Origin of the sequence: Roseateles sp. (genome assembly GCF_965262435.1) — a bacterium.
Classification (GTDB): domain Bacteria; phylum Pseudomonadota; class Gammaproteobacteria; order Burkholderiales; family Burkholderiaceae_C; genus Paucibacter_A.
Window position 1 is genome coordinate 3136991 of record NZ_OZ253537.1, and the last position, 53521, is coordinate 3190511.

At 66.2% G+C, this 53521-nt stretch carries 58 protein-coding genes (2 of these 58 cut by a window edge); 26 read left to right on the forward strand and 32 right to left on the reverse strand.

The window, feature by feature from the left end:
- Both ACQY39_RS13545 and ACQY39_RS13550 read left to right on the forward strand, forming a co-directional pair.
- Positions 1-428 carry the 3' end of a M14 family zinc carboxypeptidase gene (locus ACQY39_RS13545; protein WP_428507030.1) on the forward strand. 616 nt of this gene lie to the left of the window's left edge, so the window shows 428 of its 1044 coding nt (coding positions 617-1044); its start codon lies beyond the left edge, outside the window; its stop codon occupies positions 426-428.
- The gene (locus tag ACQY39_RS13550) at positions 425-1273 is read left to right on the forward strand and encodes an alpha/beta fold hydrolase (RefSeq protein WP_428507032.1); all 849 of its coding nucleotides are present in this window, start codon (positions 425-427) and stop codon (positions 1271-1273) included. The genes ACQY39_RS13545 and ACQY39_RS13550 overlap by 4 nt, the downstream gene beginning before the upstream one ends.
- 116 nt (positions 1274-1389) lie before the next feature.
- Here the strand turns inward: ACQY39_RS13550 and rpsT are convergent, their stop codons facing one another.
- The gene (gene rpsT, locus ACQY39_RS13555) at positions 1390-1683 is read right to left on the reverse strand and encodes a 30S ribosomal protein S20 (protein ID WP_263517592.1); all 294 of its coding nucleotides are present in this window, start codon (positions 1681-1683) and stop codon (positions 1390-1392) included.
- A 274-nt stretch (positions 1684-1957) separates the two neighbouring features.
- Between rpsT and murJ the strand changes: the two genes are divergently transcribed.
- The 6 genes from murJ to folK all read left to right on the forward strand — a co-directional run bounded on the left by murJ (position 1958) and on the right by folK (position 8045).
- Positions 1958-3520, forward strand: a complete 1563-nt coding sequence (gene murJ / locus ACQY39_RS13560; RefSeq protein ID WP_428507035.1) for a murein biosynthesis integral membrane protein MurJ — start codon at positions 1958-1960, stop codon at positions 3518-3520.
- A 28-nt stretch (positions 3521-3548) separates the two neighbouring features.
- Positions 3549-4418 (forward strand): SirB1 family protein, encoded by an 870-nt coding sequence (locus tag ACQY39_RS13565; RefSeq protein ID WP_428507037.1) that lies wholly within the window; start codon positions 3549-3551, stop codon positions 4416-4418.
- 129 nt (positions 4419-4547) lie between these two features.
- Positions 4548-5231 (forward strand): DnaA regulatory inactivator Hda, encoded by a 684-nt coding sequence (hda, locus tag ACQY39_RS13570; RefSeq protein WP_428507039.1) that lies wholly within the window; start codon positions 4548-4550, stop codon positions 5229-5231.
- Positions 5228-5914, forward strand: coding sequence for an HAD family hydrolase (locus tag ACQY39_RS13575; protein ID WP_263564162.1), 687 nt, complete (start codon positions 5228-5230; stop codon positions 5912-5914). Before hda ends, ACQY39_RS13575 begins: the two co-directional genes overlap by 4 nt.
- Complete coding sequence (gene pcnB, locus ACQY39_RS13580; RefSeq protein ID WP_428507041.1) at positions 5911-7530, forward strand: polynucleotide adenylyltransferase PcnB; 1620 nt, start codon at positions 5911-5913, stop codon at positions 7528-7530. The genes ACQY39_RS13575 and pcnB overlap by 4 nt, the downstream gene beginning before the upstream one ends.
- Positions 7530-8045: a 2-amino-4-hydroxy-6-hydroxymethyldihydropteridine diphosphokinase gene (gene folK, locus ACQY39_RS13585; protein ID WP_428507043.1), complete on the forward strand. Its 516-nt coding sequence runs from the start codon at positions 7530-7532 to the stop codon at positions 8043-8045. Before pcnB ends, folK begins: the two co-directional genes overlap by 1 nt.
- Positions 8046-8054: 9 nt before the next feature.
- Here folK and ACQY39_RS13590 read toward each other — a convergent pair whose 3' ends face one another.
- Together ACQY39_RS13590 and ACQY39_RS13595 are read right to left on the reverse strand one after the other, a co-directional pair.
- Positions 8055-8507, reverse strand: coding sequence for an NINE protein (locus ACQY39_RS13590; protein WP_428507045.1), 453 nt, complete (start codon positions 8505-8507; stop codon positions 8055-8057).
- The gene (locus ACQY39_RS13595) at positions 8504-9058 is read right to left on the reverse strand and encodes an N-acetyltransferase family protein (protein ID WP_428507047.1); all 555 of its coding nucleotides are present in this window, start codon (positions 9056-9058) and stop codon (positions 8504-8506) included. The genes ACQY39_RS13590 and ACQY39_RS13595 overlap by 4 nt, the downstream gene beginning before the upstream one ends.
- A 303-nt stretch (positions 9059-9361) precedes the next feature.
- Between ACQY39_RS13595 and rpsP the strand changes: the two genes are divergently transcribed.
- The 7 genes from rpsP to ACQY39_RS13630 all read left to right on the forward strand — a co-directional run bounded on the left by rpsP (position 9362) and on the right by ACQY39_RS13630 (position 14402).
- Positions 9362-9613, forward strand: a complete 252-nt coding sequence (gene rpsP / locus ACQY39_RS13600) for a 30S ribosomal protein S16 (RefSeq protein ID WP_263517583.1) — start codon at positions 9362-9364, stop codon at positions 9611-9613.
- Positions 9614-10240, forward strand: coding sequence for a ribosome maturation factor RimM (rimM, locus tag ACQY39_RS13605; protein ID WP_428507050.1), 627 nt, complete (start codon positions 9614-9616; stop codon positions 10238-10240). It abuts the gene before it with no gap.
- A gap of 77 nt (positions 10241-10317) precedes the next feature.
- Positions 10318-11121 (forward strand): tRNA (guanosine(37)-N1)-methyltransferase TrmD, encoded by an 804-nt coding sequence (gene trmD / locus ACQY39_RS13610; RefSeq protein WP_428510809.1) that lies wholly within the window; start codon positions 10318-10320, stop codon positions 11119-11121.
- 254 nt (positions 11122-11375) lie between these two features.
- The gene (gene rplS / locus ACQY39_RS13615) at positions 11376-11729 is read left to right on the forward strand and encodes a 50S ribosomal protein L19 (protein WP_263517580.1); all 354 of its coding nucleotides are present in this window, start codon (positions 11376-11378) and stop codon (positions 11727-11729) included.
- 112 nt (positions 11730-11841) lie between these two features.
- The gene (locus ACQY39_RS13620; RefSeq protein WP_428507052.1) at positions 11842-12528 is read left to right on the forward strand and encodes an NUDIX hydrolase; all 687 of its coding nucleotides are present in this window, start codon (positions 11842-11844) and stop codon (positions 12526-12528) included.
- Positions 12529-12556: 28 nt separating this feature from the next.
- Positions 12557-13546 (forward strand): CobD/CbiB family protein, encoded by a 990-nt coding sequence (locus tag ACQY39_RS13625; RefSeq protein ID WP_428507054.1) that lies wholly within the window; start codon positions 12557-12559, stop codon positions 13544-13546.
- Between the two features lie 259 nt (positions 13547-13805).
- The gene (locus ACQY39_RS13630; protein ID WP_428507056.1) at positions 13806-14402 is read left to right on the forward strand and encodes a hypothetical protein; all 597 of its coding nucleotides are present in this window, start codon (positions 13806-13808) and stop codon (positions 14400-14402) included.
- 106 nt (positions 14403-14508) lie between these two features.
- Here ACQY39_RS13630 and ACQY39_RS13635 read toward each other — a convergent pair whose 3' ends face one another.
- From ACQY39_RS13635 to ACQY39_RS13660, 6 genes are read right to left on the reverse strand one after another with little or no spacing between them, the layout of a single operon-like run.
- Entirely contained in the window at positions 14509-15462 is a 954-nt protein-coding gene (locus ACQY39_RS13635; RefSeq protein WP_428507058.1) for a Tim44 domain-containing protein, read from the reverse strand.
- Positions 15463-15520: 58 nt separating this feature from the next.
- On the reverse strand, positions 15521-16291 hold the full coding sequence (locus tag ACQY39_RS13640; protein ID WP_428507060.1) for an SDR family NAD(P)-dependent oxidoreductase: 771 nt from the start codon (positions 16289-16291) through the stop codon (positions 15521-15523).
- A 25-nt stretch (positions 16292-16316) separates the two neighbouring features.
- Positions 16317-16937: a DUF938 domain-containing protein gene (locus ACQY39_RS13645; RefSeq protein ID WP_428507062.1), complete on the reverse strand. Its 621-nt coding sequence runs from the start codon at positions 16935-16937 to the stop codon at positions 16317-16319.
- Positions 16937-17581, reverse strand: coding sequence for a pseudouridine synthase (locus ACQY39_RS13650; protein WP_428507064.1), 645 nt, complete (start codon positions 17579-17581; stop codon positions 16937-16939). The genes ACQY39_RS13645 and ACQY39_RS13650 overlap by 1 nt, the downstream gene beginning before the upstream one ends.
- Before the next feature lie 2 nt (positions 17582-17583).
- Positions 17584-18069 (reverse strand): protein-tyrosine phosphatase family protein, encoded by a 486-nt coding sequence (locus ACQY39_RS13655; RefSeq protein ID WP_428507066.1) that lies wholly within the window; start codon positions 18067-18069, stop codon positions 17584-17586.
- A 24-nt stretch (positions 18070-18093) separates the two neighbouring features.
- On the reverse strand, positions 18094-18822 hold the full coding sequence (locus ACQY39_RS13660; RefSeq protein ID WP_428507068.1) for a creatininase family protein: 729 nt from the start codon (positions 18820-18822) through the stop codon (positions 18094-18096).
- 166 nt (positions 18823-18988) lie between these two features.
- Between ACQY39_RS13660 and ACQY39_RS13665 the strand changes: the two genes are divergently transcribed.
- The gene (locus ACQY39_RS13665; RefSeq protein WP_428507070.1) at positions 18989-20239 is read left to right on the forward strand and encodes an MFS transporter; all 1251 of its coding nucleotides are present in this window, start codon (positions 18989-18991) and stop codon (positions 20237-20239) included.
- Positions 20240-20244: 5 nt separating this feature from the next.
- Here ACQY39_RS13665 and ACQY39_RS13670 read toward each other — a convergent pair whose 3' ends face one another.
- The 7 genes from ACQY39_RS13670 to ACQY39_RS13700 are packed head-to-tail and all read right to left on the reverse strand — an operon-like array spanning position 20245 to position 26633.
- Positions 20245-20724 (reverse strand): thioesterase family protein, encoded by a 480-nt coding sequence (locus tag ACQY39_RS13670; protein ID WP_428507072.1) that lies wholly within the window; start codon positions 20722-20724, stop codon positions 20245-20247.
- Positions 20725-20743: 19 nt separating this feature from the next.
- On the reverse strand, positions 20744-21289 hold the full coding sequence (locus ACQY39_RS13675) for a LuxR C-terminal-related transcriptional regulator (protein WP_428507074.1): 546 nt from the start codon (positions 21287-21289) through the stop codon (positions 20744-20746).
- Positions 21290-21333: 44 nt separating this feature from the next.
- A complete protein-coding gene (locus ACQY39_RS13680) occupies positions 21334-22512 on the reverse strand; it encodes a substrate-binding periplasmic protein (protein ID WP_428507076.1) in 1179 nt (392 codons plus the stop codon).
- 17 nt (positions 22513-22529) lie between these two features.
- On the reverse strand, positions 22530-23804 hold the full coding sequence (locus ACQY39_RS13685; protein ID WP_428507078.1) for a hypothetical protein: 1275 nt from the start codon (positions 23802-23804) through the stop codon (positions 22530-22532).
- On the reverse strand, positions 23801-24220 hold the full coding sequence (locus ACQY39_RS13690; RefSeq protein ID WP_428507080.1) for a PaaI family thioesterase: 420 nt from the start codon (positions 24218-24220) through the stop codon (positions 23801-23803). Before ACQY39_RS13690 ends, ACQY39_RS13685 begins: the two co-directional genes overlap by 4 nt.
- Before the next feature lie 9 nt (positions 24221-24229).
- Entirely contained in the window at positions 24230-25387 is a 1158-nt protein-coding gene (locus ACQY39_RS13695; RefSeq protein ID WP_428507082.1) for a substrate-binding periplasmic protein, read from the reverse strand.
- A 13-nt stretch (positions 25388-25400) separates the two neighbouring features.
- Positions 25401-26633: a hypothetical protein gene (locus ACQY39_RS13700; RefSeq protein WP_428507084.1), complete on the reverse strand. Its 1233-nt coding sequence runs from the start codon at positions 26631-26633 to the stop codon at positions 25401-25403.
- A gap of 148 nt (positions 26634-26781) precedes the next feature.
- Between ACQY39_RS13700 and ACQY39_RS13705 the strand changes: the two genes are divergently transcribed.
- The 6 genes from ACQY39_RS13705 (at position 26782) to ACQY39_RS13730 (ending at position 33911) form a co-directional block, all read left to right on the forward strand.
- Positions 26782-27486, forward strand: coding sequence for a CoA transferase subunit A (locus ACQY39_RS13705; RefSeq protein WP_428507086.1), 705 nt, complete (start codon positions 26782-26784; stop codon positions 27484-27486).
- 2 nt (positions 27487-27488) lie between these two features.
- Positions 27489-28127: a CoA transferase subunit B gene (locus ACQY39_RS13710; RefSeq protein ID WP_428507088.1), complete on the forward strand. Its 639-nt coding sequence runs from the start codon at positions 27489-27491 to the stop codon at positions 28125-28127.
- 300 nt (positions 28128-28427) lie between these two features.
- Positions 28428-30029 carry a DUF1800 domain-containing protein gene (locus ACQY39_RS13715; RefSeq protein WP_428507090.1) on the forward strand — a complete coding sequence of 534 codons (1602 nt, stop codon included), beginning with the start codon at positions 28428-28430 and terminating at the stop codon, positions 30027-30029.
- Between the two features lie 17 nt (positions 30030-30046).
- Positions 30047-31438 carry a DUF1501 domain-containing protein gene (locus ACQY39_RS13720; RefSeq protein ID WP_428507092.1) on the forward strand — a complete coding sequence of 464 codons (1392 nt, stop codon included), beginning with the start codon at positions 30047-30049 and terminating at the stop codon, positions 31436-31438.
- 70 nt (positions 31439-31508) lie between these two features.
- Positions 31509-33338: a gamma-glutamyltransferase family protein gene (locus tag ACQY39_RS13725; protein WP_428507094.1), complete on the forward strand. Its 1830-nt coding sequence runs from the start codon at positions 31509-31511 to the stop codon at positions 33336-33338.
- Positions 33339-33452: 114 nt separating this feature from the next.
- On the forward strand, positions 33453-33911 hold the full coding sequence (locus ACQY39_RS13730) for a hypothetical protein (RefSeq protein WP_428507096.1): 459 nt from the start codon (positions 33453-33455) through the stop codon (positions 33909-33911).
- Positions 33912-33924: 13 nt separating this feature from the next.
- Here the strand turns inward: ACQY39_RS13730 and ubiM are convergent, their stop codons facing one another.
- Genes ubiM through ACQY39_RS13745 form a run of 3 tightly spaced genes read right to left on the reverse strand, consistent with a single transcriptional unit; the run spans position 33925 to position 36225 of the window.
- Positions 33925-35208, reverse strand: a complete 1284-nt coding sequence (gene ubiM / locus ACQY39_RS13735) for a 5-demethoxyubiquinol-8 5-hydroxylase UbiM (RefSeq protein WP_428507098.1) — start codon at positions 35206-35208, stop codon at positions 33925-33927.
- Between the two features lie 46 nt (positions 35209-35254).
- Entirely contained in the window at positions 35255-35749 is a 495-nt protein-coding gene (locus tag ACQY39_RS13740; protein ID WP_428507100.1) for a disulfide bond formation protein B, read from the reverse strand.
- Complete coding sequence (locus ACQY39_RS13745) at positions 35749-36225, reverse strand: RidA family protein (protein ID WP_428507102.1); 477 nt, start codon at positions 36223-36225, stop codon at positions 35749-35751. Before ACQY39_RS13745 ends, ACQY39_RS13740 begins: the two co-directional genes overlap by 1 nt.
- Positions 36226-36406: 181 nt before the next feature.
- Between ACQY39_RS13745 and ACQY39_RS13750 the strand changes: the two genes are divergently transcribed.
- On the forward strand, positions 36407-38932 hold the full coding sequence (locus ACQY39_RS13750; protein ID WP_428507104.1) for a DNA internalization-related competence protein ComEC/Rec2: 2526 nt from the start codon (positions 36407-36409) through the stop codon (positions 38930-38932).
- Positions 38933-38948: 16 nt separating this feature from the next.
- Here ACQY39_RS13750 and ACQY39_RS13755 read toward each other — a convergent pair whose 3' ends face one another.
- From ACQY39_RS13755 to ACQY39_RS13810, 12 genes are all read right to left on the reverse strand, one after another.
- On the reverse strand, positions 38949-39806 hold the full coding sequence (locus ACQY39_RS13755; RefSeq protein WP_428507106.1) for a glutaminyl-peptide cyclotransferase: 858 nt from the start codon (positions 39804-39806) through the stop codon (positions 38949-38951).
- Positions 39807-39893: 87 nt separating this feature from the next.
- Positions 39894-40346 carry a GFA family protein gene (locus ACQY39_RS13760; RefSeq protein ID WP_428507108.1) on the reverse strand — a complete coding sequence of 151 codons (453 nt, stop codon included), beginning with the start codon at positions 40344-40346 and terminating at the stop codon, positions 39894-39896.
- A 23-nt stretch (positions 40347-40369) separates the two neighbouring features.
- Positions 40370-40894 (reverse strand): hypothetical protein, encoded by a 525-nt coding sequence (locus ACQY39_RS13765; RefSeq protein ID WP_428507110.1) that lies wholly within the window; start codon positions 40892-40894, stop codon positions 40370-40372.
- 208 nt (positions 40895-41102) lie between these two features.
- Entirely contained in the window at positions 41103-41504 is a 402-nt protein-coding gene (locus ACQY39_RS13770; RefSeq protein WP_428507112.1) for a VOC family protein, read from the reverse strand.
- 40 nt (positions 41505-41544) lie between these two features.
- Positions 41545-41988: a GNAT family N-acetyltransferase gene (locus ACQY39_RS13775; protein WP_428507114.1), complete on the reverse strand. Its 444-nt coding sequence runs from the start codon at positions 41986-41988 to the stop codon at positions 41545-41547.
- 20 nt (positions 41989-42008) lie between these two features.
- On the reverse strand, positions 42009-42674 hold the full coding sequence (locus ACQY39_RS13780; RefSeq protein WP_428507116.1) for a hypothetical protein: 666 nt from the start codon (positions 42672-42674) through the stop codon (positions 42009-42011).
- Positions 42671-43009: a hypothetical protein gene (locus tag ACQY39_RS13785; protein WP_428507118.1), complete on the reverse strand. Its 339-nt coding sequence runs from the start codon at positions 43007-43009 to the stop codon at positions 42671-42673. The genes ACQY39_RS13780 and ACQY39_RS13785 overlap by 4 nt, the downstream gene beginning before the upstream one ends.
- 30 nt (positions 43010-43039) lie before the next feature.
- Complete coding sequence (gene mltB, locus ACQY39_RS13790) at positions 43040-44143, reverse strand: lytic murein transglycosylase B (RefSeq protein ID WP_428507120.1); 1104 nt, start codon at positions 44141-44143, stop codon at positions 43040-43042.
- Positions 44100-44378, reverse strand: a complete 279-nt coding sequence (locus ACQY39_RS13795; RefSeq protein WP_428507122.1) for a hypothetical protein — start codon at positions 44376-44378, stop codon at positions 44100-44102. Before ACQY39_RS13795 ends, mltB begins: the two co-directional genes overlap by 44 nt.
- Positions 44366-46426, reverse strand: a complete 2061-nt coding sequence (locus ACQY39_RS13800; RefSeq protein WP_428507124.1) for a transglutaminase TgpA family protein — start codon at positions 46424-46426, stop codon at positions 44366-44368. The genes ACQY39_RS13795 and ACQY39_RS13800 overlap by 13 nt, the downstream gene beginning before the upstream one ends.
- Positions 46423-47466 carry a DUF58 domain-containing protein gene (locus ACQY39_RS13805; RefSeq protein WP_428507126.1) on the reverse strand — a complete coding sequence of 348 codons (1044 nt, stop codon included), beginning with the start codon at positions 47464-47466 and terminating at the stop codon, positions 46423-46425. Before ACQY39_RS13805 ends, ACQY39_RS13800 begins: the two co-directional genes overlap by 4 nt.
- 9 nt (positions 47467-47475) lie before the next feature.
- Positions 47476-48420, reverse strand: a complete 945-nt coding sequence (locus tag ACQY39_RS13810) for an AAA family ATPase (protein WP_263517538.1) — start codon at positions 48418-48420, stop codon at positions 47476-47478.
- 58 nt (positions 48421-48478) lie between these two features.
- Between ACQY39_RS13810 and ACQY39_RS13815 the strand changes: the two genes are divergently transcribed.
- Both ACQY39_RS13815 and ACQY39_RS13820 read left to right on the forward strand, forming a co-directional pair.
- Positions 48479-49414 (forward strand): histone deacetylase family protein, encoded by a 936-nt coding sequence (locus tag ACQY39_RS13815; RefSeq protein WP_428507128.1) that lies wholly within the window; start codon positions 48479-48481, stop codon positions 49412-49414.
- 76 nt (positions 49415-49490) lie between these two features.
- Positions 49491-50756 (forward strand): mechanosensitive ion channel family protein, encoded by a 1266-nt coding sequence (locus ACQY39_RS13820; RefSeq protein ID WP_428507130.1) that lies wholly within the window; start codon positions 49491-49493, stop codon positions 50754-50756.
- A gap of 644 nt (positions 50757-51400) precedes the next feature.
- Here ACQY39_RS13820 and ACQY39_RS13825 read toward each other — a convergent pair.
- On the reverse strand, positions 51401-52942 hold the full coding sequence (locus ACQY39_RS13825; protein ID WP_428507132.1) for a fumarate hydratase: 1542 nt from the start codon (positions 52940-52942) through the stop codon (positions 51401-51403).
- Positions 52943-53117: 175 nt separating this feature from the next.
- On the opposite strand from ACQY39_RS13825, the gene nhaA reads away from it, so the two are divergent.
- Positions 53118-53521: the beginning of a Na+/H+ antiporter NhaA gene (nhaA, locus tag ACQY39_RS13830; RefSeq protein WP_428507133.1), read on the forward strand. 787 nt of this gene lie beyond the right edge of the window; the window shows 404 of its 1191 coding nt (coding positions 1-404); the start codon lies at positions 53118-53120; the stop codon falls past the right edge of the window.

The window sequence follows — 53521 nt, forward strand, 5'->3', positions numbered from 1 at the left end:
CGGCCCGGCCCTTGCCGCATTTGGCGGAAATGCATGCCTTGTGTCAGATTCTGGATCAGACCCATGCCCAGCATCGCTACGTGTTCGAGCCGCAGAGTCGACAATACTTGACCCACGGTGACCTGTGGGACCATCTCTATTTGCAGGCCTGTGCGCGCGACGATTGTCTGCACCTGCCTCTGACCTTGGAGATGGGCTCCTGGCTCTGGGTCAGGAAGAATCCCAAGCAACTTTTTTCTCGCCACGGCATGTTCAATCCTCTGGTCAGTCATCGACAGCAGCGTGTGCTGCGCCGCCATATCGCATGGCTGGACTTCATGCTTCGTGCGGCGGCTGGCATGCCGCGCTGGTTGCCTCAGGGCGAACAACGTGCCAGACATGAGCAGCAAGCGCTGCAGCGTTGGTATCGCCGGAGTGCTGGCGCATGACGGGGCCGGTTACTGCGCCCGCGCCGGTCGAGGCGCAGCCGCAGGCTGCCAGCACCTGGGTTTTGCTGCGCGGGCTTTCGCGGGAGTCTGGTCATTGGGGGGACTTTCCTCGCCTGCTGCTGCGCAAGATCCGCGAGCAGCAGCCCGGGGCTCAGCTGATTTTGCTGGACCTGCCGGGCAATGGCATGTTGCACCGTCAGACCAGTCCGAGCGAGGTGCCGGCCATGGTGGAAGCCTGCCGCTCGCAAGTGGCTCGTTTGGGAATCAAGGGGCCGGTCCATGTTCTGGCCATGTCCCTGGGTGCCATGGTCGCCAGCGACTGGATCGCGCGCTACCCCAAGGAGGTCTGCGCCGGCGTCCTGATCAATACCAGCCTGCGTCCCTTCAGTCCCTTTTACCGCCGCCTGCGGCCGCTCAACTACTTCACTTTGTTGATGCTGAGCCTGAGTCGCCTGGGTTACCGGCAGCGCGAGGCCAAGGTCCTGCGCATGACCACCCGCTTGCTGCCGCGTCCTGAAGAAGTGCTGGACCATTGGGTGTCCTTGCAGCGCGAGCGGCCGGTGGGGGTGCGCAACACCATGCGGCAGTTGCTGGCAGCGGCTCGGTACGAGGCCACCCGGCGGCGTCCGGCGGCGCCGATTTTGCTGCTATGCAGCAAGGCCGATCGTCTGGTCGACTGGCGCTGTTCGCAAGCCATCAGCCGTGCCTGGGGCGCGCCCCTGCGCCTGCATGAGCATGCCGGCCATGACTTGCCGCTCGACGACGCGCCGTGGGTGGCACAGGCCGTGGCGGACTGGCTGAAGATGCGGCGTATGCAGGGTCTGGATCACGGCGAGTGGCATTGATTCAGCCCCGGCCTGAGTGGGAGGAGGGGACTCCCGCCGGCTCGCATCCAGACGCAAATCCAGACGCAAAAAAGCCCGCTTGCGCGGGCTTTTTGACTTTGCACCAGAACTGGTTGTTAGGCGGCCAGCGCCTTGATCTTTGCCGACAGACGGCTCTTGTGACGAGCAGCCTTGTTCTTGTGGAAGATGCCCTTGTCAGCGACCGAGTCGATCACGGATTGAGCTGTCTTGAACAGTTCGGCAGCCTTGGTCTTGTCGCCAATGACCACGGCTTTTTGCACGTTCTTGATGACCGTGCGGAAATGGGAGCGCAGAGCCGTGTTGGCTGCGTTGAGCTTGATGTCCTGGCGAGCGCGCTTGAGGCCCGATGCCGTACGGACTGTCTTCTTGACTTTGGAAGAGGATGCCATGCTGTAAATCTACCCAGTTGGTGCAAAGACCGCGAGTATAGCACTGAAATAACAGTGAAACAAAGGCCGATGCGGCGTTGGCCACTCGGAAGCGGCGAGGGGGCACATGATAATGCGGCGCCCGGCCTGTCATCAAGCGGCCTTGCTGTTTGAGGTCTGGGCCGGCCCGGTATGGATCCCGGCGGCTGAATCTGGCCGTTCAAAGCCTGCAATAGGTCTGCTGCATGCCTCTGCTTGTATTTCCCTCGCTCTTCTTGCTGACTGCGTCCCTGTCATGAATCTGCTGCGTGCTGCGTCTCTGATCTCCGTCTTCACCTTGGTCTCCCGCATCACCGGGCTGATGCGGGAGCAGATGGTGGCCGCCATGTTTGGCGCAGGCGTGCTGTCTGATGCATTCCTGGTCGCCTTCCGCATTCCGAATATGTTGCGCCGCCTGTTTGCGGAAGGGGCCTTCTCGCAGGCCTTTGTGCCGGTGCTGGCGGCCACGCGCGCCAAGCATGGCGACGAAGCGACCCGCGATTTGATCGATGCCGTGGCCTCGGTGCTGGCATGGGCCTTGGCGGCCACCTGTGTGATCGGCGTGCTGGCGGCGCCGGTGCTGGTCTGGATGCTGGGTTCTGGCATGCCGGGCAAGGGGCAGGACGCGGCCGTGGTGATGACGCGCTGGATGTTCCCTTACATCGGCTGCATGTCCATGGTGGCTTTGGCGGCAGGCATTCTCAATACCTGGAAGCGCTTCATGGTGCCGGCGGTGACGCCGGTGATCCTGAATCTCTGCGTGTTGGCCTTCGGCTGGTGGATGACGCCGGTGGTGGCGGATTGGGGTTACCCACCAATCTATTCGATGGCCATGGGCGTGATGGTCGGAGGCGTCTTGCAGTTGCTGATTCAGTTTCCCGCGCTCCGCCGCATCGGCGTGCGTCCGCGCATTGCGTTTCGCCCCTCGGATGTGCGCCGTGCCAGCACCCACCCGGGTGTGGGCACGATCTTGCGTCAGATGGGGCCGGCCCTGCTGGGCGTCGGGGTTGCGCAGCTCTCGCTGCTGATCAATACGCAGATCTCCAGCCACATCGCTGTCGGTGCCACTTCCTGGCTCAACTATGCCGACCGCTTGATGGAGTTCCCCATGGCCTTGCTGGGCGTGGCGCTGGGGGCGGTGCTGACGCCTCAGCTCTCCTCGGCCCAGGCTGAGGGCGATACGCAGCGCTATTCGGACATGCTGGACTGGGGTCTGCGCCTGGTGGTGTTGTTCGGTCTGCCTTGTGCGCTGGCTTTGCTGGTTTTTGCCGAGCCCTTGGTGGCCGTGCTGTATCACCGCAAGGCCTTTCTGGCCGTCGACGTGGTGAATACCGCGCAGGCGGTCATGGGTTGGGGCGTTGGCCTTCTGGGATTGCTGGCCATCAAGGTACTGGCGCCGGGCTTTTACGCCAAGCAGGACACGCGCACCCCGGTGCGCATCGCCATTGGCGTGCTGGCGCTGACCCAACTGCTCAATCTGGTTTTCGTGCCCTGGGTGGGTGTGGCTGGACTGGCGCTGTCCATCGGCCTCGGCGCCATGGTCAATGCGTTCTGGTTGCTGCGCGGCTTGCGCCGTCAAGGCAGTTACACGCCCGAGCCCGGCTGGGTGCGTTTTGCCCTCAAGGTGCTGCTGGCGAGCACGGCCATGGCCGTGCTGCAATGGCAGCTGGCGCAGCGTCTGGACTGGATTGCTTTGGGTCAGAGTGAAGGTTTGCGGGCCTTGGTCATGGCTGGCAGCCTGGCGGCCTCGGCCCTGCTGTATTTCGGCATCCTGGCTCTGCTGGGTTTGCGCCTGCGTCAGTTCATGCGGCGCGGCTGAAATGGCCTTGGCCCTCTAAACTCACCTTATGAGCTCTTCCTTGCGCCTGGATGCGCCAACCCCGCTGGAGTACTTCGCCACCTTGGTGCAAGAGGACGTCAGCCTGAACTTGCTGGAGGCCGCGGCCTCGCTGGCCCAGGATGAGCAGCCGGCTCTCGATGTGCAGGCGGTGCTGGCCGAGGTCGATGGTCTGGCCCGGCGCCTGCGGCAGCGCCTGCCCGCCGATGCCTCGGCGCAAGTCAAGTTGCGCAGCCTGTGTCGCTTCTTCCATGAGGAGCTTGGATTCGGTGGCAATGTCAACAACTACTACGAGCGTGGCAACAGCTATGTCCACCAGGTTCTTGCGACGCGCCGCGGTATCCCGGTCAGCCTGGCGGTGATCTTTCTGGAGCTGGCCAGTCAGTTGGGCCTGCGGGCTCAAGGTCTGGCCTTCCCTGGGCATTTCCTGGTGCGCGTGCGCATGGGCAATGGCGAGGTCGTGCTGGATCCCTTCAGCGGTGACTCCTTGTCGCGCAGCCGGCTGGATGAAATGCTGCAAGCATTCCGTGGCAGCACCGGTCTGCAGGGCGAGGTGGATTTGCCCGTCGATCTGTTTTTGCAGCCGGCCTCGGCGCGCGACATCCTCGCCCGCATGTTGCGCAATCTGAAGGAGATCCACCGGGCTGCCGGCGACTGGCCGCGTCTTCTGGCCGTGCAGCAGCGTCTGGTGGTGCTGCTGCCGCATGCGGCGATCGAGCGGCGCGACCGCGGGTTGGTGCTCGAATCGCTGGGTCATTGGCCGGCTGCAGCCGAGGACCTGGAGGCCTATCTGGCTCAAGAGCCGCAGGCCCCCGATGGCCCCTTGCTGCAGGAGCGTGTGGCGCAGCTGCGCCAGCGTGGCGGGCCGGCCTTGCACTGATTGAGCAGCGCCTTGGCGAGTGCCATGAGGCGCCGCCCTTAGAATTGCCGCCGCCCCACCCGGGCCTGCTGTCGCTGCGGGTTCCCTGATGGATTTCGAGCTGCGTTTGGTCTTGGAGATGACCCGGTTTTGAAGCAGATTCCGCTTGCCATCGGCCCCGCGCCGATGTTCACCTTTGACAATTTCCTGCCCGGCGCCAACAGCGCGGTCCTGGCACATTTGCAGTCGCTGCGGGCCGGTGCCGTGGCGCCGCCGCCGGTGTTCCTCTGGGGTCTGCCTGGTTGCGGCAAGACCCATGTGCTGCGTGCTTTGGCTCATGCTTGGCAGGACGCCGGCGCTCAGGTTGGCTGGTACGACGCTGACACGCCGCTGCCCTGGGAGCTGCCAAGCCAACCCAGCCTGCTGCTGATGGATGATTGCGAACGTTTCGACGCCGGTCAGCAGCATGCGGCCTTCGCCTTGTTCGTTGAGGCGGCCACCCATGGTCTGGCGGTGGTGGCCAGCGGCAGCGCGCCGCCGGTCGATCTGGCGCTGCGCGAAGACTTGCGCACGCGGCTGGGCTGGGGCCCGACCTTTGCCTTGCAGCCTCTGAGCGAGCAGGAAATGCGCGCCGCCTTGCGCCGTGAGGCCGATCGCCGCGGCATCCTGCTGGCCGATGAAGTGATCGACTATTTGCTGACCCGCTTTGCCCGTGATCTCAAGCATTTGATGCGCTTGCTGGATCGACTCGATGAATTTGCTCTGGCCGCCAAGCGTGCGGTCACGGTGCCACTGCTGCGCCAAATGCTGGCCGATGAAGGAGTTTCTGGATGAGTCAGAACGCAGGACAGGCGCTGACCTTGTTCGATCTCGACGGCACTTTGATTCCGAATGATTCGGACCATGCCTTCGGTAGCTTCATGGTGGCGGTCGGCTGGGCCGATGGGGCTCAATGGCAGGCTCGCAATGATGAGTTCTACGCCCAGTACCAGGCCGGTTGCCTGGATCTGGACGCCTATATCGAGTTCGCCACCTCCGTCTGGCGCCGCCGTCCACTGGCCGAGGCCCTGGCCATGCGTGAGCGTTTCATGGCCGAGGTGATGCAGCCCTTGATCGGTGACAATGCGCGGGCCTTGGTCCGCCGCCATGCCGAGGCCGGGGATTTGCTGGCCATCGTTACCGCGACCAACGAATTCGTGACGGCGCCGATTGCCGCTGCTTTTGGCATCGAGCACCTGATCGCCGTGCGCCTGGCGCGTGATGAGCAGGGTGCTTGCACCGGGCGCATCGAAGGTGTGCCTTCCTTCCAGGCCGGCAAGATCGAGCGTGTCCAGCAATGGCTGGCGGGCTTGGGGCGACAATGGCAGGACTTCGAGCGTGTGAATTTCTACAGCGACTCGATCAATGATTTGCCGCTTCTGGACTTGGTCAGTCACCCGGTGGCCACCAATCCTTCGCCGGCTCTGGCGGACATCGCGTCCGCTCGCGGCTGGCCTCAACTGAACCTCTTCGCATGATCAAAAAATTCATTGACAAGCTGCTGGGCAAGCCTTCCGCCGGCAAGGCCGCCAAGGCGCCGAAGGAAGCGAAGCCCGGGCATGGCTCCCTGGGCAAGCGAGTTGAAGTGGGCGTGTCCGAGCATGGCATTGACCCCAGCCTGCTCGACGAGCGCGCGGTGCGCGTGGTGGAGACCTTGGCCGATGCCGGCTTTGAGGCCTATATCGTCGGCGGCGCGGTGCGCGACCTGCTGCTGGGCATGCGCCCCAAGGATTTCGATGTGGCTACCAACGCCACGCCGGAGCAGGTCAAAGGCCTGTTCCGCCGCGCCTTCATCATCGGCCGGCGCTTCCGCATCGTCCATGTGGTCTATGGCCGCGGGCGCGAACATGAGGTGATCGAGGTCTCCACCTTCCGCGCTCTGCTGGGTCAGGAAACGGCCGAGCAAGTCGCCGGCAACGAGAAGACTTCCAAAGCCGAGTTGGCGGGCAAGAGCCATGTGGTCGATGCCGAGGGTCGGGTCTTGCGCGACAACGTCTGGGGCCCACAGATTGAGGACGCCGCACGTCGCGATTTCACGGTCAATGCCTTGTACTACGACCCGCGCCGCCAGTTGGTGGTCGATTACCACGGCGGCCTGGCCGACGCCAAGAAGCGCGTGCTGCGCATGATCGGCGACCCGGAAGCCCGCTACCGCGAAGACCCCGTGCGCATCATTCGCGCCGTGCGTTTCGCGGCCAAACTGGGCTTTGAGCTCGAGCCCAAGACGCGCGCGCCGGTCAAGGCCAGTGCTGCGCTGCTGGCCAATGTGCCGATCTCGCGCATGTTCGACGAGATGATCAAGCTGCTGCAGACCGGCCATTCTCTGGCCAGCCTGGAAGAGCTGCGCAAGCAAGGCTTGGCGCGCGGCGTGTTCCCCGTGCTTGACGCCATGCTCAATGAGCGCGGTGAGCTGGCCGAAGGCACGCGCGGCGATTTCGTGCGCATGGCCTTTGAAGACACCGACCTGCGCGTGCGCGAGGGCCGCGGTGTGTCGCCCAACTTCATGCTGGCCTGCATGCTGTGGTTCGAGGTGCTGGAGCGCTGGACGCGCCTGCGTGAAGCGGGTGAGCCGGTGGTGCCGGCCTTGCAACAGGCCATTGACACCGTCTTCGATGCCCGCATCGGTGACATCTCCGGTCGCGGCAAGTTGGCCACCGAGATGCGTGAAATCTGGATGATGCAGCCGCGTTTCGAGCGGCGCAGCGGCAGCGGTGTCTACACCTTGATCGAGCAGCCTCGCTACCGTGCCGGCTTCGATTTCCTGCGCCTGCGTGCCGATGCGGGTGAGATCGACCCCGCTCTGGCTGATTGGTGGGAAGACTTTGCCCTCGGCAGCGACGAAGAGCGTGAAGCCTTGCTGGAAGATGTGCGCGAGTTGGAAAAGTCGCAGCGCCGCAGCGCCAAGACCCACCAGCTGCCCCGTAAGGAAGGTATCGGCCCCGTCGGCGCGCCTGATGATGTGGAAGAAGCGCTGTCGGAAGGCAAGGCTCCGGCCAAGAAGCGTCGCCGCCGGCGCAAGCCCGGCGGGCGTGCGGCCGGTGAGGGCGCTGGCAGCGCTGCGCCCGCCGCTGAGGGCGGCAACGGCGAGCTCTGATGCCGACGGCTGCTGGGAAAGGCTCGCGCGAGGTGCGAGCCTTTGTCGGTCTGGGGGCGAATCTCGGTGGTGATCTGGCGGCCACCTTGCGCTTGGCTCTGCGGGATTTGCAGTCCTTGTCAGGCTGCGAGCTCGTGGCTGTTTCCAGCGCCTACCGGAGTGCTCCGGTCGATGCGGGCGGCCCGGACTATCTCAACGCGGTGGCGGAGTTGCGTACCTGCATGAAGCCGCTGGAGCTGCTGGATGCCTTGCAAGCGATCGAGCAGGCCCATGGCCGTGAACGCCCCTATGTCAATGCGCCGCGGACCCTTGATCTTGACCTGCTGCTGTATGGCCAGGATCAGCTCTCGGAAGCCCGCTTGTCGGTGCCGCATCCGCGCCTGCATCAGCGCGCCTTCGTGCTGAAGCCTTTGCTGGAACTGGCGCCCGATCTGCAAGTGCCCGGCCTGCCGCCGCTGCAGGAATGCCTGCTGGCGCTGCAGGACCAGGCGATCGAATGCCAGGGCGCCCTGTGATGGGTTCGGTTACTGGCTGATTTCCTGGGCTGCCTCGACCTGGGACTCGAAGTAGCGCTGGGCGCTGAAGGCGATGGTGGTCATCAGACAGATGCCGCCGATGAAAACGCAGGCCACGACGCCAATCACTGCCGCCCAGCCGCTGGCCTGTCCGCGCTGCCCTGGGTTGTGTTGTGCGTCCCATTTCTCGTCGGATGTCAGGCCATAGACGATGCCGCAAATCATCGCGTTGACCAGCATCAGGCCCAGCCAGGGCATGAGGAGCCAGCTCAGGTGGTCGTCTTGGCCCAGCAGCTCCATGCGCTGCAAGCCATAGAGACCGAGCAGGGTGGGCCAGGGGTGCAGCCAGGCCAGGCGATCGCTGAGCCCGTACAAATAGAAACGATGCAGGCCCAGGCTGCCCAGCAGCAAGGCCAGCCAGGTCGCGACGGTCTTGGACTTGTAGTGAACGGTGCCGCTCATTCCGGGCTGCCTGTGTCGCCGAGGCCGAGCTGCCGCTGCATCAGCACCACATCCAGCCAGCGGCCAAATTTCCAACCCGCACTTTTCAGAACGCCCGTGTCTGTGAAGCCCAGGGAACGGTGCAGGCCGATGGAGCCGAGGTTGTCGGCGTCGCCGATCACGGCCAGCATCTGGCGAGCGCCCAGCGCTTCGCAGCGCGCCATCAGCTCGGCCAGCAGCAAGCGGCCCAAGCCTAGGCCCTGGCTGTCGTGGCGCAAATAGATGGAGTCCTCCAGACAGAAGCGGTAGGCCATGCGCGGGCGGAAATAGTTGGCATAGGCATAGCCCAGCAACTCGCCTTCGCGCTCGGCAACCAGCCAGGGCAGGCCGCGGCTCAGCACCTCGCTGCGGCGGCGCATCATTTCGGCATGGTCGGGCACTTCGGTTTCAAATGTGCCGGTGCCGTGCAGCACAGCATGGGCGTAAATGGCCTGGATGGCGGGGAGGTCGGCTTCCGTGCTGGGGCGCAGGGTCAGGGTACCTGGCTTGTTTGTGATTTTTTCTGCGGGCATATCGTTAGAGATCGGTTGAGCCGAGTTTATAATGCTGGGTTTTGGCCTTGGTCGAACTTATCTGTCATTGCGGCTCGCATTTCGTGGGCAACAAGGGCGTCAAGTGCGGCGTATCTACAGGGCCATCCACGGCAGCCGGTTTCAACAACAAAGCGGGCAGCGCATTGTGCAGTGCAATCCTTGGGATGCGCACTTCAAAAGCACAGCGTGCGGTCAGCGGTTGATGCGACTTGGTGCCACCCCGATCTACTCGCCCTGAGTGTCTCCTGGTGCGATGGATGCAATAGATTCATAGGAAACATCATGGTTGTTATTCGACTGGCTCGCGGCGGCTCCAAGAAGCGCCCCTTCTACAACATCGTCGTGGCCAACAGCCGCCAGCGCCGTGACGGCCGCTTCATCGAGAAGGTCGGTTTCTACAACCCGGTCGCTTCCGGTGCTGCTGAATCCCTGCGCGTCGCCATCGACCGCGTCAGCTACTGGGTGGGCGTGGGTGCTCAGCTGTCGCCGACCGTTGAGCGTCTGGTGACCGAAGCCAAGAAGGCTGCGGTCTAAATGTCGAGAACACCCGGCTCCGATCCGCGCGCTTCCGCCCCCGTCGGTTCCGACGAGCTGGCCTGGCCCGAGGACGCGGTTGAAGTTGGGTGCATTCTTGATGCCTGGGGCGTCAAGGGCTGGTTCAAGGTGCAAGCCTACTCCAGCGATGCCCAGGCCTTGTTTTCCTCGCGGCGCTGGTTTCTCCGTGCGCCCGAGGGCAACGCGCCGGCGGTGGTCAAGGTCAACAAGCCCTTGCCGCGCCTGCTGAAAATTCTCTCGATCCGCGAGCATGGCGAGGGCCTGGTGGCCAACGCGCAGGACTACGCGGATCGCAACGCGGCCGAATCGCTGCGCGGCGCGCGCATCTTCATCTCGCGCTCGGCCTTCCCGGCTGCCGACCCCAATGAGTACTACTGGGTGGACCTGATTGGCCTGAGCGTCAGCAACCGCCAAGGCGAGGTCTTGGGTGAAGTGCTCGGTCTGATCGATGCTGGCCCGCACAGCGTGCTGCGCATCATGCCGCCCGGGCTGACTGCGCCGATCAAGCCCGATCAAGAGCGTCTCGTGCCATTTGTGGCTGCCTTCGTCGACGATGTCGATCTCGAGCAGCGTCAGATCACGGTTGATTGGGGCCTGGACTACTGAGTCCGTTGCGGCGCAGACATGTCGCCGCATCCATTGCTGTCGGCTTCTTTGTTTCGGCCATCGGCCATCTGTCCGCCATGCGCTTCGACATCCTGACCTTGTTTCCCGAACTGTTCGGTCCGCACCTGAGTCAGGGCGTGACACGCCGTGCTTTCGAGAGCCGTCAGGTCGATGTCCATCTGTGGCAGCTGCGCGATTACGCCAGCGACAACTACCGCCGCGTCGACGATCGCCCATTCGGTGGTGGGCCGGGCATGGTCATGCTGGCCGAGCCGCTGGAGCGCGCACTTGCTGCTGCCAAGGTGGCGCGGCAGGAGGCGGCTGTGGCGGAAGCTGCGCCGGCCATCATCCACTTCAGCCCCACCGGGCGGCGCATGGATCAGGCCTTGGTGCAGGAGCTTGCGGCAGGGCCCGGTGCGGCTCTCCTCTGTGGCCGTTACGAGGGCATGGATCAGCGCTTTCTGGATCGCCATGTCACGCTGGAGCTGAGTCTCGGCGACTTCGTTCTGTCCGGCGGCGAACTGCCGGCCCTGGCCCTGCTTGATGCCGTAGCGCGCCTGCAAGAGGGTGTGCTCAATGATGCCCAGTCCCATGTGCAGGATAGTTTTTCCGATGGCCTGCTTGACTGCCCGCATTACAGCCGGCCCGGAGTACTGAGTGGCTTGCCGGGTCAGGTCGAGGACCTGCCGGTGCCCGCGGTGCTGATGTCCGGCCACCATGCGCAGATTGCCCGCTGGCGCCGTGAACGCTCGCTTGAAATCACCCTGCGCCGCCGCCCGGATCTAATCACTGCGGCGCGCGCGGCAGGGCGCTTGAGCAAGGCCGACGAGCGATATCTATCACAGCTTCAGGCCGCTTCATCGAGTGCTCCTGCGCCCTGAGTTTGGATCACGGCAAAAGCGCGCTATAATGGCGGGCTGTCCGATCCTCTGGCGGGTCGAGGTGAGATCAAAAGCTGCAAAGTTCCTTGATCCCACATGCCGGTGAAACAAGGAAGTGCGCTCAAGTCGCGAGTTGCGGGAACGCAAATCGCTCTGGCACATGACCCGACGCCACCGGCGCCATTTTCAGCAGTCTTTGGGTTTCAAGTGAGACCACAAAGCGTCGGCGCCGCCACGATCACATGGAGAACCACATGGACTTGATCCAAACCCTTGAGCAAGAAGAAATTGCTCGTCTGAACAAGACATTCCCGACTTACTGCCCTGGCGACACCGTCATCGTCAGCGTCAACGTCGTTGAAGGCACTCGCAAGCGCGTGCAGGCATTCGAAGGCGTCGTGATTGCCAAGCGCAACCGCGGCCTGAATTCCAGCTTCATCGTGCGCAAGATCTCCAACGGCGAAGGCGTGGAGCGTACGTTCCAGCTGTACAGCCCGCTGATCGCTTCGATCGAAGTGAAACGCCGCGGCGATGTGCGCCGTGCCAAGCTGTACTACCTGCGCGACCGCTCGGGCAAGTCGGCACGTATCAAGGAAAAGTTGGGCTGATCCAGGCAACTGGGTTTCCCGACGAAAAAGCCGCCTTCGGGCGGCTTTTTTTTGCCCGATTTTCGTTTGCTACCCGGCCGGTGTCGCCCCTGCCAGACCTTATGCTGATGCCATGAGCCGAGCTCCCATTCTTGACCCCCGCGCCGTGCCTGTGACGCAGGTCGACTCGGATCTGCCGCCGGTGGCCGGGGACCGCCTGACAGCCACTGCACTGCGGCAGCGTTTTGCCCGGCCGCCGACCTGGCAGCCCGAGTTGGCGGGCGACGGCGGCCGCTTCAGCGAGCGCGAGCCCGCTGCAGCTGCCGTGTTGCTGCCCCTGGTGGAACGCTCTGACGGCCTGCATCTGCTTTTGACCCGGCGTACCGAGCATCTGCGCAACCATGCCGGACAGATCAGTCTGCCGGGCGGCAAGACCGAAGCCTCGGACCCAGATGCCTCAGCCACGGCACTGCGGGAAACCGAAGAAGAAATTGGTCTGGCCCGCCGGCACATCGAGGTGCTGGGAAGCCTGCCGATCTACACCACGGTGACTTCCTTTCTGGTCACGCCCGTGGTCGCTTTGGTGCAGACCGGCTTCGAGCTGCGCCTGGATCATGGCGAGGTCGACGAGGCCTTTGAGGTGCCGCTGCAGTTTCTGATGACGCCGGCCCACCACCGCCATCATCACTTCGAGTTTGCCGGCGGGCAGCGACAGTTCCTGTCCATGCCCTGGTCCGGCCTGGCGGGCGAACGAGACGACTTCATCTGGGGCGCGACGGCCGCGATTCTGCGCAACTTCTACCGCTTCCTTTCAGCCTGAGCAACTGCGCCCGCTATCATCCCGGCCCATGAACTTCTTCGCGGTCCTTCTGGCATTGCTGTGCGAGCAGCTCAAACCTTTGCGCCATGGCAATGGCATCCATCATGGCGTGATCAGCTGGGTGCGCTGGACCGGGCGCAATTTCGACGCCGGTGACGAGCATCATGCGTCGGTGGTCTGGGCGATCACGGCGCTGGGGCCGGCCTTGCTGACCTCGGCGGTCTATTTGGCCGTGCATCACTTCAGCGTGCTGCTGGCTCTGGCCCTCGATGTCCTGGTGCTTTATCTGACTTTGGGCTTCCGCCAGTTCAGTCACTACTTCACAGACATCCGTGACGCACTGGAGCGGGGCGACGATCAAGAAGCGCGACGTCTTCTGTCGGAATGGCGCCATCTCGACGCCAGCGAGCTGCCGCGCACCGAACTGGTTCGCCACGCGATCGAGCATTCCCTGCTGGCTGCGCACCGCCATGTGTTCGGCGTGTTCTTCTGGTTTGTGGTCTTGTCCACGCTGGGCTTGGGCCCGGCGGGGGCCGTGTTGTATCGCATGGCCGAGTTTGCCAGCCGCTACTGGGCCTTCAAAAGCCGCACGCTGGACGCACCAACCAATGAGCGCCTGATGTTGCTGTCGCGCCGTTTGTTTGGCTGGATCGACTATTTGCCGGCCCGTTTCACCGCGACCGGCTTCACCATCGTTGGCAATTTCGAAGAGGCTGTGAACGGCTGGCGCCGTGATGCCGGCCTCTGGCTGCATCCCAACGAAGGCATCATCCTGGCTTCGGCCGCCGGTGCATTGGGTCTGCAATTGGGGGGTGTTGCGGCGCCCGGCGTGACGCCAGATCGCAGCAAGACTTTTGAGGCCGGCGTTGATGCCGACGCCACCCGAGCCGATGGCAGCACGCCGGGTCAGCCGGCCCAGTTCGGCCATTTGCAAAGCGTGGTCGGCCTGATCTGGCGTTCGGTCGTCCTGTGGATGCTCTTGCTGGCTCTGTTGACGCTGGCCAATCTGGTCGGTTGAAACTGCGGTTTCTTGGCGGCGCTTCGCCGCAAGGGCCGGATTGGCTGGTTTTTTTGCCTTGTTTTCGGTGATTGCGGGCCCGCGGACCCGACATGATTGGGCAGTCGCTGCCTTCAAGCATTAAAGTGGATGCATTCAAGTTGCGTGAAGGAGTTGTCGAAATCCTTCACATGTACTGGTCGCTTGCTGTGCGGTCTGTTGCTTCAGATCCAGCCTTGGGTAGGCCAGCCCTGCAAAGTCTCTCTCGTGGAGGTTTGCCATGATCAACGCAGTTTCAAGTCTCAATGAGTCTCCCGGCGCTGCCCCGGCGGTGCCCTCCCGTGCCAGCGTCGGCGATGAAGTTCAGCGGCGGCGCAGCCTGCCCGCCAAGCTGGAAACCAACTTGAGCGAGGCCGAGTCCGCCGTGGTGGCCATCTCCAGCGAAGGCGCGCGTCGCGCTCAAGCGGCTCCCGTCCGTCAGGGGCCACAGAGCCCACCCAGCACACCCGCGGTGGCACAAGAGGCATCGCCCGACAAGGATTCCGCCCCTATCAGCCTTCCCGCTGACAACCCTTCCAGCGCTCAAGTCGCCACAGCGAGCACCACTGACGAGTCTGCCAGCAAGGTGGCTGGTGGTGCCGCTGGCAACGCCAAGCAAACCCAGGCGGACCTGAGTACGCCCAACTTCGATGAAGCCGATGCCAATCAGGACGGCGCCGTCGATGTGATGGAGCGCAAGATTTATGACTTCAACTACCCGACGCTGGACGGCAAGAAGTCGGCGCAGCCGGAGTCGGCCGCTGAGGCCACCCGGCGCCAGACCTTGGTCGAACTGAAGGCCTATGAGGATGTGGCCCGCAGTGGCCGCAGCTACTGACGATACGCTCCCATAGCGACCATGAAAAAGGCCCGCAGCTGCGGGCCTTTTGTTTGCTTGCTCGAATGTGTTGGGCCCCGGTCGATGGGCGGGACCCTACAAGCGCTCAGGCCGTGGCCTGAATACCTGCAATCGCCCACTCGCGGCTTTCGTCCAGGGGGCGAACCAAGTGCCAGACCTCGTCGAAATTCTCGGCGGCGGCCTCGCTCTGTTCGCGAATCAAGCCCCAGAAGCGCACGCTGACGATTTGTTGGCCGTTTTCCTGCACACGCTCGATCACACGAGCGTCCAGCTGCAGCACATCGGTGCGTTGTACCGCGCCCTTGCGGTCCAGCAGCTCTTGCTGCACGGCGCCATACATTTCGGGCGTCGTGAAGCGGCGCAGGTCGGTCTGGTCGCCAGCGTCATTGGCCGCTTGCAGTCGGATGAAGACGCGCTTGGCCAATTGCTCAAAGGCCGCGTCTTCGCTGTTGCCGGCCGCTGCCTGTGCTGCTGGGGCGGTCTGCACGGCTGCCAGTGGGGTCACCGAGGCCGGCTGCTGCGCGGGGCTTGGCTGCGCTGTCTGGAAGGGCATGGGCATGGGCATGTTGTTGCCGCTGCCATTGCCTGCACCGGCACCAGCGTATTGCATGCCCGGCGCCTGGGCCTTGGCGCCGCCGAAGCGCCGCATCAGGAAGGTCACCAGCAGCAGCACCGCGCCACCGATCAAAAGCATGGTCATGATGTTGGCCAGAGCTCCGCCCATGCCAAAGTGGCTGGCCAGGGCAGCCAGGCCCAAGCCGGCCGCGAGGCCAGCGATCGGGCCCATCCAGTTGCGCTTGGGCGCAGCGGCTGCGGCGCCGGCAGCGGCAGGCACAGCAGGAGCCGCTTGTTGCGGCGCGGGCGCAGCCTGTTGGGCTGGCGGGCTGGCTTTGCCGGCGTCACTCTGGCTTGGGGTCGTCCGCTTCATGCCGGCCGAACCTCCGCCGCCCAGGCGTTTGGCCTCGGCATCGAAGGACGTCAGGCTGAGGGCCGAGACTGCGGTCAGGGCGATCAGGGCAGACAAAAAAGCACGTTTCACAAAATCTCCTTGCGGCCGACAACGGCCTGGTCGCTAGATGGGGGGCATGAACGAAACTTCAAGCATCCCGCACATCGGCGATGACTGTAGAGCCAAAGCCGGGTGTGTTCAGAAAGCCCACAATCTTTGTGGCTGCTTGCTCAGGGCTCATCAGCTGGCCGCCGCTCTTGAAGTCGGCAAACACCTGTTGGTTGGGGAACTTGGCCGGGTCAGCGCTGCGCAGCTGCAACTGCATGTCGGTGTCGATGATGCCGGGCGCCAGAGAGGCGATGGCTGCGCCCTGTCCGGCGGGTTTGGCTTCTTCGTCCAGCGCCATGGCGCGGGAGAGGTTGTCCATGCCGGCCTTGGCCGCGCAGTAGGGCGCGCTGCCGGCCATGGCGCGGCGACCCAGGCCGGAGGAAATGTTGAGGATGCGTCGGTTCGACCCCAGGGCTACCGTGCCGCGCAAGAAGGCGCTGCTCAGCAGCAGCGTGGCCTCCAAGCCCACTCGCAATGCCATGGACAGCTCGGCCAGTGGCACGCCGTCCACGGGGCCGGGCGTGCTGACCACGCCTGCGTTGTTGATCAAGGTGGCGCGCTGGAAACGGGCCAGATCCTGCTGCTCCAACCAGGCCAGCAGGCGTTCGGCAGCGGCCAGAGGTTCGGCCAGATCAGCCTGCCATTGCTCTAGAGCCAGGCCACGGGTTTCTGCCGCACGCTGCAAGGCATCGCTGCGGCCGCGTGAAATGCCAATCACCTGGTGCTCGGGCGCCAGCAGCTGCAGGGCGATGGCCTCGCCCATGCCGCGCGAGGCGCCGGTGATGATGAAGAGTTCTTGGGGGGCAGTCATGGCGGCTCCAAACAGTGGGTGGAATTCAGGCCTGGCGTGCAAACACCAGCAGCAGATTGTTGGCCGGCAGCTTCAGGCGCTGACGCAGCTGCAGGCCGGCGTCGTGCGCGCAGGCCTGCACTTCGTCGAGGCTGCGCAGGCCCCAGGCGGGGTTGCGACTGCGCAAATCGGCATCGAAGGCCAGATTGCTGGGTGCCGTCGGCTCGCTCGGCACGACAAAGGGGCCGTAGACCGTCAGCAGGCCTGTTTCGGCCAGATGCCGGGACGCACCCTGAAACAGCGCGGCGCTGCTGGACCAGGGCGAGATGTGCAGCATGTTCGCGCAGTGGATCAAATCCAACGGCAGATGCTCGGCGGGCAGGTCCCAGTCGCTGTTTTGTACATCCAGCGCCAGGGCCGCCGGGCCCTGTGGCCACCAGGCGGCAATGGAGGCGCGGGCCTCGGGCGAAGGGTCGGAGGCCAGCCAGTGCCAGCCGGGCAGGCCTGCCGCGAAATGGGCGATGTGCTGACCACTGCCGCTGGCGATCTCCAGCGCCCGGCCATTGGGCGGCAGCAGGGCCTGCAAGGCCTCCAGCAGGGGCTGCTTGTTGCGCTCAGCGGCGGGCGAGTGCAGGGCGCTGGGCGAGTCGGGCAGGGTTGAGGACATCAAAACTCCGGTGGGCAATCGAAACACCAGCCGCGTTCGGGCAGGCTGAGGTGGCAGGCGTGCAGCAGCAGACGCGGAGCCGGGTCTTCGGGTGCGTACAAGGCATCGCCGACGATGGGGTGTCCCATGGCCAGCATATGCATGCGCAATTGGTGGGTGCGGCCGGTGATGGGCTCCAGCTCGACACGGGTGCAGGCCTGCCCCTCGTGCAGCTCATGGCCAAGCATGCGGTAGCGGGTCTGTGAGGGCTTGCCGTGTTCGAAGCAGACTTTTTGGCGCGGGCGCTTCGGCCAATCGGTGATCAAGGGCAGGTCGATCAGCTGCCAGCCCTCGCCACACGCCAGGGTGCCACGCACGACCGCGATATAGCGCTTGTGCACACGTCGCTCGGCAAAGTCCAGGCTCAGGCGGCGCTGCCAGTCGGGGCCACGGGCCAGCAGCAGCAGGCCCGAGGTGGCCATGTCCAGGCGGTGGACGATCAGGGCTTCGGGAAAACGGGTCTGGGCGCGGTGGATGGCGCAGTCTTGCTTGTCTTCGCCACGACCAGGCACGGACAGCAGGCCGCTTGGCTTATTCAGCAGCAAGGCTTCGTCGCGCTCGGCGAAGAGATTCAGAAACGGGTCCAGAAACGGTGCCGGGCTCACGCTCAGAACTGGTCCACCCAGCCCGACTGCAGGGCCGATTGCGGGTTGGAGCCGGCCGCGCGCACGGTGGACAGGGCCGCTTCACGCGGCAGCCCCAGGCTTTTCAGCACGCAGGCGGCCACCGTGCCGGTGCGGCCGATGCCGGCGGCGCAGTGCAGCAACACCTGCTCGCCCAGCACCAGGCTGTGGGCGATCTGCTCCACGCCTTGGCGGAAGGCTTGCGGGTCGGCGCCCAGGCCGAAGTCGCGCATGGGCAGGTGCTGCCATCTGAAGGGCAACCGGCCCTCTGCGATCGCCTTGTGATAGCCGGGTGAGAGCTGGGCCACTTCTTCCAGCGGATTCAGGCAGACCACCAAATGCAGCTGGCGCAGCCGGGCTTCGTCAAGGAAGGCGGGCCAGGATTCCAGCCGGCCGGGCATGGACTGCAGCCACAGGCGGCCGGGGATTGGGCTGCCCAGATCGGGGACGGGGACGGGACGAAAAGGCATGGCGTCAAGAGAAACAGGGAGGGCTCAGCCCTGAGGGGCCGAAGTGATGCTCAACCAGGGGCCATCGAGGATATCGCGGGTTTCTTGCACAGCGATGGTCCAGAGTCGCTCCATCACCTCGGGTGGCTGCAGGTAGTGGCCGCCGTAGCAGCCGTCGCCTAAGTAAGCGCGCTTGGCCTTCGGGTCCATCAAGGCCATGCGCGCGTAGTCGACGAGAGGCTTGGGTGCATCGGGCAGGGCGACGCCGGGCAGGCGGGTCAGGCCCTCGAAGTTTTCCATCCAGCTGGCGTGCGATGCCTGCGGGTCTTGCTCGCGCACAAAAGCCATGGTGCGCGGCGCGGCCCACCAGTTGTGCCATTTGAGCTGGATGCCAGGAAGCTCTGCGCCCAAGGCCTGCAAGAGGGCGGCCGCGCCGTTGTTACCGCCATGCCCGTTGACGATGACGATGCGGCGAAAGCCATGCTGGTGCAGCGAGCCGATCAGGTCACGCAAGACCTGCAACAGGGTCTCCAGGCGCAAGCTCATGGTGCCGGGGTAGGCCATGTAGGTGGGCGTCACGCCGTAGGCCTGGGCCGGAAAAACGGGCACACCCAGCGGCTCGGCCGCCGCCGTCGCCACCTCTTCGGCCAGGATGGCATCCACGGCCAGGGACAGAAAAGCGTGCTGCTCGACGCTGCCCAGGGGCAGCACGGCGCGGTCGTCCTGGCGCAGGTAGCGCTCGACCATGGACCAGTTGCAGTCTTTGATGCGCATGAGCTGAGAAGAGAAGAGGAGGGGAGCGAAAGGTGGTGAAGGGCAGGGCGAAAGGCGTGGCGATTGTGCCCTGCAAGCGACGCTTCGCGCGCCCGAGCTGCCATGATGGCGGCCGCGTTCTTGCTGCGGGCCCTTGCCTTCTTCCTTCTTGTTCCCACGTTTCTGAATGAGCCCACCTGCCGCTGCGCCTGCCATTCGCCACCCCCGCTGGGTGCTGCTGGCCATCTGCGCCCTGTCCTTGATGAGCACGGTGGGCATGGCCTTGCCCTATCCCATCCTGGCGCCGATCTTTGTCGGCGGGCCGGTCGATGATTTCACCCATTTCGCCGGCCTGGACCCGCGCCTGCTGATGGGGCTGGCGCTGGCGGCCAATCCGCTCGGCATCCTGATCGGCAATCTCTTCATCGGCCCGCTGTCCGATCGCCATGGCCGGCGCCGTGTGCTGGCCGTGACCATCACCGCCACCTTACTCAGCTATGGTTTGACCGCCTTCGCTCTCGGTCAGCGCTGGTACCTGCTGTTCGTGCTGGCGCGCTTCATCACCGGCCTGACCGAAGGCAATGTGGCGGTGGCGCGCGCCTTGCTGGCCGATATGCATGAGCAGATCGACCGCACGCAGGCTTTTGCCTGGCTCAATGCCTGCCTCTACATGGGCTGGCTGCTGGGCCCCTTGGTCGGTGGCCTGACCCTGCCGCTTGGGGAGAGCGTGCCTTTTTTGCTGGCCGGGCTGGCCATGTTGCCCTGCCTGCTGGTGCTGACGCTGTGGGTGCCCGATTGGCGGCCGGCGCCAGCGGCCAGCGGCGCCCCACAGCCGGGTTTCTGGCGCCAGCTGCGCGAGCAGCAGGTCTTGGGTCTGCTCCGTGCCGATCCGGTCTTGGCAGCCTTGTTTGCGCTGCAGCTGCTCTACTGCCTGGGCGTCAATGCGCTGTATGAGTTCGCGCCGCTGTGGATGCTGGAGAACATGGGCCTGGGCAGCGCCGGCATCGCCTGGGTGACGGCGGCGCAATGCGCGGCCATGACCACGGCCAGCGTGGTGGCGGGCCGCTTGCCGGCCAGTCGCCGGCCGCTGCGGCGGGCGGCCTTGCTGGCGCTGTGCGCGGCCCTGGGCCTGAGCAGCCTGGTGCTGTTGCCCGGTCCTTTGGGCCTGGCCGCCATCGTGAGTCTGGGCTTGCCGCTGGCGCTCTACAACGCGGTGCTGCCGGCCTGGATGTCCGAGCGCTTTGCAGCCCATGGCCAGGGCCGGGTGATGGGCCTGCTGTCCACGGTGTTCTGCCTGTCGAATGTCTTGATGGCGGTGATCGGCGGTGGCTTGGCCCTGCTGTCCACGCGCTGGATCATGGGCTTGGGCGGCGTTTGCTGCGTGGCCGCGTCCTTGCTGCTGCTGCGCCTGGCGCGGCGTGAAGCGGCCCGACCGTAAGAGGTTCAGGAAACGATGTAGGCGCCGGCACCGCAGCTGATCAGACGGCCTTCAACGTCGAAGAACTCCATGCGAGTGGAGGCCACCCGGCTGCCCAGGCGCAGCACCTGGGCCGTGGCGCGAAAGGCGGGTCCATGGCCGGGGCGCAAGTAGTCGATGCGCAGGTCGATGGTGCCCAGTTTGCCAAAGCGCTGCAGGCGGGCCTCGGCGCTCTCAAGCGGATGCCGCGCGCCGATGGCGGCCATCACGGCCAGGCCGCCCATGGCATCCAGTGTGGCACTGATGACCCCGCCATGCAGGCGCTGGTGGGTGAAATGGCCGATCAGCTCGGGCCGCATCAGCAGGCTGGCGCTGGCGGCGTCAGCGGCCAGCGATTCGATCTGCAGGCCCAGCACCTGGTTGAAGCAGATCTGGCGCTCGAACATCTCGCACAGGCGCTCGGTGAACTCGGGGTCGAAGATGCTGCGCACAGGGTTTTGCTTCATAGGGTGGTGGTGGGCGGATTCAGATGACCAGCAGCTTGTGGACCAAGTCCGGCGTTGAAGCCGCGCCGTACTTCTTCATCAAGCGCGCCCGGTAGACATCGACCGTGCGCGGGCTGATGGCCAGGCGGCGGCCGATCAGCTTGCTGGTCAGGCCTTCAATCAGCAGGGCGGCGATCTCGCGTTCGCGTGGGGTCAGCTCGGCCTTGAGCTGGCGATGGGCGGACAAGTCGGCAAAGCTCCAGATCCCTTCCGCATGGGGATCGTCGGGCTTGAGGGCCCGGCCCGAGACATGGCACCAGAACAACTGGCCCGTGCTCAAGCGGCGCATGACCCGGTCGTCGGCGTAGCAGCCTTGGGCGTCGAGGCTGGCGACGATGCGTTCTCCGGTGCGCTCGAACTCGACCACGCTGGGGTACAGCAGCTCCAGACTCTTGCCGATCAAGGCCGAGCGCGGCGCCTGGAAGATGTCCAGCAGCTGCTGGTTGCAATCCTGGATCAGGCGCTGGGCCGAGAGCAGCAGGCCGATCGGTGCCAGCTCGAAGGCGGTGCGGTAGTCGAGAGGCATGAGGGAGCCGTGGGTGCAAGGGCGCGATTGTGGCTCAGCCAGGCTCAGGGGCTGGCCGCTGAGGGGGGCGTTGGCATATAGACGACCTTCAGCGTGGGATCGAGGCTGCTGCTGTCCAGAAAGGCCAGGGCGTTCGGCGTGCTGACCAGCCAGGCCCGCAGGGCCGCGGCCGTGCTGAATTCGCGCGGTGCTCGGCCGCGGCCGCTGAAGGTCATGCGCGACCAAATGGCCTTGAGTTGGGCGGCGTCCTTTTCCAGCACCTGGCTGAAGAACTCCTGGCGCAAGGCGCCGCCGAGGCTGCCCAGCACCGCCCGCCCGCCGCCAGGCAGCTCCAGCATCTCGCCGAGAAACAAGGCACTGATCTGCTGCCGACTCAGCTGCTGCACGGCGCTGTTCGCGGCCATCACCAGCACCGGCTGCGGCGGGCTGTAGTTGCGAACGATGCGCTCAATCTGACCGCTGGCCAGCAGGCGTTCGAAACCGGCCAGCAGCAGCGAGGCCTCGATGCGGCCGTTGCGAGGCACGGCACAGCGGTAGTCGGTGCGCGTGATGGGCAGGCGCCAGGCTGCGAACTGGTGGCCGGGATCCTGGCGCAGATGCCAGGCGATCTCGCGCGTGTCAGCCACCGCATAGGGGGAACGGATCAGCTTGAGCTTTTGCAGATTGCGGTCGACTGCGAAGGTATCGTCGCGGCGCAAGCGCCCGTCGCTGAAGCGCTCTTCCAGGCCCGGGTAGACAAAGCCCAGCACCGTGCCCACGGTCTGGCCGCGATGCAGTTGGTCGAGGTGGGAGACCGGCACTGCCGATTCATGGCCGACCAGCACCGTGGCCAACTCGAACAGCGGCGGGCTCCAGCTGTAGGCCTCGGGCGCGCGCACCCAGTCGGGGCTGAGGTGGCAGCGCAGGTCCAGCTCACCGGCCGCGACGGCTGCATCAACCCGGGTGCGCGGCAGCACCAGGGTCTGCAAGCTCATGCCCAGGTGTTCTGCCAGGGCTTGGACGATGTCGTGATTGATACCGGCCACCGGAGCGCCATCACGGTACAGCGCATAGGGCGCGGACCAGGATTGCACGGCCGGCACACGCAGGACCCGCTGTTCGGCCCGGCTTTGTGCCTCGGCCATGCCAGCCGCCGCGAGCAGCGCCAAGCTCAGCAGCCAGAGCCAGGCAAAGGCTTTGTAGCCAAGCGGCTTGCGGGCGGTGCGGGCGGTGGCTGGGCTCATGGCGTGCGGCCCGGTGCTCAGAAGACAAAGTCCAGGTTCAGGCTCAAGACGCGCACATGGCCATCCCAAGCCGGGCCCCGGTAGTTGCCGATCGGCGGCGTGGCCGGGTAGCTGATGCTGCCGGTCTGGCCGAGTCGGATCTCCTGGGTGTTCTTCAGCCACTCGAGGTGCAGCTTGAGGGCCAGGTTTTCGGCGCAGTCCCAGCGCAGGCCGGCCTGCCAGCTGCGGCGGCCATTGGCGCTCTGCAAAAAGCGATCAAAGGCGGCGTTGGCGGCTTGTGCGGCGGGCGCTGCGCCGGCCTGTGTCTGAAAGCCCAGGGGCGCTTCGACAAAGCGGGTTCGGCCCACGCCGACAAAAGGCGTGAAGGCGCCTTGGCGGTGCGCGAGCTGCGCATACCAGGCATCGGCGTCAGCCACCAAAATGGAATCGGAGCGGCGCTGCATCCATTCGCTGTTGAAGCTCCAGCGACCGAGTTCCAAGTTGACGCCCACGGTGTTGATGGCGGCGCGCACGCGAGCCGGCGCCCGTTCGGCCAGCACGGTCGCGCAATTGCTGCAGCCGGTGGCGCCCGAGGCCAGCACTTGCAGCTGGGCCAGGGTGCCGGGCAACTGCGCGTCCAGCCGGTAGTCCGAGCGCCCCAGACGCACGCTCCAGGGCCCTTGCTTCCACTGCGCTGCCAGGGCGTTGATGGCGCTGGCCTTGACCCGGCCGGTGCTCAGGTCCACTTGCGTCTGCCCATGCACCCAGTCCAGGCTCAGCTCGGCCGCACCCACAGGCTGGCGCCAGACGGCACCCAGGCCATCGACCTTGGTGATCGGGTTCAGGTGGTAGAGCGAGCTGTAGGGGCGCACATTGGTCTGCGCGTAGGCCACATTGCGGGTCTCGGACAGCTGGAAAACCGGCAGGGCCAGGCGGCCGGCATGCAGACTGAGGTGGACCGAAGGTTCCCAGTCCAGATACAGCCATTCGGTGCGCGGGCGCAAGCGCAGCACGATGTCGTCCTTGGCCAGCACCTGCCAGACCAGGCGCAGGGCGCCGTTGGGGTTCACGGTCAGCTGGGCCGAGATCTGGCTGTCGCCGTCCAGGCGCCAGTCGCGCAAGGAGGCCGCAGCATTGCGGGCATCGGGCCGCATGCTGGCGACGGGGTCGTCGGCGCGATAGGCGCTCAAGGTGCCGAAGCCGTCCAGCTTGAGCCAGTCGCCGAGCTCGTCGCCGGCTTCCGCGCTCGCGGCTTCGGCGCGGGCCAGGCCCGCCAGCAGCAGAAGACCGAGCCAGGACCAGTGCGCCTTCATAGCAGGGCGTAGGTGGTGGTGGCCTGGGCGGCCAGACGCTCGTCAGGGTTGAGGATGTCGATGCTACCGAAGGCCAGGCTTTTGCCGCTGCGCAGCACCTTGGCGCGGATCAGGCAGAACGGCCCCGAGACCGGGCGCAGAAAGCTGGTCTGCAGCTGCACCGTCGTCATGGGCTTGAATTCGCCCAGCTCCGCCATCATGGCCAGCACCATGGCCGTGTCAGCCGCAGCCATGGCGACCTGGCCGCACATCACGCCGCCGACATGGACGAACTCGGCTTTCACCGGCAGGCGCAGCTCCACTTCACCGGGCGCGCTGCTCAGCACCTCCAGTCCCATGTTCGCAATCCACGGCGCAAAAATTCGCGGCAGGGCGGCTTGCAGGTCCGCGGCTTGTATCGTGGAAGCAGGTGTCATGGCGTTCCTTCAGGGCAGATAGACGATGCGCAAGGAGCTGTCGACCAAGGCCAGGGGCAGGTAGCCGATGGCTTCAGTATGGCGTTGCAAGTAAGTTTTGGTGGCCTCGGCGCTGCTCAACTCTGTGGGTGCGCGTCTCCGCCCACCGAACTGTTGCGTGGCCCAGGACGCGCGGTACTGGGCCGGTTCGCGCTTCAGGATGGCCGCAAAGAACTGCTGGCGCTCAGGCCCGGCGCTCATCACGGGGAGAGTTGGAACCTCGTCCAACAGGTTCTGGCGTTTCCCCATGAACAGCTCGATCAAGGCGCTGCGACTGACATCGCGCACCGGGCTGCGCACTGACACCACCACAGCCAGCGCCGGAGCGGTTCGGGCGGCTACGATTTGGTCGATACGGCCGCTGCTGAGCAGTTGTTCGAGGCCGGCCAGCAACTGCTTGACCTCAAATCGCCCCCGTGGCGACACGGTACACCGGTAGGGGCGCGAACCCAGCAGCAAGCGCCAGGACGCCAGCCGCTCCTCGCCACCCGTGTTGCTGAACCAGCTCAAGGTCTGGCGACTGCTGATGCCGTAGGGATGGCGGTCCTTCGCCAGCTTGCGCAGCATGCGCTCTTCGTCGAGCGCATCGTCTCGCTTGACACGCCCTTGCAGGAACAGCGCATCGAGCTGCGGGTAGGCCTGCCCCTGCAAGGTGCCGATCACAGCGCCATTGGGCAGCTGCTCTAGGGCGTCCACGCCCGTCGCATCCGGGTGAGCGCTGAGCATGTCTTGCAGGTCGAACAGGGGCGAGCTTTGGGGCAAGCTGTCGGGGCGCAGAGTTTGCAGGGGGCTCAGATTGCAGGCGATATCGGCTTCACCACTGAGCAAGGCTCCCTCAATCCGCAGCCTGGGCAAGGCCACCCACTCGACGCGGGTTTTGAGCCCGGCCGCCAGCTCTTGCGCAATTTCCACATCAATGCCGGCACTCGCTTGCTGCTCTCGCCACACGACGAAGGGCGGGCTGATCGCTCTCGAGACCGCGACGCGCAAGGCCGGGACGTCCTCCGCGCACCAAGCTTGGTCGGGAATCGCAAGGCACAAAAGCAGGGCCGATGTCAGAGTCAGCCACCCCGAGGCGGTGCTGCGACCGAGGGCCGGGTCCATTCCTTGAGCGAGGCAGCTGGGCATGTCCACTCCGTGTTCAGAACACAAAATCCGCGCTGACCGTCAGCATGTTCAAACGCCCATCCCAGGGCGCGCTGTTCGGCAGGAGGCGGATTTCGCCGTCGCGCGGGCTGCTGCGGTCGCGGGTAGCGGTCCAGCGTTCGACCTGCAGCTTGAGGGCCAGTTTCTCGAAACAATCCCAGCGCAGGCCCAGCAGCTCGATGCGGCGGTCCCAGGGGCGTTGCAGGCTGCGGTCCAGGTCCGCCAGTCTTTGCGCGCTGGATTCGGGGCTGCCCGCTGCTGCTAGCAAGCCCAGCGGCGACTCGGTGTAAGCGGATTGACCGATCGCGACATAAGGTGTCCACCGACCATAGCGACGCGATAGCAAGGCGTACCAGGCATGCACCCCGGGGCTGAAAACCGAATTGCCGCTCCGTCGCATGGCTTCGGCCGTCAGCGTCCAGTCTTCATGCTCCCAGACCAGGGCGAGGTTGAATAAGCGGCCCTCCACGCCTGAGGTGCGCGCGCGTTGCGGCAAGAGCTCGCTGCAATTGGCGCAAACTTGTTGCGAGTCCGTCAGCGCCTGCAATTGCGTCTCCAAGCTTGGGGAGATCAAATCAAAGCGAAACGCAGCCACGCCCAGACGCAAGGACAGGCCTTCGCGCTGCCATCGCAAGGCACTGGCCAGCAGCGCATGGGTGTCCACGCGTCCGGTCGGCACGGTGAGGCTGTTGCGGCCGGCGCCCAGATCCCAGCTGAGGTTGCCGCCCAGTGCCGTACCGGTCCAGCTGGCATTGATGCCGTCGACCGGCTCGCTGCTGTTCAGGCCGTAAACCGCCGACATGGGCCGGATGGAGGTGTGGGCAAAGCCCACGCGCGTGCTCTCGGAGCTCAGAAAGATCGGCAGCGGCTGGCGCCCGATACGCAGAGTCCATTCGGGGTCGAGCTGCCAACCCAGATAGGCCCACTCGGTGTTCGGTCGGTAGCCGCGGGACAACTCATCCCGGGCTTGCACCTGCCAGACCCATTCCAAGGTGTCGCTGCTCTGCCAGCGCAGCTGCAGGCCCAGGACGGTGTCGCCGTCGGCACGCCAGTGGCCAGCCTGAGATGCCTGCTTCACGCGTTCGCCGGGGCGGGCTGCAGCGACCGCATCGTCATTGCGGTAGGCCGACAAGGTGCCGAAGCCCTCCAGCTGCACGCCGTCCGCGAGCGCGCTGCCGCAGAGGCCGTACAACAGCCACGCGAGCCAAGGCGTTTGCCATCCCTTCATGCGGTTCTCCTGGAGTGAGCGCGCGTGCGCATTCCGACCGTCGAGTGTTAGGCGATTCTACGTAATGCCTACCTAATCTCTTAGGTAGTACGCTCTGCGCCTTCCGGTGGATCGTTTGTTTGATTGATTGATGGATGGAGAAGCATCGATGAACAAGGTTTTTGCGAACGCGACCGAGGCCCTGTCCGGCTTGGTCCGAGACGGGCAGCTGCTGGCCGTGGGCGGCTTCGGCCTCTGCGGCATTCCCGAGGCTTTGATTGCCGCGCTACGCGACAGCGGCGTCAAGGACCTGACCGTGATTTCCAACAATGCCGGCGTGGACGGTTTCGGCCTGGGCCAGTTGCTGGAAACCCGCCAGATCCAGAAGATGATCTCCAGCTATGTGGGCGAGAACAAGGAGTTCGAGCGTCAGTATCTGGCCGGCGAGCTGCAGCTGGAGTTCACCCCGCAAGGCACGCTGGCCGAGAAGCTGCGCGCCGGCGGCGCTGGCATCCCGGCCTTCTACACCCGCACCGGTGTGGGCACCATCGTCGCCGAAGGCAAGGAGCTGCGCGAGTTCGACGGCCAGACCTATGTGCTGGAGCATGCGCTGACGCCCGATGTGGCCTTGGTCAAGGCCTGGAAGGCCGACAAGAGCGGCAATCTGGTGTTCCGCCGCACGGCGCGCAACTTCAACCCGGCCGTGGCCATGGCCGGCAAGGTAACTGTGGTCGAGGTGGAGCAGCTGGTCGAGGTCGGCGAGATCGACCCCGATGCCGTGCACCTGCCCGGCATCTATGTCCAGCGCATCGTGGTCAATGCCACGCCCGAAAAGCGCATTGAAAAACGTACCCTGACTGTGAAGGAAGCCTGATCATGGCCTGGACACAAGATCAAATGGCGGCCCGTGCGGCCCAGGAACTGCAAGACGGTTTCTACGTCAACCTCGGTATCGGCATTCCCACCCTGGTGGCCAATTTCGTGCCCAAGGACATCGAGGTCTGGTTGCAGAGCGAGAACGGCATGCTGGGAATCGGCCCTTTCCCGACCGAGGGCGAGGTCGACGCCGACCTGATCAACGCCGGAAAGCAGACCGTCACCACCATCCCCGGCTCCAGCATCTTCGGCAGCCATGAGAGCTTCGCCATGATCCGCGGCGGCAAGATCAATCTGTCCATCCTCGGCGCTATGCAGGTCAGCGAGAAGGGCGACCTGGCCAACTGGATGATCCCGGGCAAGATGGTCAAGGGCATGGGCGGCGCCATGGACCTGGTGGCCGGCGTCAAGCGCGTGATCGTGCTGATGGAGCATGTGGCGCGCAAGAAAGACGGCAGCACCGACCTCAAGATCCTGCCCCAGTGCACCTTGCCACTGACTGGCCTGGGCGTGGTCAACCGCATCATCACCGACCTGGCGGTGATGGACGTGACACCGCAAGGCCTCAAGCTGGTGGAGCTGGCCGAAGGCGTGAGCCGCGAAGAAGTGCAGAGCAAGACCGGCGTGCCTTTGCTCTGACACGCAAGCAGGCATTTCAAGTCCTTATAGGCAAGGCCGGTCCATACCGGCCTTTTTTCATGGTCGCGGCGTTTGCTGCGTGAGCCTGCAACATTCGCTTGCAAAGCAGGCCTTGTGGCGGCTCGGACCTTGTGCGGGCGCGGGCTAGAGTGGCGGCTTGTACCGAGAGACGCCATGATTGAAGACGAGACCCCAGCCGTGTTCGCAATGGATGCGCCAGCGCCAAGCGAGCCAGCATCAGCTCCTGCCACCGACCTGGCACCGGCCCAAGCTTTGCCGCGAATCAGCTTACTGGCTGCGATGCCTTTGGCTGCCTGTGGCGGTGGCGGTGGCAGCGATGGCAGCCCGGCGCCAGCTCCGACACCCGCAGCTCCGCCTCCCGCCTTGCCGACCGAAACCGAGGCAGCGCGCTTCCTGGCCCAGGCCGGCTTTGCCGCCAGCACGGCCGAGATGGCCAAGGTTCAGGCCCAGGGCTACAGCGCTTGGCTGGATGCGCAGTTCGCGGCGCCCGGCAGCCAGGGCCATTTCGACTGGATGGTGGCCAAGGGCTATGCGGTCGATGCCAACAAGAACAACTTCAACGGCGTGGACAACACGCTCTGGCGCAAGCTGCTGAGCTCGCCTGACCCGCTGCGCCAGAAGGTGGTGCTGGCACTGTCCGAGATCTTCGTGGTCTCCATGGCCGGGCTGCCGATCACCTGGCCCGGTTTCGCTGTGGCAGCCTATGTGGACATGTTGGAGCAGCGCGCCTTTGGCAGCTTCCGTGACTTGCTGGACGGCGTCAGCCTGTCCAATGCCATGGGCGCTTACCTCAATATGCGAGGCAACAAGAAGGAAGACAGCACCAGCGGCCGTCTGCCGGACGAGAACTATGCGCGCGAGCTGATGCAGCTCTTCACCATCGGCTTGGTTGAGCTGAAGGCTGATGGAACGCCGGTGCTCGATGCCGCGGGAAAGCCCAAGGACAGCTACACCCAGGCCCAGATCAGCGAACTGGCGCGGGTGCTGACCGGCTGGGAGTTTGATGGCGCCAGCGCCACCGACCCGGCCTTCATGCGAAAGCCCATGGTGCATCTGTCCACGCGCTTTTCAGTCGGGCCCAAAAAGGTGTTGACGGTCGATGTGCCGGCCTCGGCCACCGGGCCGGAAGCGCTCAAGATCGCGCTCGACACCCTGGCCAACCATGCCAATGCCGGCCCCTTCTTCAGCCGCCAGCTGATCCAGCGCCTGGTCGCTTCCAACCCCAGTCCGGCCTATGTGCAGCGGGTGGCGGCCGTGTTCAACAACAACGGCCAGGGCCAGCGCGGCGATCTCAAGGCGGTGATCCGCGCCGTGCTGCTGGACAGCGAGGCGCGCACGCCCGGCAGCTCGCCCTCCAGCGGCCGCTTGCGTGAGCCGGTGCAGCGCTTCATCCAGTGGGGCCGCAGCTTCGGTCTGAATTCACCCACCGAGCTCTGGAATATTGGTGATCTGAGCAACCCGGCCAGCCGCCTGGGCCAGAGCCCGCTGCGCAGCCCTTCGGTGTTCAATTTCTTCCGGCCCGGCTATGTGCCGCCCAACTCGCAGCTGGGCGCGGCCCAGATCACCGCGCCCGAGTTCCAGCTCTGCAACGAGAGCACGGTGGCCGGCTACCTCAATTACATGCAGAACGTGATCGCCAATGGCGCCGGCGAGGTCAAGCCCAGTTACGCGGCCGAGCTGGCGCTGGCGGCCGATGCGCCGGCCTTGGTGCAGCGCGTCGCCCTGTTGTTGGCCGGCGGTGGGGTGAGCCCGACCACAGTCAACACCATCGCCACCGCTGTGGCCACCATCAATGCCAGCAGCGATGCGGGCAAGCTGAACCGCGTGCAGGCCGCCATTCTGTTGGTGATGGCCAGCCCCGAATACCTGATCCAGAAGTGAAGCGAAAGAGACTCGCCATGACATCGGTTCACCGCCTCCCGACTCTGCAACGCCGCGAGTTCCTGCGTCGCGCCTCCGCCCTCGGCGTGGCCGGCGCGGCCGCGCCTTGGGCCCTCAATCTGGCCGCTCTCGGAGAAGCCGCGGCGCAGACGGCGCCGAACGACTACAAGGCTCTGGTCTGTGTGTTTCTGTACGGCGGTAATGACTATGGCAACACCGTCATTCCCTACGACGCGCCCAATCACGCCGCCTACCAGACCATACGCCAGACCCTGGCCATTCCGCGCGATCAGCTGGCCGCCACGGCGCTGACGCCGCGCGTGGCCCTGCCCGGTGCGCGCCAGCTGGCGCTGGCGCCGCAGATGGGTCGGCTGAAGACCATTTTCGACGCCGGCAAGCTCGGCGTGCTGCTCAATGTCGGCACCCTGGTCCAGCCCACCACCCTGGCCCAGTACAAGGCGCAGAGCGTGCCCTTGCCGCCCAAGCTGTTCTCGCACAACGATCAGCAAAGCGTCTGGCAGGCCAGCACGCCCGAAGGCGCCATATCCGGCTGGGGCGGTCGCCTGGGCGACCAGTTCCTCGGCGCCAACGGCAATGCCACCTTCACCTGCATCAATGTCTCGGGCAATGCGGTCTTCATGGCCGGACAGCAGGCGGTGCAGTACCAGATGTCCACCAGCGGCGCGGTTGCCATCAACGGCGTCACCCGGCCGATGTACGGCTCACAAGCCTGCGCCGATGCGCTGCGCAGCCTGATCACGGCCGAGCGCAGCCACTGGATGGAGCAGGAGCTGAACCGCGTGGTCAGCCGCTCGGTCAATGCTCAATCCATCGTCGCTTCGGCGCTGAATACCTTGCCGGCCCTGAGCACGGTGTTTGACACGACCAACAGCCTGGCTACCCAGCTGCAGATGGTGGCCAAGATGATTGCCGCGCGCAGCAGCATGGGCGCCAAGCGGCAGGTGTTTTTCGTTTCCATCGGCGGCTTCGATCTGCATGATTTCCTGCCCGACCAACACCCGGGCCTGCTGCGCAAGGTGTCTGAGGCGCTGGGCAGTTTTTACGATGCCACGGTGGAGCTGGGCGTGGCCAACCAAGTCACTGCTTTCACCGCCAGCGATTTTGGTCGCACCTTGAGCAGCAATGGCGACGGTTCCGACCATGGCTGGGGCAGCCATCATTTCGTGCTGGGTGGCGCGGTCCAGGGCGGGCGCTTCTGGGGCCAGGCCCCGGTGGTGGCGGTCAACGGGCCGGACGATGTCGGCCAGGGCCGGCTGCTGCCCAGCAGCTCGGTCGACCAGCTCGGCGCCACCTTGGCCAGCTGGATGGGCGTGCCGGCCACGGACCTGAGTCGCGTCATGCCGCAGATCAGCAACTACACGCAGAAAGACCTGGGATTCTTCCAGTGAGGGCAGGGCGGCGGCTGGACTAGGATCGACGGGTCATTCCCGTCACCCTTCTGCCCCGATCGGCTGCCCCATGTCTTTTGTTGTTCGCACCCTGAGTCCGGCGCTGTCCCTGAGCGCCTTGGCCTTGCTGGCGCTGGCCGCCTGTTCCACACCGGACTCTTCGCCCCAAGCCGCCAAGTCGGGTGCAGCGGACCTGATTCAGCCCGAGTCTGCCAGCGGCTGGACAGCCAAGCAGGCCCAGGCCAGCGCCCATTTCGCTGTGGCCGCGGCCCACCCGCTGGCCTCGGATGCCGGGCGCGAGATCCTGCTGGCCGGCGGCAGCGCGCTCGATGCCGCGATCGCCGTGCAAATGGTGCTGACCCTGGTCGAGCCGCAGTCCAGTGGCATCGGCGGCGGGGCCTTCTTGCTGCACTGGGATGGCGCCAAGGTGCAGGCCTTTGATGGCCGCGAGACCGCCCCGGCTGCGGCCGACGAGAACCTCTTCCTCAAGCCCGACGGCAAGCCCATGCCCTATCTGCAGGCCGTGGTCGGTGGCCGCTCGGTCGGCACGCCGGGCCTCCTGCGCATGCTGGAGCAAGCCCATGCGCAGCACGGCAAGCTGCCCTGGGCGCGCCTGTTTGCGCCGGCCATCCGCTTGTGCGAGCAGGGCTATGCCTTGAGCGGGCGCAGCCACAAACAGCTGGCCAACAATGCCGCGCTGCGCCAGGACCCGCAGGCTGGTGCCTACTTTTTCGATGCACAAGGCCAGGCCCTCCCCGAGGGCACCCGGCTGCGCAACCCGGCCCTGGCCGCGGTGCTGCGCCAGGTGGCGGCCGGCGGCGCCGATGCCTTTTTGAAAGGCGCTGTCGCCCAGGACATCGTGCGCCGCGTGCGCGGCCATGCCAGCAACCCCGGCTTGCTCAGCGAGACCGATCTGGCCGCCTACCAGCCGCGCCAGCGCGAGGTGCTGTGCACGCCCTGGCGCGGCCAGCAGGTCTGCGGCTTCCCTCCACCGTCCTCCGGCCACCTGACCGTGATGCAGATGCTGGGCATGATGCCGGCGCAGACCCCGGCCCAGGCTTTCAGCGAAGGCGTGCCCAGTGCCGCCTGGCTGCACCGTTATGCCGAAGCCAGCAAGTTGGCCTTTGCCGACCGTGCGCAGTACATTGCCGACCCCGATTTCGTGCCCGCACCGAGCGGCGATTGGCGCAGCCTGCTGGCGCCTGAATACCTGCAGGGGCGCGCGGCACTGATCGGCCCGCGCAGCATGGCCAGCGCCGCCGCGGGCCAGCCAGCCGCGCCCGTGCGCGTGGGCTGGGCGCCCATGCCCGATCAGCCCGAGCATGGCACCAGCCACATCAGTATCATCGACGCGGCCGGCCGTGCCGTGGCCATGACCACCTCGATCGAGGCTGGCTTTGGCGCGCGCCTGATGAGCGACGGCGGCACCGGCCTTCCCGGTGGCTTCATGCTCAACAACCAGCTGACCGACTTTGCCCTGGCGCCACGTGATGAGCAGGGCCGGCCGGTGGCCAACCGCCTGCAGCCGGGCAAGCGCCCACGCTCCAGCATGGCGCCCACCCTGGTGTTTGACGCCAGCGGACGCCGCTTGAACATGAGCCTGGGCTCGCCGGGTGGCCCGGCCATCATCCACTTCGTGGCCAAGACCTTGCTCGCCACGGCCGACTGGCAGTTGGATGTTCAGCAGGCGCTGGACCTGCCGAACTTCGGCAACTTCGGTGGGCCTGTGTTTCTGGAGCAGGGGCGCTTCCCGGCGGCCACGCGCGAGGACCTGCAGGCGCGCGGCCACCGCCTGGTCGAGACGGAGCTGACCAGCGGCATCCAGGCCATTCAGCGCAGTCCCACGGGCTGGCTCGGCGGGGCCGACCCGCGGCGCGACGGCGCGGTGCGCGGCGACTGAGTGTTCAGGCGAGCGGCGCGCATTTGCTTACAGCCTGAGGCGCGATCTCGTCATCGGTCGAGCGAACTCCGGCGTTGGGCATGGCATCGCCACCATCCTCTCGGAGCTTGAATCATGTGGACCTCGCGCACCTCAGCTGTTGTGGCTGGCTTGGCTTTGGGCCTGGCTGGCTTGGGGCAAGCCGCCCAAGCGTCCGACATCGGCGTGTCCGTGTCGGTCGGTCAGCCCGGTTTTTACGGACGCATCGATTTGGGTTCGGCCGGCCCGGCGCCGCGCTTGATCTACAAGGAGCCGGTCTGGGTGCAGCGGCGTCCGCACCACAACCGTGAGCGTCTGCGGGTCGAACCCTGGTATCTCTATGTGCCGCCCGGCCATGCCCGCCGCTGGGCGCGCCACTGCGGCGATTACGGCGCCTGCGGCCGGCCGGTGTACTTCGTTCAGGAGGGCTGGTATCGCGAGGCTTACGGCCCGCGCCGTGGCGATGATGAGGGCTGGCACTCGAGCCGTCATGGCCGCGACCACGACCACCATCATGATCGTGGCCGCCACCGTGGCCACGGCGACGATCGTTGATGAAGTCCGCTGCCTAGCTCCGGATCGCGCGCAGCGCCTGCAAGCCGCGCAGCAGCGGTAATGGCAGCCGCGGCTTGCGGCCGGTCAGCTGGGCGCTGATGGCCGCCTGCAGCGGCGGCAGGCGGCGGGCGATCTGCAGCACGCCCTTGCGCAGAAGACGGGCCGGTGTACGCTCGTCGGTGAACAGATTCACTACCGCATTGGTGCCTTGGTAAATCGCCCAGGTGCGGCGGCGGTGGCTGTCGGCATAACGCTGCAGCAGCGCGGCATCGCCGAGATCCTGGCCGCGTACCCGGGCAGGTCCCAGCAGGCCGGCCAAGTTCTGCACCCCGTAGAGCCCGAAGTTGTAGCCATGTGCCGTGACCGGGTGCATGCCCACGGCGGCGTCGCCGACCAGGGCCAAGCGCCGGGTGGCGAAACGGTGGGCATAGCAGGCGACCAGGGGGTAGAGGTGGCGGGTGCTGGCCAGGCGGATCTCGCCCAGGCGGCCTTGCAGCTGGTCTTGCACCCAGGCGCGGAAGCGGGCCTCATCCCAGGTCTGCATCTCGGCCGCGCGGTCGGCGCTGACGGTCAAGACCAGGGAGCTGCAGCCACCGTTCAGTGGCAGCAGGGCCAGGGTGTGGCCATAGTGAAAACACTCCAGCGCGATGCCCTCGTTCGGCGCGCTGTGGGCCAAGCGGCAAACGATGACGCTGCGGCCGAAGTCGCGCATCTGCGCACCGATACCGGCCATGCGCCGCAGCGCGGAAAAGCGGCTGTCGGCGGCGATCACCAGCGGCGCGCGCAGGCTTTCACCCGTGCTCAAGCGCACTTCGGTCAGCTCCGGTGTGGCGTTCAGATTCAGTCCACTGACACGGCAATCGGTGCGCAGCTCGATGCGGTCTGCGCGCTGCTTCACCGCCCGGTAGGCGATGCGGCGCAGCCAGTGGTTGGCGACCAGATAGCCCAGTTCGCCTTGGCCATCGGCCGTGCCAAAACCCAGGTGCTCGGGCGCCTCGCCGTCGAAGACATGGGCGCGGCGCAAGGGTGCGATTTCCTCCGGCGGCAGCAAGGCCCATTGGCCCAGCGCTTCCAGAACGGCGCGACCGGGGTGGGTGAGGGCGATTTCGCGGCCGTCTTCGGCCGGATCTTGCAGGGCGCTGAGCGGCGCGGCTTCCAGCACGCAAGTGCTGATGCCGGTATCGGCCAGGGCGCAGGCCAGGCTCAGGCCGGCGGGTCCGCCGCCGACGATGAGCACGCGCTCGGTTTCAGCGGCTGGGGCCCTTGGAGGGGATGAAGGAGAAGGCTGGATCGACATGGGCGCCCAGCCTAAGGCCGGCCGGGCGCATTGGCCTTGATCGGGATCAGCGTTTCTTGTTGAGCGCCAGCAGGCTCAGGCCGGCTATCAGCAGGAAGGACAGGCCGCTCCAGATCTCGTAAGGCAGGCCCAGCAGCCGGTAGGCCGCAGCCTCCTTGCAGGTGGCGGTGACCATGAAGACGAAGGGCCAGCGCATCTCCAGATCCAGCGCCTCCAGCACGGTCTCGGCGAAGGTCAGCTTGCAGGTGTCCATCAGCGCGGCCACCTCATGCTGGTAGTAGGCCGAGGCCAAGCCGGCCACGGCCAAGAGCAGCAGCGCCGTCAGGCTGGCTGTGCGGAGCGGCCGCTGGCGCTTGAACAACCAGCCCAAGAGGGCGACGGCGGCGATCAACAAAAAGATGCCACGCTGCATCACGCACCAGGGGCAGGGCTTGACCCCGAAGCCATGCTGGGCGATCAGGGCGAAGGCCACGGCAGCCAGGCTGCCCAAGCCGATGGCGGCCAGCGCTTGATCGGGGAACTTTGAGACCTTGAGGAACATCAGTCGGCTTCCACTTCCACAATCATCTCGATCTCGACGCAGGCACCCATGGGGATCTGCGCCACGCCAAACGCGCTGCGGGCGTGGGCGCCCTTGGCGCCGAAGACCTGGCCGATCAGCTCGGACGCGCCATTGGTGACCAGATGATGTTCGGTGAAATCGGGGGCGCTGTTGACCAGGCTCATCAGCTTGACGATGCGCTTGATCTTGTTCAGATCGCCCACGGCAGCGTGCAAGGTGCCCATCAGATCGATGGCGATGGCGCGCGCGGCGGCCTGGCCGGTGGCGGTGTCGGTGTCGCGGCCCAGCTGGCCGACCCAAACCTTGCCGTCCTTCTTGGCGATATGGCCGGAGATGAAAACCAGATTGCCGGTGCGCACGAAGGGCACGTATGCCGCGGCCGGCACGGCCAGCGGCGGCAGGCTGATGCCCAGGGTTTCGAGCGTGGTGTAGACGTTGGAAGTGCTGTTGCTCATGGCGAGGCCGCTTTCTTGCATGCTGAATTCGGAGGATCGCGCCGCGGGCGGGCGGCTGTGAAAGCGGCGCCGCCCTGGCTACGATCGGGTGGCGCGCATCCTACACCGAGCGGCCTGCCGCCCCTCTTCGTCTGGGTCGGGCGAAGCCCGTAGCGCGCGTCTGCCGGAGCCTGAGTTCGTGATGCGCTCTCCCGCACTCGATGAATCCCCTGGTCCTGCCAGAGCTGTCCTCTGGCCGGTGCTCTTGGCCTTGCCGGTCCTGGCCTGGCTGGGCGGGCTGGTGCTGCTGCAGACCCAGCGCGAACTGCCTGGTGAAGCCGAGTTCGCCGCCAGCCTGCTGGCCGGTCTGGGCTGCTGCGTCATGGTGGGCCGCTGCTGGGGCCGGCGCCGCGCAGCGCTGCTGTGGGCCGCCCTGGCGGGCCTGCTGCTGGCTTTCAGCTATGCCAGCTGGCGCGCGGAACTGCGCCTGGCCGAGCGCCTGCCCGAAGCCTGGGAAGGGCGTGACCTGCTCCTGATCGGCCGCGTCGATTCGCTGCCGGCCGCCACCCTGGGCCAGGCCGGCGCGCCCGGCTGGCGCTTTGAGTTTGAGCTGGAGGCCGCCCATGCCGGGCCTCTGTCCAGCGACCCGCCGCTGACCTTGCCGTCGCGCTTGCTGCTGAGCGCCTATGCCGAGCATGCCGATGCCGCGCCCCCGCCCCTGCGAGCAGGAGAGCGCTGGCAGTTGCTCGTGCGGCTCAAGCGGCCACAAGGGCTGATGAACCCGCATGGCTTTGACTACGAGCTCTGGTTGTTCGAACAAGGCCTGCGCGCCAGCGGTGTGCTGCGGCCGGGCGGGGCGCAGCGGCGCTTGGCGGAAGCGCCCATCGCCAGCATCGACGCGGCACGGCAGCGTCTGCGCGAGGCCTTGCAACGCCGCGTCAGCGAGCCCAGCGCGGCCGGCGTGCTGGCGGCACTCAGCCTGGGCGACCAGGCAGCCATCAGCCGTGCCGACTGGGCCTTGTTTCGCGACACCGGCCTGAGCCATTTGCTCAGCGTCAGCGGCTTGCATGTGACCATGTTCGCCTGGGCTGCCCAGGGCCTGCTCGGCTGGGCCTGGCGCGGCAGTGCGCGCCTCTGCCTAATCTGCCCGGCGCCCGCCGTGGCGCGCTGGGGCGGCGTGGCGGCGGCTCTGGCCTATGCCTTGTTTTCGGGCTGGGGCGTGCCAGCGCAGCGCACCGTCTGGATGCTGGCCAGCCTGGCCCTGTTGCGCGGCCTGGGCTTGCGTTGGCCTTGGCCGCTGGCTTTGCTGCTCTCGGCCTTGGTGGTCACCGTGGTCGACCCCTGGGCCGTTTGCCAGGCGGGCTTCTGGCTGTCTTTTTGCGCCGTGGGCCTTTTGATGGCGGCTGGTGATGGGGAACCCGCGCGCGGCTGGCGCGCGCAGCTCTTGGCCGGCTTGCGCAACCAGGCGGTGGCCACGCTGGGCCTGGCACCGCTGAGCCTGCTGTTCTTTCAGCAGCTGTCTGTGGTCGGCGTGCTGGCCAATCTCTTGGCCATCCCCTGGGTCAGTCTGGTGATCACGCCCTTGGCGCTCGGCGGCGCCATCCTGCCCGGGCTGTGGATCTGGGGTGCCTGGTGTGTGGAGCTGATGATGGCTTTGCTGCGCTGGCTGGTGAGCTGGCCGTTGGCGGTCTGGACCGTGCCGGTGGCGCCGCTGTGGGCCCAGGCTGCGGGTTTGGCGGGCGGCGTCTTGCTGGTGCTGCCCCTGCCGTGGCGACTGCGTGCTTTGGGCTTGGCGCTGGCGGTGCCCTTGCTGTGGCCGTCGCCGGATCGCCCAAGCGAGGGCGAGTTTGAATTCTTGGCCGCTGATGTGGGACAGGGCACGGCCGTGTTGCTGCGCACCGCGCATCACGCCTTGCTCTATGACGCCGGCCCGCAGTACGCGCCCGGGGTGGACGCCGGCCAGCGCGTGCTGCTGCCGCTGCTGCGCGCGCTCGGTGTGCGTCAACTGGATCAATTGATGCTCAGCCATCGCGACAGCGACCATGTCGGCGGTGCCGCCTCGGTGGCGGCCGGCCTGCCGGTGCAGGGTTTGCGCAGCTCGTTGGAGCTCAGCCATCCCTTGCACCGTTTGTTTCCGAGCACGCTGCCCTGCGACGCTGGCCAGCGCTGGGTCTGGGACGGCGTGCAGTTCGAGCTGCTGCACCCGAGCACTGAGCAGGTCCGCCTGCAGCAGCTCAAAAGCAATGAGCTGTCTTGCGTGCTGCGTGTGCGCAATGCCTCAGGGCGCCAGACCGCGCTCTTGGTGGGCGATCTGGAGGCGTTACAAGAGGCGGAACTGCTGAGCCGCCATCGGCCAGGAGAGCTGCGAGCCGAGCTGCTGCTGGTGCCGCACCACGGCAGCAAGACCTCGTCCACGCCCGAGTTGCTGGCCGCCGTGGCGCCGCGCTGGGCGGTGGTCCAGTCGGGCTACCGCAACCGCTTCGGTCACCCGGCCTTGCCGGTCCTGGCGCGCTACCAGGTAGCCGGCATCGAGGTCTTCAACAGCCCGGACTGCGGCGCCTGGCGCTGGCGCAGCGAAAAGGGGGAACCCAGCTGCCAGCGCCTCTTGGACCGGCGCTACTGGCATCGCCGGCCGCAGACTCAGCCTGCTCTGCCTGGGCCGCCGGCGCCCGGACCGGCGGGCGCCACCTCTGTCTCCGAGCCGGACGATCCGCCCACGGCTTGGTGAGGGCGGCCGGGGCCCATCAGCCCCGGCGCTTCAGCTTGATCTCGAACAGCGTCGGCCAGAGCTTGCCGGTCACGAACAGGCGTTTGCCGGCTGCGTCCCAAGCGATGCCATTGAGCACCTCGGGCGCCTCCTCCGGCCGAGGCTTGCGTGGGCCGAACTGGGCTGGGGCTGGCAACTGGCTGCGCAGGCCGCGCAGGTCGATCCAGCCACGCACCTGGCCGCTGGCCGGGTCGATGCGGGCAATGATGTCGGCTTGCCAGATGTTGGCGTAGATCTCGCCGTCCACCCATTCCAGCTCGTTCAGCTGATCGACCGGTTGGCCCAAGGCGCGAACGGAGATGCGGCGCAGCTCGCGGAAGGTCTTGGGGTCGAGCACGCGCAGCTCGGCGCTGCCGTCGCTGAGGTAGAGCTGCTGGCCATCATGGGTCAGGCCCCAGCCTTCGCCGGGCAGCTTGTACTCGCGCTTGGGCTCGAAAGTCTTGAGGTCGAAGACAAAGACCTTGTGGGTGGTCCAGGTCAGCAGGTAGAGCTCGTCCTTCCAGGCCGTCAGACCTTCGGCGAAGTGTTCTTGTGCGATGTCGCGTTTCTGTTGCACCTGGCCGTCTTCCAGACGCACACGGCGAATGCTGGAGCGGCCGTTCAGGCCGGTGCTTTCGAACAACTGTCCGTCGCGGAACAGCAGGCCCTGGGTGAAGGCCGTCGGGTCATGAGGGTAGCGCTTCACCAGCTCGGGTTCGTCCACCGGCAGGGCCACGCGCTGCGCCTGCGCCAGCGGGCTCCAGGCGGCCAGGGCCAGTGCGCCCGTGCACAGGAGCAGATGCAGACCTTGGCGTAGCGATTGGCGGCGGGACGACCGCGGTGCAGCAGGTTTCATTGGCGAACGTGGATCGTCTGGGATATCAGGGAAGTTCAAAGGCGGGCCGGAGCTCCGCGCAGGCCGCAGTGTGCCTCACGGCCTTGCTCATGCGTCCAGCGCAGTCATGCCCTCAGGCCCACCGAAACGCGGCAGGCCATCGCTCGCGAAGGCCACCCAGGGCGCGCCATCGCTGCAGAAGTAATGCCCGCTGGCCGTCGGCCAATCCTCGATAGCCGGGCCACCGGCCTCGGTTGCGAGCACGGCACCGGCGGGCACACCGATGATTTCGGGCAGGCGGGCATCCACGGTGTAGAGGTGGCTGCCGCACTGAGCGCAGAAAAAGCGCTGGCCATTCGCCGTGGGCCTGTACTCGCGCAGAGCGGCCTGGCCCGCGATCTGTACATCCTCCGCAGGCAAACTCAGCCAGGAACTGAACGCCGCGCCGCTGAGCCGCCGGCACTGGCCGCAGTGGCAGTGCATGAAGCCGCGCGGTGCGGCGCTGCAGAGGAGCGAGGCCGCACCGCAGTAGCAAGCGGCGCGCCAGCGGGGCTTGTTCATGGCGTGCTCTTCATGTGCTTGCCTCAGCGCATGGCGAAGCTGATTTGGAACAGATACTGCATCTTGCAGGGCTGGCCGCTGCAGACGGCGGGTTTGAAGCTTGTGGCCATCAGCACGCGCGCTGCGAACTTGGCCATGTCGGGGTCGACCTTGCCGTGTGCCGACACATGCGTGGCGCGGCCTTGGCTGTCGACATCAACCAGCAGGTCCAGTTCGCCGCGAGCACTGTAAGCCTCCATGCCTTTTTTGATGGTGTTGTACACCGGCAGCAGGCCATCGGCTGGGAAAGGCGGCTCATCCCCTGGCTTCATGTCCTCATACATGGATCGCAGGGCAGTCTTCTCGGTCTCGTCCAATTCGGCGTAACGGCGATTCAATGGAATCACCTTGGACGTGGCCCAGACCTGTTTGAAACGGGTGCCGGTTTCGTCTTCCATCAAACTCATCTGTTTTTTGGGCAAGTCGGCCGCCAGCGTGGGGCTCAAGCCTGCGAGCTGCAGCAGCGCGGCCAGGACCAGGCCCCGGCAGGCGGAGGTGCGTGTGTTCATGTGTTTGCGCTCCCGTATCGTTGAAGGTCGTGGATGAAGGCCTGGGGCCCGGCTTTTCTTGCAGGCCCAGCCTAACTGGCCGCGATAGTTGCGCGGCCCCGAAGCTGGCAGCTTGCGAACTCAAGGGGCAAGAGACCAGGATGGTCACCCAGAGACCCTGCTGCGCACAAGTAGGGCAGCACCTCAGCGGGCTGCAAAGCTCAACGGATCAGGCTGGCAGGCCAGCTTCCCGCAGTTGCAGAACATTGCCTTCCGGATCGTGTCCGTCGCAGGCCCGGAATCCGCGCATCTCCCACTCCTGCTCCGGGCCTTGCAGATCGCCGCCCAGCGCGCGAGCGCGGGCGCGGGCTAAGGCCAGGCTAGGCACCGGGAAGAAGAGCTTGAGGGCGCAGTCCTCCCGGCGCTCGGGCGGCGTGCTGATGCTGAAGGTGTCGGCGATGGCGCGCGGGATGCCGTGCACGACCAGTTCCATGCCTGAGGCGGCGCGCAGCACGCAGTGATCGTCGGCGCTGTGCAGACGCTCCAGACCGAGCACAGCCTCGTAGAACCGGGACAGTGTGGGCACATCCTTGGCGAACACGACGGCACCGAAAGCGAGTTCAGACGACATGAGAATCCTTCAGGTGATGGAATGAGACGCCGAGCTCGCCTCAGGCGGGCGACTTGCGTGGCCCCACCCGAATGGCCATGCCCACCGAACGCGGCGCGGTCAGCTGGAAACCAAATTGAGCATAGAGCTCATGGGCCTGGCCGTCGGCGATCAGGCTGACGTACGCCGACTCGGGCAGCTCAGTCTGGATGTGCTTCATGATCTCGCCCATCACCCGCTTGCCCAGGCCACGGCCCTGGTGGGCAGGCAGGACGGTGATATCGGTCACCTGGTAGAAGCAGCCGCCGTCACCGATCAAGCGGCCCATGGCCACGGTTTCGCCCTGGTGCTGAATCTGCACGGCAAACAAGGTGCCGGCCAGGCCACGGCGGGCGGCGTCTTCGGTCTTGGCGCTCAGGCCGCAGGCGCTGCGCAGGTGGCGGTAGGTGTCGATGCTGGGCGTGCCCAGCTGGACGGTGTACTCATCTGTGGTGTTGGTGTTCATGGGCTGAAACTGGCTTGGGTTCAGGCCTCTGCAGAAGCCGGAGGCCGTGTAAAAGTCTCCGGGCCCGCCACCGCGCTCAGTTCGCACGGCCGGCGCCGCTCCACGCTGCGCCAGCGGTGTTCCGTGCATTCGCGCAGGAGGAGGTCGTGCATGCCGATCAACAGGGTGACCCGTGCCCGGTCCCAATGCCCGGTGAGGCGATAGCAGGCCACCCCGTCCACTGGCTTGAGGCCGCGAAAGCGCAGGCGTTTCAGCTCCAGCAAGGAGCGGCCGCCGCCGCCCGGGAACAGCAGGGAGGCGATGGTGTGCGCGGCCCCGTGGGAAATGCCAGTGGCACTTGCAAGCGCCAGTTCGCGGTTCTCGAAACGGCGCGTCAACGGCTGTTCGGCCTTCGGGTAGTCCACGCGCAGGTAAGCCTCGCCTGCGACCCAGCCCAAGCTGTAGTGGCTGATGCGGTCGCGCAGCGGCGGATAGGGGTGTGGGCAATCAAAGTCGAAGCGGAAATCACCTGCCGAGTTGTGTGCCGTGCGGAACTCGATGGCATAGGGCAGGCGACCCAGCCAGATCTGGACTTGGCCGCGGTCCGCGTATTCACTCAGGCTGGCATAGCGCTGCAAGACGGTCTGCAGAAACTGCCGCGCGCTGGCGTGGCCAGCGCTGCTGTACTTGTTGGTGTTGCCGCTCATGGCTTCGAGCCTTCGTGCGCGGCGCTGCTCAGTTCGACCCGGACCGGTGCCGCGTGCATCAGCAGCGGCGATTGCGCCCAGGACTTCGCTTGCGCGATGTCACGCTCGAGCTGCTCCCGCTCGGCGGCCAGGGCCTTGCTCCGTCGCCAGGCCAGGGCGCGAGCTTCGGCGCTGCTGTCCTCGCGGCTCAGTTGTTCGTCCAGGCGCTTCTGGTCTTGCGCCATCACGCTCAGGCGCTCCTGCAAAGGCAATACACCCGACTCGACCGGCTGATAGGCCTGCACCGAGAGCAGGCATGAGGCGGCGATTCCACAAGCAATTCGCTTCAAGTTCATATTCATCCTCTCCGCTGGCTTTCAGGCTTATCAGCGTCCCGCCGCCCGCATGCTGGCCAGCGAGCGACCCATCTCGATCACCGCGAAAGCGTAGTAGCTGGACCAGTTGTAGCGGGTCAGCACATAGAAGTTCTCCGTTCCGATCCAGTAGCTGGGCGCGGCTTCGCCATTTTGCAGCTCCACCACGGCGAGCAGCTGCTTGGGCGGGTGTTCCAGCGCCGCTTCGCTGAGCTGGGCGCCGGCGGCCTGCAGATCTTGCGCGGTGAAGGTCGGTTTGATGTCGGGCCCCAGCAGGCGGGCGCGGGCGCTGGTGTCCACCGGCATGGCCAGGCTGTAGTGGGTGGGCAGGCCGCGCTGCCAGCCGTGGCGGGCCAGGTAATGGGCGACGCTGCCGATGGCGTCGGCCTGGCTCTTGATCAGGTCGATGTGGCCATCACCGTCAAAGTCCACGGCATAGCGGTTCCAGCTGCCGGGCATGAACTGGGGCCAGCCCATCGCTCCGGCGTAAGAACCTTTCACCTCGGCGGGATTGAAACCTTCGCGGCGGCAAAGCTTGAGGAACTCGGCCAGCTCGCTGCGGAAGAAGGCGCTACGGTCGCTGCGCCCACTGGGGAACTCGAAGGCCAGGGTGGCCAGGGCATCCAGCACCGAAAAGCCGCCGGTGATCTGGCCGTAAAAGGTCTCAACGCCGATCAGGCCGGCGATCAACTCGGCCGGCACGCCGTACTCGTTCTCGGCCCGTGCCAGGCTGGCGGCGTTCTGTTCCCAGAACTGCAAGCCGGCCTGCAGGCGGCGCGGTTCGACAAAGCGGGCGCGGTAGGCGGCCCAGTCCTTGGCGGTGCCGGCCGGCGGCGGCATGATCAGGCGCTGCACGCTCGGATGGATATGGGCTTGCGTCAGCTGGGTTTGAACTTGTTGCAGGCTGGCTTCGTCCCAGCCTTGCTCGCTGGCCAGGCCGGCGGCAAAGGCCAGCAGATCGGGCCGGGTGCCGAAGGCTTTGAGCGCGGCCGTCTTGGCTTTGGGCTTGGCGACGGGTTTGGCAGCCGCTTTGGCCTGAGCCTTCTTCTTTTTTGCTTGCGGATGCTTGGTGTCAAGCTGGGAAGGCGCGGCCCAGGCCGGCATGGGCGCGCTCATCATCAGAAGCGCCGCGCTGAGCATCACTAAGGAGAACAAACCCGGCAGCCGTGCTGCCTTGGGAGCGCACGGCCTTGAATTCAGGGCAGGCGGCGAGAAAAGCGAGAGAAAAGGCAGTCGCATCAAAAATCAGATCGGTCAGACAACAGAAAACGGGCAGCTCACCCTGGGCAGCAATGAGCTCAGCATACCCGGCTTGATCGCCGGGTTCGGCGGGGGGCTTCAGCTGCGGCAAGGCCGGCAGGCTGCGCGGAAGGCTGCCAGCCAACGCCGACGCTCGCGCCAGCCCGGTGCCTGGGCGCTGGCGCTCCTGCCGTAGCGGGCCGCTTCTTGTTCGCGAAGCAAGCGTGCCGCGGGCTCGGCCGCCTCGCCGAAACGCTCCTGCAGCAGCTGTGCCCAGGCGCCCGGGCTCTGGTGCGGCGCAGCCTCGCGCAGGCCCAAGGTCTGCAGCTCGCGCAAGACCTGGCCCCGCTGGCGGCTCCAGGCGTCCTGCGGACGGTGGCGCTGCCACAGGCTCCAGGCGGCGCCGAACAGCCCCAGGCTGGCGATCACGGCGGCGCTGAGCTGGCCCAGGGCGGTCCAGTCGGGCTGGCTGACGCCCAATTGCTTGAGCAGATCGAATTGGTTCTGGCGCGAGTAGTTCAGCACCTGCTGCTGCCAGCGGTTGTTGAGCGCCTCCCAGCTGCGCCGCAGGTTCAACCACAGCGTCGGGTTGATCTGGCCCAAAACACCGGCCAGCACGCCGGGTGCTGGGCGCAAGGCCTGGCCCCGCATGACGCGTTCGGGCGCCACCGCGGCGGTCGGGTCGGCGCGCAGCCAGCCGCGGCCTGGCAGCCAGTACTCGACCCAGGCATGGGCATTGCTGTTGCGCACGATCCAGTAGCCGTCTTGCGGTAGGTTGTCCATGCCCTGGAAGCCGGTGACGATGCGTGCCGGCACGCCCATGGCACGCAAGACCACCACCATGGCCGCCGAGAAGTGCTCACAAAAACCCAGGCGCCGGTCGAGCCAGAACTCATCGATCAGGTGCGGGGTACTTTCGCCATAACGGCCCGGCGCCAGTGTGTAGCTGAAGTCGGCGGTGCGGATGTGCTGGAGCACGGCCTCCACCAGCAGCGGCGTCAGCTGCGCTTCTTCAAGACTGGCAAAGCGGTTTTGGCGGCGCAGGTCGGCGGCCCATTGCAGGCTGCGCGGGTTCAGGCCCGGTGGCAGGTCCAGGTAGTTCTGCAGCACCAGGCTGTTCTGCTGCGGCCCATGGCGGTAGCTGAGGTAGGCGCTGGCGTCCAGGCGCAGGCGTTCGGTGATGGGGCGGCCAGCCTGCCACTGCAGTTCGCCCGCTCGGCTCAGGCGCAGGCTCTCGACTTGGCGCATGGTGCCGGCCTGCTCGCCGCTCATCTCCAGCAAGGGCAGCACGCTGATGCGCTGCGGCTCCAGGGTCAGCTCGTAGCGAAGCGCCGGGCCGCTGACCTGCAAGGCATCGCTGCGGCCGGGGAAGTTCATGACGGCGGGCCGCCAAGTGCGGCCATTGAACTGGCCCAGCACCGGGCCGCGAAAGTAGCGCGCTTCGGGCGGCGGCACCGGGCCTTCAAAGCGCAGGCGCATGGCGATGGTGTCGTCGTTGGCGATCTCGGCCATGGCGCCGAAGTCCATGCTGTTGGACAAGCCGGTGCGGCCCACAGCGTCCGAGGGCAGGCCCCAGAGCGGCGCGATGCGCGGGAACAGCAGGAACAGCAGCACCATCACCGGCAAGCCCCAGGCCGTGGTGCGGGCGGCCTGTGTCGCAGCCAGGCGCAGGCTCGGTTGGCCCACCGGCATCTGCGCCAGCACCAGGGCACTGAGCAGAGCCCAGACGCTGGCCAGCATCCACAGCGCCGTCAGCAGCGACTGGGAGTAGAAGAAATTCGTCAGCACCAGGAAGAAGCCGAGGAAGAACACGACGAAAGCGTCGCGCCGCGCGCGCAGCTCCAGGGTCTTGAGCGCCATCAGCATCACCAGCATGGTGATGCCGGCCTCGCGGCCCAGCAGGGTGCGGTGGCTCAGCCAGGTCAGCGCGGCCGTGATCAGCAGCACGCCGACCAGCGCCCAGCGTCCAGGCAAGGCCTGACCCCGCCAGGCCAGCCAGCCACGCCAGCCCAGCACCAGGCCGGTGATGGCACTGGCCCAAGGCGGCAGATGGTCGAGATGCGGCAGCACCACGGCGGCAATGATGGCCAGCAGGAACCAGGTGTCCCGGGTGTCGCGTGCCAAGGGCTGGCCGCTGCGGCGGAGGGCCTTGCTGTTCATGGGCTGCGGTCCGCGGCTTGGCGTGCCGTTGGCAAGCCATGGCGAGCCAGGGCCTGCAGGCAGAGCTCTTGGTGGCTGGGGCCGAGCTCCGGCGGCCATTCCTCGCCGTCCAAGCGCAGGCCGTAGGGGCGCTGCAAGGCTTCGGCTGCCAGCATCCAGGCGCACAGGCGCGAGAGGCGCCGCTCTGTGTCGGCCTGGCCGGCGGTGTCCTGCCAGTCCAGCCACAGCTCCTGTGCGGCCTGGGCCTGGCTGTCGCGCACCCAGAGCGGCGCGCCCTGCACACCGCTGTCCAGGCTCAGCGCGGCCTTCTTCCAGAGCACTTGGCGCATGGAGTCGCCGCGCTGGTAAGCGCGCACGCCGTCCAGCTCCAGCCCGGCCTGGCGCAAGCGGCTGGGCTGGGCCTGGCCTTCGCCCGCGCCGGCGTGGACCGGAAAGGGCGGTGGGTTCACTTCGGGCCGCGGGTAGACCCAGACCTGGGCCGCCGGCCGCCAGACGCTCCAGGCCCGAAACAGCCCGAGCGGAAAGCGGCTCAGAACCTGCAGCTCCGGCAATTCATGCAGGCCGCGCTGCGCGCTGGCAAAGCGCAGTTGCAGAGGCGCGTGACCACCGGCCGGGACATCGGTCCAGGCGACGCGGTCAAGGTCTCCACCGGGCATCGATTCCTTGACTTGAAGGCCGACACCGTAGCGGGCCGCACCGTCGTTGTGCAGGCGCAGGTCCAGTTGCACATCGTCGCCGGCGAACACCGACGCGGGCGGTTTCAAGTCCAGGCTCAGGCCCTGCAGATTGCTGTGCGTGCTGTGCATGGAGGCCAGGCCGGCGCCGCCGAGCAGAAAGGTCAGCAGATAGCCCAGGCTGAGCTGCTCATTGATCGAGGCCAAGAGCAGCACCAGCAAGGTGGCGCAAAAGAACAGACCCGGCCGGCTGGGCAAGATGTAGAGGTTGCGCTGGCTCAGCACCAGGCTGTCGCTGCGCCGGTGGCGGGCCAGCCACCAAGCCTGCACGCGGCGGCGCAGGAGCTGCACAGGGTTCCAGACCATCTCGGCCACTCAGGGCAGGGCGATGGCTTCGATCATGGCCCGCACCTGCTCACGCGGCCCTCGCCCGGCGCCGGCCTTGGGCCGCAGGCGGTGGGCAATGGTCTGGGGCAGGATGGCCTGGATGTCGTCGGGCGAGACGAAATCGCGCCCCTCCAGCAGGGCCCGTGCACGCGCCGCACGCAGCACGCCCAGGCCGGCGCGCGGGCTCAGGCCTTCGCTGAACCAGTCGCCCGAGCGGGTGGCCTTGAGCAGGGCTTGCAGATAGTCGAGCAGGGCCGGTGCTGCGTGCACCGCGCGCACCGCGGCCTGCGCGGCCAGCAAGTCGGCCGGCGTCATCACCGGGCGCAGGGCGCGCAGGGCTTCGCGGCTGTCCTGGCCGGTCAGCAGCTCGCGCTCGGCCGCTTCGTCTGGGTAGCCGAGCGAGATGCACATCAGAAAGCGGTCCAGCTGTGATTCGGGCAGGGGGTAGGTGCCGAGCTGTTCGCTGGGGTTTTGCGTGGCGATCACGAAGAAGGGTTGGGGCAGGGCGTGGCTGGCACCGTCGATGCTGACCTGGTTCTCTTCCATGGCCTCGAGCAAGGCGCTCTGGGTCTTGGGGCCGGCGCGGTTGATCTCGTCGGCCAACAGCACCTGGGCGAACACGGGGCCCGGGTGGAAGACGAAGCCGGCTTTCTCGCGCTCGTAGATGCTGACGCCGAGCAAGTCCGAGGGCATGAGGTCAGCGGTGAACTGAAGGCGTGAGAACTGCAGGCCCAGGCTGATGGACAGGGCGTGGGCCAGGGTGGTCTTGCCAACGCCGGGCAGGTCTTCGATCAGCAGGTGGCCGCCGGCGATCAGGCAGGCCAGGCAGTCGCGGATCTGCGCCGATTTGCCCTTGATGATCGTGCTAACCTGTTGCTGCAAAGCCGTCAGTTGCGCCGCGCTGTCTTGTAGGGTCTGTGTTTCACGCTTCATGCAGGACACCATAGCGGAAAACCGTTCGGCCAATCCGACCTCACAACATTCCGCCTCCATGTCGACAGCCTATTTCAGCCACCCCGACTGCCGCCGGCACGATATGGGCCCTGGACACCCGGAATGCCCGCAGCGCTTGACGGCCATCGACGACTGGCTGCTGGCCACCGGCATCGACCAGGCTTTGGAGCGCCACGAGGCGCCGCTGGTGGACTTGGCCGCCGTCGAGCGCGCCCACAGCCACAGCTATGTGGCTGAGCTGGCTGATCTGCTGAAGGGCTTGGCCGAGCGCGGCGAGTCGCATGCTGTGGACCCCGACACCGTGGCCACGCCCCACACCTGGGCTGCGACCTTGCGCGCAGCTGGCGCGGCCGTGCGCGCCACCGATCTGGTGCTTGATGGTGGTGCCGAGAACGCGTTCTGTGCCGTGCGCCCGCCGGGCCACCATGCCACGCGCGACCAGACCATGGGCTTTTGCTTCTTCAACAATGTGGCCGTGGCAGCGCGTCATGCGCTGGACGACCGTGGCCTGCAGCGCGTGGCCATCGTCGACTTCGACGTGCACCATGGCAATGGCACCGAGGACATCATCGCCGGCGACGACCGCGTGCTGATGGTCAGCATCTTCCAGCACCCGCTCTATCCCTACAACGGCGCCGTGCCCAAGGGCGAGAACATGGTCAATGTGCCGGTGCCGGCCTACACGCGTGGCCCTGAGGTGCGGGCCATGATTGAGGCCATGTGGCTGCCGGCGCTGGAGCGCTTCAAGCCGCAGATGATCTTCATCTCGGCCGGTTTCGATGCCCACCGCGAGGACGATCTGGGCCAGCTCGGCCTGGTCGAAGCCGACTACGAGTGGATGACTCAGCGTATCAAGGATGTGGCGCAGCGCCACGCCGAGGGGCGCATCGTTTCCTGCCTGGAAGGTGGCTACAACCTCGATGCCCTGGCGCGCAGCGTCGGCGTGCATCTGCGCGTGTTGGCCGGCATCTGAGCCCGGCACTGCCGCCCTTTTTTTAAACCTTTTCTCCCTTCACGCAGTCTTCGCAGACCTGCGTTTCACTGAGCGCATGAGCAACAGCAAGCCGATCGATCTTCAAGAACTTCACGCCCTCACCGCGGCCCTGTTCAGCCCCACGGCCTTGGTCGGCCTTGCGGTCCTGGTGGCCTGCTTGGGTCTGTCTTGGCTGGTGGTCAGTGTGCTGCACCGGCGCGTCGCCCACCGGCCGGACTCCGTGCTGTTTGGCAGTCATGTGGTCGACGGCGCCCTGTTCCCCGTGCTGGCGCTTTTGCTCGCCTTGCTGGCCAAGCAGGTGTTGCCGCATTTCGGGCTCTCGCCGGCGGTGTTCAAGCTGGCCGTGCCGGTGCTCATGTCGCTGCTGGCCATCCGCATGACGGTGCGGGTGCTGAGCGCAGCCTTGCCCAATTCCGGCCTGGTCAAGGTCATCGAGCGCACGGTCTCATGGCTGGCCTGGGGTGGCTCCATCCTCTGGGTCACGGGGCTCTTGCCCTGGTTCCTGGAGGAGCTGGATGCGATTGATTTCAAGGTCGGCGTCACCAAGATTTCGTTGCGCAATCTGATCGAGGGTTCCTTTACGGCGGTGGTGGTGCTGGTGCTGGCCTTGTGGGCGTCCTCGGTGATCGAGGCGCGCCTGCTGCGCGGTGGCCGCATGGACCTGTCCCTGCGCAAGATCGCCGCCAACATCACCCGCGCCTTGCTCTTGCTGGTGGGTCTGCTGTTCGCCCTGTCGGCGGCCGGCATCGATCTGACGGCGCTGGGCGTGCTCGGCGGTGCTCTTGGCGTGGGTATCGGTTTGGGCTTGCAGCGCTTGGCGGCCAATTACGTCTCGGGCTTTGTCATCCTGGCCGAGCGTTCACTGCGCATCGGTGACATGGTCAAGGTCGACAACTTTGAGGGCCGCATCAGCGACATCAAGACCCGCTACACCGTGATCCGCGCTCTCAATGGCCGCGAAGCCATCGTGCCCAATGAGATGCTGATCACGCAGCGGGTAGAGAACTCTTCGCTGGCCGACCCCAAGGTCTTGCTCAGCACCGTGGTGCAAGTGGCCTACGGCACGGACGTGGACGATCTGATGCCCAAGCTGGCCGCACGCGTCGGCGAAGTGCCGCGGGTGCTCAGCGAGCCCGGTCCTGCGGTGCAGCTGAGCAGCTTTGCTGCGGACGGCCTCGAACTGACGGTCTTTTTCTGGATCGCCGACCCCGAGAACGGCCAGGGCGGTGTCCGCTCCGACGTCAATGTGGCCATCTTGCGCTTGCTCAATGGCATGAAGATCGAGATCCCGTTCCCGCAGCGGGTGGTGCGCCAGGCTTGAGTTGAGGCCGCATGCGGCTTCATGTTCTCCCTCGTGAGGCCCTGCAGTCCGGGCCGCCGCCGGGCTCATGGTTCCGGGGTCGGCCCTGGCGGGCCGACTGCCTTGCGCTGCTCACGCCTCGGGGCTGGCGCATAACTCTCTTCACTCACTGCGTTCGTTTCGTTCAGACAGACGCGCCAAGTCAGTGCTTGAAGCGCGCGAGTACGCGCGCGCCCCGAGCCACTGCGCTGCTCAGCCCTTCACAAATCGCCCGGCGGCGGCCCGAACTGCAGGGCGCTTGCATCGCGGTCGATGTGCCCCTCGACGGTGGAACTCGCCACATTCGGAGGTGGCTCGGCCCGCCGACGGGCGATTTGTGCGCGGCCGAGAGCGCAGCGGAGCGGCTCAGGCGTGCGTACCCGCGCGCTTCAAGCTCTGACTCGGCGCCACTGTTTGACCACAGTGAGCGCAGCGAACGGAGGGAGTTTGGCGCCGCTGAGCCGCGCAGTGAGCAGCGAGGGGAGTCGGCTCGCAGAGCCGACCCGGGCATCATGAGCACGGCGGCGGGCCGAGCCACCGCAGCGAAGAAGCCAGGCCATCGAACTTCCGCTCAGTGCCGGAACCACTCATGGCTGGCATGAATGGGCAAGGGCTCGCTGGAATGATCAGCCGGCTGTCACCGGAATGCTCACAGCCTTGCCGCTGGCAATGCGTTCTTTCCAGTCGGCCGGGCCGGTGATGTGGGCACTGGTGCCGCCGGCATCCACGGCCACGGTCACGGGCATGTCGACCACATCGAACTCGTAGATCGCTTCCATGCCCAGGTCGGCGAAACCGACCACCGGCGCGGCCTTGATGGCCTTGGACACCAGGTAGGCGGCACCGCCCACGGCCATCAGGTAGGCGCTCTTGTTGTCCTTGATGGCTTCGATGGCGACCGGGCCACGCTCGGCCTTGCCGACCATGGCGATCAGGCCGGTCTTCTCGAGCATCATGCGGGTGAAACCGTCCATGCGGGTGGCGGTGGTCGGGCCGGCGGGGCCGACCACTTCATCGCGCACTGGATCGACCGGGCCGACGTAGTAGATGACCCGGTTGGTGAAGTCCACCGGCAGCTTCTCGCCCTTGGCCAGCATGTCGGCGATGCGCTTGTGGGCGGCGTCGCGGCCGGTCAGCATCTTGCCGTTCAGCAAGAGGGTGTCGCCAGGCTTCCAGCTGGCCACTTCTTCCTTGGTCAGCGCATTCAGGTCGACACGCTTGCTCTTGTTGTAGTCCGGCGCCCACTTGACGTCGGGCCACAGATCCAGGCTGGGCGGGGTCATGAAGGCCGGGCCGGAACCGTCGAGCACAAAGTGGCCGTGGCGGGTGGCGGCGCAGTTCGGGATCATGGCCACCGGCTTGCTGGCCGCGTGGGTCGGGTAGGTCTTGATCTTGATGTCCAGCACCGTGGTCAGGCCGCCCAGGCCTTGCGCGCCAATGCCCAGCGCATTGACCTTCTCATACAACTCGATGCGCAGCTCTTCGAGCTTGTTCTGCGGGCCACGGGCCAGCAGCTCGTACATGTCGATGTCTTCCATCAAGGACTCTTTGGCCATCAGCATGGCCTTCTCGGCCGTGCCGCCGACACCCAGCCCCAACATGCCCGGCGGGCACCAGCCGGCGCCCATCAGGGGCACGGTCTTGAGCACCCAGTCGACGATGTTGTCGCTGGGGTTCATCATCACGAACTTGCTCTTGTTCTCGCTGCCACCGCCCTTGGCGGCCACCATCACGTCGACGGTGTTGCCCGGCACGATGGACACGCTGATCACAGCCGGCGTGTTGTCCTTGGTGTTCTTGCGCTCAAAGATCGGGTCGTTCAGCACCGAGGCGCGCAGCTTGTTGTCGGCGTTGTTGTAGGCCTGGCGCACACCCTCGTTGACCGCATCTTCCAGCGAACCGGGGAAGCCTTGCCAGCGCACATCCATGCCGACCTTGAGGAAGACGTTGACGATGCCGGTGTCCTGGCAGATTGGGCGGCGGCCCTCGGCGCACATCTTGGAATTGGTCAGGATCTGCGCGATCGCGTCCTTGGCGGCCGGGCTTTGCTCGCGCTCGTAGGCGCGGGCCAGGTGGGCGATGTAGTCAGCCGGGTGGTAGTAGCTGATGTATTGCAGGGCGCCGGCGACGCTGTCAACCAGATCTTGGTAGCGAATCTGTGTGCTCATGGTGTGAGTCCGTACAGGGGAGGGGAGAAGTGGGAGGAACTGCGAAATTCTTGCGGCATCATGCCGGTCTGAGCTTGCGGGGCGCTGAATGGGCCGGGACTTCTTGGATCAAGAGTCCGGTCGGGCGCGCCGACGCAGCCACATCCATCAGTGTAATGTCGAGGAGGATTCCGTCGTGACCCCAGCCCTGCGCCGTTTCTTTGCCAGCGAATCCGCCAGCGGCATCATCCTGGCCTGTGCGGCCGTGCTGGCCCTGATCATCAGCAACTCGCCCTGGGGTGAGGCGTATCAGGCCTTCACCCGCATCCCCGGCGAAGTGCGCATCGGCGATGGCGCCGGCGGCACCGCTTTGCTCTTGTCCAAGCCTCTGCTGGTGTGGGTCAACGACCTCTGGATGGCGGTGTTCTTCTTTCTCGTGGGCTTGGAGATCAAGCGAGAGTTCGTCGCTGGCGAGTTGGCCTCGCGCCGCCAGGCCATATTGCCGGCAGTGGCGGCCCTGGGCGGCATGGTGGTGCCGGCCCTGATTTACAGCGCCATCAACTGGGGCGATGCCCAGGCTTTGCGCGGCTGGGCGATTCC

What these genes read in the sequence shown, in the direction of transcription:
- rimM (WP_428507050.1), top strand. Translation starts at nt 9,614, where the DNA reads ATGTCGAGAACACCCGGCTCCGATCCGCGCGCTTCCGCCCCCGTCGGT.
- ACQY39_RS13665 (WP_428507070.1), top strand. Translation starts at nt 18,989, where the DNA reads ATGAGCCCACCTGCCGCTGCGCCTGCCATTCGCCACCCCCGCTGGGTG.
- ACQY39_RS13640 (WP_428507060.1), bottom strand. Translation starts at nt 16,291, where the DNA reads ATGACTGCCCCCCAAGAACTCTTCATCATCACCGGCGCCTCGCGCGGC.
- ACQY39_RS13810 (WP_263517538.1), bottom strand. Translation starts at nt 48,420, where the DNA reads ATGAAGCGTGAAACACAGACCCTACAAGACAGCGCGGCGCAACTGACG.
- ACQY39_RS13620 (WP_428507052.1), top strand. Translation starts at nt 11,842, where the DNA reads ATGAGCCGAGCTCCCATTCTTGACCCCCGCGCCGTGCCTGTGACGCAG.
- ACQY39_RS13745 (WP_428507102.1), bottom strand. Translation starts at nt 36,225, where the DNA reads ATGAGCAACAGCACTTCCAACGTCTACACCACGCTCGAAACCCTGGGC.
- ACQY39_RS13730 (WP_428507096.1), top strand. Translation starts at nt 33,453, where the DNA reads ATGTGGACCTCGCGCACCTCAGCTGTTGTGGCTGGCTTGGCTTTGGGC.
- ACQY39_RS13815 (WP_428507128.1), top strand. Translation starts at nt 48,479, where the DNA reads ATGTCGACAGCCTATTTCAGCCACCCCGACTGCCGCCGGCACGATATG.
- ACQY39_RS13575 (WP_263564162.1), top strand. Translation starts at nt 5,228, where the DNA reads ATGAGTCAGAACGCAGGACAGGCGCTGACCTTGTTCGATCTCGACGGC.
- ACQY39_RS13805 (WP_428507126.1), bottom strand. Translation starts at nt 47,466, where the DNA reads ATGGTCTGGAACCCTGTGCAGCTCCTGCGCCGCCGCGTGCAGGCTTGG.
- ACQY39_RS13630 (WP_428507056.1), top strand. Translation starts at nt 13,806, where the DNA reads ATGATCAACGCAGTTTCAAGTCTCAATGAGTCTCCCGGCGCTGCCCCG.
- ubiM (WP_428507098.1), bottom strand. Translation starts at nt 35,208, where the DNA reads ATGTCGATCCAGCCTTCTCCTTCATCCCCTCCAAGGGCCCCAGCCGCT.
- ACQY39_RS13660 (WP_428507068.1), bottom strand. Translation starts at nt 18,822, where the DNA reads ATGCGCATCAAAGACTGCAACTGGTCCATGGTCGAGCGCTACCTGCGC.
- ACQY39_RS13800 (WP_428507124.1), bottom strand. Translation starts at nt 46,426, where the DNA reads ATGAACAGCAAGGCCCTCCGCCGCAGCGGCCAGCCCTTGGCACGCGAC.
- ACQY39_RS13690 (WP_428507080.1), bottom strand. Translation starts at nt 24,220, where the DNA reads ATGACACCTGCTTCCACGATACAAGCCGCGGACCTGCAAGCCGCCCTG.
- ACQY39_RS13695 (WP_428507082.1), bottom strand. Translation starts at nt 25,387, where the DNA reads ATGCCCAGCTGCCTCGCTCAAGGAATGGACCCGGCCCTCGGTCGCAGC.
- ACQY39_RS13550 (WP_428507032.1), top strand. Translation starts at nt 425, where the DNA reads ATGACGGGGCCGGTTACTGCGCCCGCGCCGGTCGAGGCGCAGCCGCAG.
- ACQY39_RS13785 (WP_428507118.1), bottom strand. Translation starts at nt 43,009, where the DNA reads ATGAACTTGAAGCGAATTGCTTGTGGAATCGCCGCCTCATGCCTGCTC.
- ACQY39_RS13680 (WP_428507076.1), bottom strand. Translation starts at nt 22,512, where the DNA reads ATGAGCCCAGCCACCGCCCGCACCGCCCGCAAGCCGCTTGGCTACAAA.
- ACQY39_RS13765 (WP_428507110.1), bottom strand. Translation starts at nt 40,894, where the DNA reads ATGAACACACGCACCTCCGCCTGCCGGGGCCTGGTCCTGGCCGCGCTG.
- murJ (WP_428507035.1), top strand. Translation starts at nt 1,958, where the DNA reads ATGAATCTGCTGCGTGCTGCGTCTCTGATCTCCGTCTTCACCTTGGTC.
- rpsP (WP_263517583.1), top strand. Translation starts at nt 9,362, where the DNA reads ATGGTTGTTATTCGACTGGCTCGCGGCGGCTCCAAGAAGCGCCCCTTC.
- folK (WP_428507043.1), top strand. Translation starts at nt 7,530, where the DNA reads ATGCCGACGGCTGCTGGGAAAGGCTCGCGCGAGGTGCGAGCCTTTGTC.
- ACQY39_RS13780 (WP_428507116.1), bottom strand. Translation starts at nt 42,674, where the DNA reads ATGAGCGGCAACACCAACAAGTACAGCAGCGCTGGCCACGCCAGCGCG.
- pcnB (WP_428507041.1), top strand. Translation starts at nt 5,911, where the DNA reads ATGATCAAAAAATTCATTGACAAGCTGCTGGGCAAGCCTTCCGCCGGC.
- ACQY39_RS13760 (WP_428507108.1), bottom strand. Translation starts at nt 40,346, where the DNA reads ATGAACAAGCCCCGCTGGCGCGCCGCTTGCTACTGCGGTGCGGCCTCG.
- ACQY39_RS13590 (WP_428507045.1), bottom strand. Translation starts at nt 8,507, where the DNA reads ATGAGCGGCACCGTTCACTACAAGTCCAAGACCGTCGCGACCTGGCTG.
- rpsT (WP_263517592.1), bottom strand. Translation starts at nt 1,683, where the DNA reads ATGGCATCCTCTTCCAAAGTCAAGAAGACAGTCCGTACGGCATCGGGC.
- ACQY39_RS13825 (WP_428507132.1), bottom strand. Translation starts at nt 52,942, where the DNA reads ATGAGCACACAGATTCGCTACCAAGATCTGGTTGACAGCGTCGCCGGC.
- ACQY39_RS13720 (WP_428507092.1), top strand. Translation starts at nt 30,047, where the DNA reads ATGACATCGGTTCACCGCCTCCCGACTCTGCAACGCCGCGAGTTCCTG.
- ACQY39_RS13770 (WP_428507112.1), bottom strand. Translation starts at nt 41,504, where the DNA reads ATGTCGTCTGAACTCGCTTTCGGTGCCGTCGTGTTCGCCAAGGATGTG.
- ACQY39_RS13820 (WP_428507130.1), top strand. Translation starts at nt 49,491, where the DNA reads ATGAGCAACAGCAAGCCGATCGATCTTCAAGAACTTCACGCCCTCACC.
- trmD (WP_428510809.1), top strand. Translation starts at nt 10,318, where the DNA reads ATGCGCTTCGACATCCTGACCTTGTTTCCCGAACTGTTCGGTCCGCAC.
- ACQY39_RS13715 (WP_428507090.1), top strand. Translation starts at nt 28,428, where the DNA reads ATGCCTTTGGCTGCCTGTGGCGGTGGCGGTGGCAGCGATGGCAGCCCG.
- ACQY39_RS13655 (WP_428507066.1), bottom strand. Translation starts at nt 18,069, where the DNA reads ATGCCTTTTCGTCCCGTCCCCGTCCCCGATCTGGGCAGCCCAATCCCC.
- ACQY39_RS13625 (WP_428507054.1), top strand. Translation starts at nt 12,557, where the DNA reads ATGAACTTCTTCGCGGTCCTTCTGGCATTGCTGTGCGAGCAGCTCAAA.
- ACQY39_RS13670 (WP_428507072.1), bottom strand. Translation starts at nt 20,724, where the DNA reads ATGAAGCAAAACCCTGTGCGCAGCATCTTCGACCCCGAGTTCACCGAG.
- rplS (WP_263517580.1), top strand. Translation starts at nt 11,376, where the DNA reads ATGGACTTGATCCAAACCCTTGAGCAAGAAGAAATTGCTCGTCTGAAC.
- ACQY39_RS13645 (WP_428507062.1), bottom strand. Translation starts at nt 16,937, where the DNA reads ATGTCCTCAACCCTGCCCGACTCGCCCAGCGCCCTGCACTCGCCCGCC.
- ACQY39_RS13565 (WP_428507037.1), top strand. Translation starts at nt 3,549, where the DNA reads ATGAGCTCTTCCTTGCGCCTGGATGCGCCAACCCCGCTGGAGTACTTC.
- ACQY39_RS13675 (WP_428507074.1), bottom strand. Translation starts at nt 21,289, where the DNA reads ATGCCTCTCGACTACCGCACCGCCTTCGAGCTGGCACCGATCGGCCTG.
- ACQY39_RS13700 (WP_428507084.1), bottom strand. Translation starts at nt 26,633, where the DNA reads ATGAAGGGATGGCAAACGCCTTGGCTCGCGTGGCTGTTGTACGGCCTC.
- ACQY39_RS13750 (WP_428507104.1), top strand. Translation starts at nt 36,407, where the DNA reads ATGCGCTCTCCCGCACTCGATGAATCCCCTGGTCCTGCCAGAGCTGTC.
- ACQY39_RS13705 (WP_428507086.1), top strand. Translation starts at nt 26,782, where the DNA reads ATGAACAAGGTTTTTGCGAACGCGACCGAGGCCCTGTCCGGCTTGGTC.
- ACQY39_RS13595 (WP_428507047.1), bottom strand. Translation starts at nt 9,058, where the DNA reads ATGCCCGCAGAAAAAATCACAAACAAGCCAGGTACCCTGACCCTGCGC.
- ACQY39_RS13725 (WP_428507094.1), top strand. Translation starts at nt 31,509, where the DNA reads ATGTCTTTTGTTGTTCGCACCCTGAGTCCGGCGCTGTCCCTGAGCGCC.
- mltB (WP_428507120.1), bottom strand. Translation starts at nt 44,143, where the DNA reads ATGAGCGCGCCCATGCCGGCCTGGGCCGCGCCTTCCCAGCTTGACACC.
- ACQY39_RS13685 (WP_428507078.1), bottom strand. Translation starts at nt 23,804, where the DNA reads ATGAAGGCGCACTGGTCCTGGCTCGGTCTTCTGCTGCTGGCGGGCCTG.
- ACQY39_RS13775 (WP_428507114.1), bottom strand. Translation starts at nt 41,988, where the DNA reads ATGAACACCAACACCACAGATGAGTACACCGTCCAGCTGGGCACGCCC.
- ACQY39_RS13710 (WP_428507088.1), top strand. Translation starts at nt 27,489, where the DNA reads ATGGCCTGGACACAAGATCAAATGGCGGCCCGTGCGGCCCAGGAACTG.
- ACQY39_RS13740 (WP_428507100.1), bottom strand. Translation starts at nt 35,749, where the DNA reads ATGTTCCTCAAGGTCTCAAAGTTCCCCGATCAAGCGCTGGCCGCCATC.
- ACQY39_RS13755 (WP_428507106.1), bottom strand. Translation starts at nt 39,806, where the DNA reads ATGAAACCTGCTGCACCGCGGTCGTCCCGCCGCCAATCGCTACGCCAA.